Below are 56880 nucleotides of genomic sequence, written 5' to 3'. Positions count from 1 at the left end.
CCAACGTCTCGATCAAGATCGACGACGATTTCATGCGTGCGGCCCTCGCCGGGAAGAAATACCACCAGCAGTTCCCGATCAAGTCGGACAACCCCAAATACGAGCAGGACATCGACGCCCGGAAACTCTGGGAGAAGATCATCCACAACGCGTGGAAGTCTGCCGAACCGGGCGTGCTGTTCTGGGATACGATCATCCGCGAAAGCATTCCCGACTGCTATGCCGACGAGGGTTTCGTGACGGTTTCGACCAACCCCTGCGGCGAGATCCCGCTCTGCCCCTACGATTCGTGCCGCCTGCTGGCGATGAACCTGTTGAGCTATGTGGACAACCCGTTCAAGGCCGATGCGAAGTTCAATTTCGACAAGTTCAGGGACCACGTATACAAGGCGATGCACATGATGGACGACATCATCGACCTCGAACTGGAAAAGGTCGAACAGATCATCGGGAAGATCGCCGCCGACCCCGAAGACCTGGATGTGCGCCGCGTGGAGCTGGAGCTTTGGAAGAAGATCCGCGAAATGGCGCGGAAGGGCCGCCGTACGGGTCTGGGCATCACGGCCGAGGGCGACATGCTCGCCGCGCTGGGTCTGCGCTACGGCACGCAGGAGGCGATCGACTTCGCCGTCGAGGTGCAGAAGTGCCTCGCTCTGGCGGCTTACGGCGCTTCGGTGAAGATGGCCGCCGAGCGCGGCGCCTTCCCGGTTTACGACGCCGCGAAGGAGGTGAACAACCCGATGATCGCCCGTATCCGCGAGGCCGATCCGGCGCTCTACGAGGAGATGACGAAGGTGGGCCGCCGCAATATCGCCATGCTGACCATCGCGCCCACGGGAACCACGTCGCTCATGTCGCAGACCACTTCGGGCATCGAGCCGGTGTTCCGCACCGTCTACAAGCGCCGCCGCAAGATCAATCCTTCGGACGTGGACACCCACGTCGATTACGAGGACGAAACGGGCGAAAAGTTCCAGGAGTACAACGTTTACCATCATAATTTCGTCAAATGGCTGGAAGCCAGCGGATACGACACGTCGAAGCTGGCGACGATCTCCGACGCCGAACTGAACGAGTGGGTCGCCGCGTCGCCCTACCACGGCGCCACGGCCAACGACATCGACTGGGTGGCCAAGGTCAAGATGCAGGGCGCCATCCAGAAATGGGTGGACCATTCGATCTCGGTGACGGTGAACCTGCCGAACAACGTCTCGGAGGCGTTGGTGGCCGATGTTTACCGCACGGCTTGGGAGTGCGGCTGCAAGGGCGTCACGGTCTACCGCGACGGCTGCCGCGACGGCGTGCTGCTGGAGAAGAACTCCAAGAGCCGGAAGAAGTGCGAGGAGCATCCCGGCGAGGTGCAGAAGCGTCCCAAGTCGATTCCTGCCGACATCGTGCGGTTCAAGAACGGCACGGAGGACTGGATCGCCTTCGTGGGCTTGCAGGGCGGGCGTCCCTACGAGGTCTTCACGGGTAAGATCGAGGAGGACGCCATGTTCATTCCCCCGAAGATCAAGAAGGGCTTCATCATCAAGGTCCGCGAGGCGGACGGTACGAAACGCTATGATTTCCAGTACACCGACCGTTACGGTTATACGAACACCATCGGCGGCATTTCGCGTCTGTTCAACGAAGAGTTCTGGAACTACGCCAAGCTCATTTCGGGCGTGCTGCGTCACGGCATGCCGATCGAGAAGACCGTGTCGCTGATCGAGTCCCTGCATCTGGACAGCGAGTCGATCAACACGTGGAAGACCGGCGTGTGCCGTGCATTGAAACAGTATATCGTCGACGGCACGAAATCCAAGGGTAAATGCCCGAGCTGCGGACAGGAGAATATGGCCTATCAGAACGGCTGTCTGACCTGCATGTCGTGCGGCTATTCCAAGTGCGGCTGATGTTTGTTTCCACCTGATTTGTGTTCTAAAAAGCCCCAATGCCCAGGCATTTGGGGCTTTTTACATTTTGAAGCCCTCTTTTTTTCTGTTTTTTTGACCGGATTTGAATGGTTTTTGTGAAAAAATTGTGTACTTTTACGACAAGTATGTAAGACGTATTAAAGATGAATATTATGAGAAAGATTTTCTTGACTTTTTTGCTCGTGGCTTTCGCCTCTGCCGCATTTGCCGAAGGAACGCCGAAGAAGCCGAGCGTTGCCGGATTCGTGTCGAACGGATTCTGGGATAATTGGGAGATTTCGGCCGGTTTCGGAACCGGCACAGCCTTCTCCAACGGCGGTAACTCCGGCTCTTGGGGCGACCGTTTCGGTTTCGAGGGCAACCTGTCGGTGACGAAGTGGGTGCATCCGGTCTTCGGTATGCGCGCTCAATTGCAGGGCGGATGGTTCAACAATTTCGATTCCCAGATCGGCAAGATGACGTGGCCGTACATGTTCGGACACATGGATTTCATGGTTAACGCCTCGAACTGGATCGGCGGTTACCGTGCCGACCGTGTGTGGTATGCCGTGCCGTTCGCCGGTTTCGGTTACATGGCTTCGAACTTCACGGACCGTAGCCAGCGTGAGAATGCATCCGGTTCGCGTCAGGACTTCGCCTTCACGGCGGGTCTGCTCAGCAAGTTCCGCCTGTCGCCCGCATTCGATTTCAATATCGAACTCAAGGGGTTGCTCGCCAAGTCGGATATTTGCCCTGCGGAGATGAACGGTTCTTATCTGGCCGGACTTTCCGCTACGGCTGGTATCACCTACCGCTTCAACCAGCGTGGCTGGGAGCGCGGCGTTCCGGGCTATACGGCCGATGACATCCGTGCTTTCCAGAATGCAGTGGCTGCGGGCAATTCCGCCCTCGAAGCCGCCCGGTCGGAGAATGCGGATCTGGCCAACAGACTGAAGGCTGCCGAGGCCGAGGCCGACGCCGCTAAAGCCGCTGCCGCCGCTGCTGCTGCCAAAGCCGCCGCCGAGGCCGCTGCCGCACAGAAGGTGAACACCCTCAGCCCGACTTCGATCATTTTCTACGATTACAGCATGTCGAAGCTGACGCCGAAGGAGAAGACCCGCCTCGAACTGATGGCCGACCTGATCAAGAGCGGTCCGAAAGACCGGGTCTACAAGATCGAGGGCCACGCCGACCAGCAGACGGGTACGGCGGCAGGCAACAAGCGCGTTGCCGAGAACCGCGCCAAGAGCGTTTACGACTTCCTCGTAAAATGCGGCGTGAACCCCAAACAGCTGACCTACGAAGGCAAGGGCAACGCAGCCAATGTTTACGAGAACAACCAGAAGGCCAACCGCGCCGTGATCATCAAATAAGGCCGGGCCGTATTGGGGAGGGCGAATGGAACCTTCCCGCCATAGAGAAAAAGATGCTCCGTTTGCGGGAGCATCTTTTTTCATATATATATTATATAAGGTATGCTTTTTTGCCGAACCCGGACTTACCGGATGATGACGGCGTTGACGAGCCGTACGCCCGAACGGCGGTTTATCTCCTCCTTGAGCGCCTCGCGCTGGTAGAAAAGTTCCGAGCGCAGGACGCTCGACTGTATGCGTACGTACAGGATGTGCTTTTCGAGCCGCAATTCGGTGGTGACATCCGCGGCGCGGTCGCCGACAATCTCGCGCCATGTGTCCGGCAGTTTGCCTTCGGCGACTTTCTCGGCGATGTAGGGGCGTTTGAAAAACTCCTCCAGCAGGTCGCCCATCAGCATGGTTTTGGTTCGTCTCATGGCTGTTCGTCGGTTGATTCGGGTTGTACGGATCGCTCTTTTTCCGCGCCTTTCGCGGAATCTTCCGTTGCATTTTCCGAGGCGTTCTCCGGGGTGTTTGCGGCGTTTTCAGCTGCATTCCCGGCCGGGCCTTCCGCCGGATCTTCCGCCGCGGCCCGCTCCTGCGTCACGGCGCCTTCGGCGACTGAAAAGAGCGTGTAGTCGCCGCCCGCCTTGTCGAGAATCCGTTTCAGGCGTGTCGGGTTGCAGTCGGTGATCAGGATTTGCCCGAAGGTGTCGTCCGAGACCAGCCGGATCAACTGTTCGACCCGCCCGGCGTCGAGCTTGTCGAACAGGTCGTCCAGCAGCAGGATCGGGCGTTCGCCCTTCGTCTGGGCGACGACGGCGTACTGCGCCAGTTTGAGGGCGATCAGGAAGGATTTCTGCTGTCCCTGCGATCCGTATTTGCGCAGGGGATAACCTCCGATTTTCAGCACCAGGTCGTCGCGGTGAATGCCTGCCGTCGTGAATTCGTTGACGATGTCCTTCTGCCGCGCATCGAGCAGTATCTCCTCGAACGGACGGTCGTTCAGCTCCGATTTGTAGTGCAGTTCGACCTGCTCCCGGTCGCCCGAGAGGATGCTGTAATAGGCCGCGGTCACGGGTTGCAGCCGCTCGGCGAACTCCTGCCGCCGGGCGTGGATGGCCTTGCCGTGTTCGCACAGCTGCATGTCGTAGATTTGGAGCATGGTTTCGTCGGGCCGGGTTTTCAGCAGGCGGTTGCGTTCGGCCAGCACGGCGTTGTAGCGCATCACCGAACCGAGATAGGCGCGGTCCAGCTGTGAAATGAAGGCGTTGAGATAGCGTCGGCGCTCGTCGGCGGCGTCCGAGATCAGCGCGCTGTCGGCCGGCGACACGATCACCGCGGGAATCAGTCCCACGTGGTCCGAAAGCCGTTCGTACTCCTTGCCGTTGCGCTTGAGCACCTTGCCGCCCTTGCGCGAGAAGCTGCACACGATGGTTTCCCGCTTGCCGGCATCGCTCGCATAGGTCCCTTCGACGAGGAAGAAGTCGGCGCCGTGGCGGATGCTCTGCCCGTCGGTCATCGGCAGCGACGACTTGCACATCGAGAGGTAGTAAACGGCGTCCACGACGTTGGTTTTGCCCGCGCCGTTGTCGCCCACCAGGCAGTTGATGCCGGGGCACAGCGCGAGTTCCTCCTGGGAGATGTTTTTGAAATTCAGCAGCGCTATTTTCTTCAGATGCATAGGACAAAAATACAAAAAATCCGGACACGACATTGCACATTGTGAATAGTTTTGTATCTTTGCAAACTATCGTACGAATTATAAACTAATAACACAATAAGCAATATGGCAAAGCAGAACGTCGCCGAGCAGGAAACCCTCGGCGAAGCAATGAACAAAACGGAGTTGTTTTTCGAGAGGAACGGCCGGACGATGTCCTACGTTTTCCTCGGTCTGCTCGTCCTCGCAGCCCTCGTTTTCGGCTACCGCTCGCTGATCCTCCAGCCCCGCGCCACGAAGGCCGCCGAGATGATCGCCGAGGCGCAGAACCGTTTCGAAGGCGAGAACCCCGATTTCGAGACGGCGCTGCTGGGCGACGACAACGCGGCCGGTTTCCTCGACGTGATCGAGAAGTATGGCTCGACGCCTTCGGGCAACCTCGCCAAGCATTATGCGGGCATCTGCTACCTGCGTACGGGCGATCTGGAGAACGCCGCCAAATACCTGGCGAAGTTCTCGCAGCTGAAAGGTATCCCCGGGGAGCTGATCAACGCACAGAACTACGGTTTGCAGGGCGATATCGCCGTTGAGCAGCAGGACTACGCCAGGGCGGTGAAGTTCTACGAGAAGGCCGTGAAGGCCGCCGACAACAACCTGACGGCCCCGATGTACCTGCGCAAGGCAGGTCTTGCGGAGCAGGCGCAGGGCAATGAGCAGAAAGCCGCGGCTTTCTATGAAGAGATTTTGACTTCGTATCCCGCCTCGATGGAGGCCCGCGATGCGGAAAAGCTGCTCGGCAGCATCAAATAGCGAAAGACGATGGCGACCAAGAATCACAACCTTTCCAAATTCGACTCACCCCTGCCTTCGGCCGCTGACATGCGGTTCGGTATCGTCGTGGCCGAGTGGAACCGCGAGGTCACCGAGGCCCTGTTGGAGGGAGCCGTGCGCACGCTGCGTGCCGCCGGGTGCCCCGATATGAATATCCAGGTCAAATATGTCCCGGGCACGTTCGAGCTTTCGCTCGGCGCGCAGTTCTTCGCGGAGTATACCGACGTGGACGCCGTCATCGCTCTCGGATGCGTTATCCAGGGCGACACGCGCCACTTCGATTTCATCTGTCAGGGCGTGACGCAGGGCATTACGCAGCTGCAAATCCAGTGGAACATGCCCATCGCTTTCGGCGTGCTGACGGTGGGCGACATGCAGCAGGCCCTCGACCGCTGCGGCGGCCGTCACGGCAACAAGGGCGACGAGGCTGCGGCCACGGCCATCAACATGGTGAAGTTGCAGATCGACATGGAGGCGGCTTCGCCCGACCATGAACCCGACCGGCGCAATATCAACTGATTGCCGCTTTCTGGCGGCGATCTTTCGCACATCCTTTAAACGAGGCGGATGGACAGTACCGAAGTACATTCCATCCGCCTCGTTCTTTTGCTGTCCGGCGTTCGTTCGTCTGATCCGTTCCCGCCGTTCGCCCGGACTTGTTCAGCTGTCGCCGCTTCGGCCGGTCATTGGGCCTTTTCGAGCGTGATGCGCTCCGAATAGCGGCGTCCGAAACGGTCCGTGGCGACTACCTCGATCGTCTGTGCCGAAGCCGAAGGACGCGCTTTGAAATAGAAGTCCGAGATGCGGGGATGCTGCGATTTGGCGAGTTTCCGCCCGGCGTTTTTCAGAGAGTCGAGATGCGCCGCATAGTCGGGGTCGACGATCTGGATGCGCTGCATTGCGCCGCGGTAGCGGCCGTCCTCGTACCAGACGACGGTCCAGCAGGGGTCCCAGTTCCAGATTTTGGCCACGACGCTTCCGGGAAACGCTTCCACCTGCCCGGGCTGCCATACCCGCAGTTGCCGTACGGCCGGAGACCCGAGGCTCCGGTACTCCCACGAGAACTCTCCGCCGCACTCGCGGAAGAGCTGGTAGCCTTTGGGCGTGCCGTCCTTGTTGATCGGGTCGTACCACAGATTTCCGCAGATCTGTGCCACGTTGTGCTCCACGACTCCTTCGCGGATGTCGTAGTTCGAGTTGACGTGCGTGTGTCCCGTGATGAAATGCAGTTCGTGGCCGGCAAAGGCGTCCATCAGCCTGGCGGCCGACTCCATGACCTGATTGCCTTTCCAGGCCTTCATGGCCGGGGCGTGCATGGCCACGCAGACGCGCGACCCGGCGGGCAGCCGCCGGGCGTATTCCGCGGCCCAGGCCAGTTGCAGCGAGTCGATCTGCTCGTCGTATTTCTTCGCTCCGTGGTAGACGATGTCGTCGAGGACGATGTAGTGGGTCCGTCCCATGTCGAAGGCGTAGTAGGTGGGGCCGAAATGGTTCCGGTAGTTCTCCGTGGCCTCCCGGTCGGTGTATTTGTTCCGGTCGTGGTCGTGGTTGCCGATCACGCCGTAGACCGGTATTCCGAGCGATGCGAACTGCTCGCGGACGCCGGCGAACAGCTCCGGAGAGTCCCAGACGATGTCGCCGAGCAGCAGCGCCGCCTGTGCCGTGCCCCGTTGCTTCCCGAGGGCGGTCGCGCGTTGCAGTTCGGGGATGATCTCGGTTCGGAGCCGGTCGAAATGCGCCGCGGTTTTGGGCTGCGGGTCGCCGATCGCCAGCAATTCGTAAACCTCGCCCGTGGCCGGCCACGGACGCAGCTCGAAATCGTAACGCTTCGTGGAAGCGGCGTAGGGCCGGAAGAATTGCGGGATGTCCTGCTCCATGGGGGCCAGGTAGCCGGAAGGGGTTACGATGCTGATGAACAGCGCGTCGTCGTCGGCGTCGAGGGTGAAAGTTCCGTCGGCGCCGCTTTCGGTGAAGGAGTGGCCGTCCGTGACGGTGACGCCGGAGACCGGCGTCCCGGCGCATTTGACCGTGCCCCGGATCGGGCGGGCCGTAACGGCTGCGCCGAGGCAGCAGACGAGCAGCAGGACAATGAATCGTTTCATGGTTTCGGTAGGTTTTGGGTTTCGTTCTGATCGGTGCGGGCCGCTAAAAGAGGCCCAGGTTATCCAGGAAGATCAGCAGCAGCACTGCCGGGCAGACGTAGCGCACGAGGAAGATGAACACCCCGTAGATACGGAATTTCAGCGTGCCGTTGTTGCTGATTTCGGCCTTGAGTATTTTCCGGTCGAGGCGCCAGCCGACGAATATGCAGGTGAAAAATCCGCCGGCGGGGAGCAGGATGTTGGCCGTAAGGTAGTCGAGCGAGTCGAAAATCGTGAGTCCGAAGATGTTCCATCCCTTCAGAACGCCCAGCGACAGCGATGCCACGGCGGCCAGCGCCATGCAGGCTCCGGTCGTGGACCATGCGGCGGCCCGCCGGCTCATGTGCCACTCCTCGTGCATGTAGGCCGTGATGACTTCGTGCAGGGAGATGGTCGAGGTGAGCGCCGCAACGACCAGCAGCAGAAAGAATACCGACGACCAGACCATGCTCAGCGGCATCGAGTTGAAGATGCCCGGCAGGGTGATGAATACGAGCGACGGTCCCGACGAGGGTTCGATGCCCACGCTGAACACCGCCGGGAAGATCACCACGCCGGCCAGCACGGCTACCAGTGTGTCGAGGATCGTGACGTTGAGCGCCGTGTGGCGCAGGTTGGTGTCGGGTTTGAAGTAGGAGGCGTAGGTGACCATCGTGCCGATGCCGATCGAGAGCGAGAAGAAGGCCTGCCCCAGCGCCACGAGCACCGTCGAGGGCGTCACCTTCGAGAAGTCGGGCCGGAACAGGAACCGAAGCCCTTCCTCGCCGCCGGGCATCAGCAGCGAGTGGATCGACAGTGCGATCAGGATGACGAACAGCAGGGGCATCAGCACCTTTGCCGAGCGTTCGATGCCTTTCTGCACGCCCGTCGCGATGACGAAGTGCGTGGCCAGCACGAACAGCGCGGTGTAGAGCACGGGCCGCCACGGGTTCTGGATGAAATTCTCGAAAACGCTCTTGTATTCGTCGGCGGTGGTGTACCGGGCGAGGCTTCCCGTCACGGAGTGAACCATGTATTCGGCGGTCCATCCCGACACCACGAAGTAGAAGCCCAGGATCAGGAATGCCGCCACGACGCCGTTGTAGCCCAGGAAACTCCACTTGGGGTCGAGCGCCCGGTAGGCTCCCACGGCATTGCGGTGCGAGGCGCGTCCGACCGAGAATTCGGCCACCATGATGGGCAGTCCCAGCAGCAGGACGCAGAGAATGTAAATTACCAGAAAAGCTCCGCCGCCGTTGTCTCCGGCGACATAGGGGAACCGCCAGATATTTCCCAGCCCCACGGAACTTCCGGCCGCGACGAGCACGGCGCTCAATTTGCCGCCCAGCGTTGCGCGGCCGTGTGAATGATGCATATATCGGTTCTATTTGAAAAACTGCGCGCACGCAGCCGCGTGCGCGCAGTTTTCTATTTCTCCAGTACGACGCTCACCTTCTCCAGTTTGCCGCCGAGCGGGGGCGCCAGTTTCGAGACGGTGCATTTTACGTGCCGGACCTGCCGGAACGAGGCGTAGACCGCCTCGATGATGTTCATCGCCACGCGCTCGATCGTGCGCTGGGTAATGCGCATCTGGAGCGAGACGACTTCGTAGACCGTGAGGTAGTTGACCGTCTGTTCGACGCTGTCCTCGGCGGCCGCGTCGCCCAGGCAGGCCGTGATCTCCAGGTCGACCGTGAAGCGGTTGCCGACCTTCCGTTCGAGTTCGTAGCAGCCGTGCAGCGCCCGGAACTCCATGCGCTGGAGAACGATCCGGTATTCCATCCTATTCGGCGATCACGAGGTAGTAGTTCTTCTTGCCGCGCTGCACGAGCAGGTATTTGCCCGCGATCAGGTCCGCGTCGGTCACCGGGCGCATCGCGTCGGCCAGCTTCTCCTTGTTGAGCGACACGCCGCCGCCCTGCACCAGTTTGCGGCACTCGCCTTTCGAGGCGAAGATGTCGCTTTTCTCGGCGCAGAGGTCCACGAACGGGATGCCGGCCGCGAGTTCCGTGCGGGCCACGCGGTACTGGGGCACGCCTTCGAACACTTGCAGCAAGGTCTGCTCGTCGAGACGGTGCAGAGCCTCCGACGTGGCGCCGCCGAAGAGGATGGCCGAGGCCTCGACGGCCTTTTCGTACTCTTCGCGCGAGTGGATCATGCAGGTGATCTCCTCGGCCAGCCGTTTCTGCAATACGCGCAGGTGGGGAGCCGCGTCGTGCTCGGCGATGAGTGCGTCGATGGTCTCACGGTCGAGCAGCGTGAAGATCTTGATGTAGCGTTTGGCGTCCTCGTCGCTGACGTTGAGCCAGAACTGGTAGAACTTGTAGGGCGATGTGTAGCGCGGGTCGAGCCATACGTTGCCGCTCTCGGTCTTGCCGAATTTCGTGCCGTCGGCCTTGGTGATCAGCGGGCAGGTGATGCCGAAGGCCTCGGCCTCTGCGCCCAGCTTGCGGCGGATCAGCTCCGTGCCGGTGGTGATGTTGCCCCACTGGTCGGCGCCGCCCAGCTGGATTTTGCAGTTCATCGTCTCGTAGAGGTGCAGGAAGTCGTAGCCTTGAACCAGCTGGTAGGTGAATTCGGTGAACGACATGCCGTCGCCCTCGCCGTTGAAGCGTTTCTTCACGGAGTCTTTGGCCATCATGTAGTTGACGGTGATGCACTTGCCGATGTCGCGGATGAAATCGAGGAACGTGAATTCCTTCATCCAGTCGTAGTTGTTGACCAGCGCGGCGGCGTTCGGGGCGTCGGAGTCGAAGTCGAGCAGTTTGGCCAGCTGGCGTTTGATCGCCTCCTGATTGTGACGCAGGGTCTTTTCGTCGAGCAGGTTGCGCTCCTGCGATTTGCCCGAGGGGTCGCCGATCATGCCCGTCGCACCGCCCACGAGGGCCAGCGGACGGTGGCCGCACATCTGGAAGTGCTTGAGGATCATCACGCCCACCAGGTGGCCGATATGCAGCGAGTCGGCCGTGGGGTCGATGCCCAGGTAAGCCGTCGTCTGTTCTTTTTCGAGTTGTTCCTTTGCTCCGGGCATGATCGTGTGGATCATGCCGCGCCATTCGAGTTCTTCGATGAAATTCTTTGTTGCCATTATTGCGTTATTTAATTTTCACTTTGTTTTTCGGTGGAAGCGCAGTTCGGAATCTGCTTCCGTCTGACGCTCCATCGCCCATAAATCCCGCTTTTTAAGCGGGTTACTCCACTTCCAAATCCAATGCTTTGCGGAGTTCCGCGATCAGCGGATTCTTTTCTGTCATGTATTTCACCCGGTCTTCGAGTTTGATCGGGCGTGCGGCCCGAATTTCCTCGTTGACGACCACTTCCAGTTCGATCGCTCCCGTGATGCCCGCCAGTTCGGCGATGCGCATCAGCATCCCTGTCTTGCTGCGGAGTATCTCTTCGCGCAGTTCGCTCGTCGGCACGCTCAGCGAGATCGTGTTGCCCTGCACCCTCATCAGTTCGAAGGCCGGGACGAACCGCGGACGTCGTTCCCGGATGAGGTTCAGGATCTTTTCCCGGGCGCGTTCCAGTTTCCGTTCGCACTCGGGGTCGATCGTCGCGACCTCCGGTTCGGCCGTTTCCTGCTCGGAAGGCTCCTCGTCCGGATTGCTGCCCGCCGAGGCGAGCAGTTCCGAAAGGGAGGTTCCCGAGATCAGCGGCCTCCGCACGGGCTGGGGCGCGGGTTTGGACGCTTCGGGCCGTGCGGCCGGAGCGGGAGCGGGTCCCGGGGCGGCTGCGGATTGCGCCGGCGTTTCCGGCCGGGGTGCGGCCGGCTGCGGAGCCGGGGCGGGAATCGGCGCGGACGCCGGTTGTGAGGCCTGCCCGGGTTGAACCGCTGCGGATTGCTGCGGAGCCGCCGGAACGGGATTCGGACCGGGGCGGGTCGCCGGGTCGGGCTGCGGTTGCGCCGCAGGCGTCGCCGCGACGGCCGCGGCCGCCGTTCGGGGTGTCAGTTCGGGAAGCGGATACTCCCCGGAAGATGTCAGGGTGTCATTTTTTTTTTGACCGAGTCCGGCGATTTTCATCAGGCCCAACTCGACAAGCAATCGCTGGTTCGACGATTGCCGGATCTTCCCGTCAAGTTCCGTCAGTACGGAGATGGCTCCGAACAGGAACTCGACACTGCAGGCGCCCGCCTGCGTCCGGTATCGTTCGAGCAGCGTTCCGGTCATTTCGATCAGTCGCAGCGTGTCGGGCTGCCTGGCCATCAGGAGATCCCTCATATGGCGGTTCATGCCGGACATGAAGGTCTGGCCCGAGAAGCCTTTCGACAGCACGCTGTCGAAGGCCACCAGCACGTCGACGTAGTTGCCCGCGAGCAGCATCTCCGTCACGCTGAAATAGGTGTCGTAGTCCAGCACGTTCAGCGTCTGGGCCACGTTGCGGTAGTCCAGCGCCGTGCCGCAGAACGACACGGCCTTGTCGAACATCGACAGCGCGTCGCGCATGCCGCCGTCGGCCTTCTGCGCGATGAGGTTCAGCGACTCTTCGTCCGCCGAGATGCCCTCCTGGGAGGCGATGTATTTGAGGTATTCGACCGAATCTTCGACGCGGATGCGGTTGAAATCGTAGATCTGGCAGCGCGAGAGGATCGTGGGGATGATCTTGTGTTTCTCGGTGGTCGCCAGAATGAAGATGGCGTGGGCGGGCGGCTCCTCCAGCGTCTTGAGGAAGGCGTTGAAGGCTGCGGCCGAGAGCATGTGGACCTCGTCGATGATGAACACCGAGTAACGGCCCACCTGCGGGATGATGCGCACCTGTTCGATCAGCGTGCGGATGTCCTCCACGGAGTTGTTCGACGCGGCGTCCAGCTCGTGGATGTTGAGCGAACGTCCCTCGTTGAACGAGCGGCACGATTCGCACTCGTTGCACGCTTCGGCGCCGTCGGGTGCGAGGCAGTTGATGGCCTTGGCGAAGATGCGGGCGCAGGTGGTCTTGCCTACGCCGCGGGGACCGCAGAAGAGGTAGGCGTGGGCCAGCTGGCCGCGCTCGATGGCGTTCTGGAGCGTCGAGGTGATATGTTTCTGCCCGACGACCGACCGGAAGGTCGCAGGGCGGTATTTGCGTGCGCTGACGATGAAATCACTCATAGTGTTGCAAAGATACGAAATATGAATTAAGAATTAAAAATTAAGAATTAAAAATTATGTGCCGTGCTCCGGCACGACAAATTGGCGGTTGTTGGCAGTTGTTCTGTGACAAATAATGACACTATGTCCTGGATTCGGAGTTGGCAGGGGTTTTGCTCAATTCACAATTCAGAATTCAAAATTAAAAATTACATATTATGAACATCAACACTCTTACCATCAAGGCGCAGGAGGCGCTGCAAGCGGCGCTCTCGCTGGCGCGGGAGCGGGGACAGCAGGCTGTCGAACCGCTCCACCTGCTCGCGGTGCTGATCCGCGAGGACGATTCGCTCTCGACGTTCCTGCTGGGGCGCGTGGGAGTGAATGTACGTTCGCTGCGCGACGAGGTCGGCCGGGCCGTGGCGTCGCTGCCGCGCGTCGAGGGCGGCGGCGAGCAGTTCTTTGCGCAGGACACCTCGAAGGCGATCCAGCGCGCCGTGGACTTCACGAAGAATTTCGGCGACAAATACGCCTCCGTCGAACACCTGCTGCTGGCCCTCGTGGCCGAGCGCGGGCAGGCCGCCGACATCCTCAAACGCAGCGGCGCGACGGAAAAGGAGCTGATCGAGGCGATCCGCACCTTCCGCAAGGGTGCGACGGTCGATTCGCAGACCTCCGAGCAGCAGTTCGACGCGCTGGGCAAGTATGCCATCAACCTCAACGAGCAGGCGCGCTCGGGAAAACTCGACCCGGTCATCGGGCGTGACGAGGAGATCCGCCGCGTGCTGCAAATCCTTTCGCGGCGCACGAAGAACAACCCGATTCTCGTGGGCGAGGCCGGCGTCGGCAAAACCGCCATCGCCGAGGGCATTGCCCGCAGGATCATCGACGGCGACGTGCCCGAGAACCTGAAATCGAAGGTCATCTACTCGCTGGACATGGGTGCGCTGATCGCAGGCGCCAAGTACCAGGGTGAGTTCGAGGAGCGTCTGAAAGCCGTCGTGCAGGAGGTTACGGCCAGCGAGGGCGAGATACTGCTCTTCATCGACGAGATCCACACGCTGGTCGGCGCCGGCAAGTCGTCGGGGGCGATGGATGCCGCGAACATCCTCAAACCGGCCCTTGCGCGGGGCGAGCTGCGGACCATCGGAGCCACGACGCTCGACGAGTTCCAGAAATACTTCGAGCAGGACAAGGCCCTCGAACGCCGTTTCCAGAAGGTGATGGTCGACGAGCCTTCGCAGGAGGACGCCATCTCGATCCTCCGCGGCCTGAAGGAGCGTTACGAAAACCACCACCAGGTGCGGATCAAGGACGAGGCCATCGTGGCCGCCGTCGAGCTTTCGACGCGCTACATCACCTCGCGGTTCCTGCCCGACAAGGCCATCGACCTGGTGGACGAGGCCGCCTCGCGGCTGCGTCTGGAGATGAACTCCGTGCCCGAGGAGATCGACACGCTCGACCGCCGGGTCCGCCAGCTCGAAATCGAGCGCGAGGCCATCCGCCGCGAGAAGGACAAGGAGCGCGTCGAGCACCTGACCAAGGAGATCGAGGAACTGAAGGCCCGTGACGCCGAGATGCGTGCCAGGTGGCAGGGCCAGCGCGATCTGCTCAAAAAGATTCAGGCCAACAAGGATAAGATCGAGTCGCTGAAAGTCGAGGCCCAGCAGGCCGAACGGCAGGGCGACTACGGCAAGGTGGCCGAAATCCGCTACGGCAAGATTCAGGAGGCCGAGAAGGAGATCGCCGCTTTCCAGGAGGAGTACCGCCTCGCTTCGGCCAGCGGTTCGATGATCAAGGAGGAGGTCGACGCGCAGGACGTTGCCGAGGTGGTGTCGCGCTGGACGGGCATTCCCGTGACGCGCATGCTGGCCTCGGAGCGCGAGAAACTGCTCCACATGGAGGACGAACTCCACAAGCGCGTCATCGGGCAGGAGCAGGCCATCGCGGCCATTTCCGACGCCGTGCGCCGTTCGCGCGCCGGGCTGAACGATCCCCGCAAGCCGATCGGTTCGTTCATCTTCCTCGGTACGACGGGCGTCGGCAAGACCGAGCTGGCCAAGGCGCTGGCCGAGTTCCTGTTCAACGACGACCAGATGATGACGCGTATCGACATGAGCGAGTACCAGGAGCGGCACGCCGTGTCGCGGCTCGTCGGGGCGCCTCCGGGATACGTCGGTTACGACGAGGGCGGCCAATTGACCGAGGCCGTGCGGCGCAAGCCCTATTCCGTGGTGCTGCTCGACGAGATCGAGAAGGCGCATCCCGACGTCTTCAACATCCTGTTGCAGGTGCTCGACGACGGCCGGCTGACCGACAACAAGGGCCGTACGGTGGATTTCCGCAACACGATCATCATTATGACCTCGAACATGGGTTCGCAGGTGATCCAGGATAACTTCGCCGAGGCCTTCGACGGCAGGAAGCTGCCCGAAGAGGTTGTCGAGCGGACGCGCCTCGCGGTGATCGACCTGCTGAAACAGCAGCTCAAACCGGAGTTCCTGAACCGTATCGACGAGATCGTGATGTTCGAGCCGCTGACGCACAAGGACATCGAACGCATCGTCGACATCCAGTTGGGCATCGTGCGCAGGATGCTTTCGGAGAACGGCATCCGGCTGGAGTACAGCGACAAGGCGCGCGAATGGATCGCCTCGGCGGGTTACGATCCGCTCTATGGCGCACGTCCCGTGAAGCGGGTCATCCAGCGCTATGTGGTCAACGACCTTTCGAAGCGGATTCTTGCCGGCGAGGTCGACCGCTCGAAGCCGATCGCGATTGACGCCGGGCAGGACGGGCTGACGTTCTCGAACTGACGCCGCCCGGCAGAGTGAAAAAGGGTTCCGATGATTCGGAACCCTTTTTCGTTTACCGGACGTATCTGCTGAAAAACTTCCACAGCTCTTCGCCCGTGTCTACGCCCGTCTCTTTCCAGGAGTGCTTTCCGCCGACGGTCTCGTAGAGCCAGACCTCGTTTCCGTCCGTGCCCTCCGTGTAGCGGTGGGCGATGACCTGCAAGCCGCCGGGGCGGGAGGGCAGGGTGTCGATCCGCTCTGCGAGGCATTTGTTCTTGGCGGCCCAGTAGCCGACCGCGGTCGGGACGGAGACATAGGCGCCCCAGCCCCCTTCGTTGCCGAGGTCGCCTTCCCAGCGGGTCGTCCGGTCTTCGGTGCCGTGGATTTCGAACAGCGGAATCGGATGCGGATTGCGGTCCGAACGGAGGATTTCGACGGACATGAACCCGGCGACCGGTCCGAGGGCCGCATAGGTCTCCGGACAGCGCGAGGCCAGCAGGTAACACATGTCCCCGCCGTTCGACATACCCGTGCAGAAGACGTTGCGGCGGCTCAAACCATGTTTTTTCTGAAGGTGCCGGATCAGTTCGGAGAGGAACCGCACGTCGTCGACGGCCATATCGGCCTGAAAGGGGTAACCCACGTTCCAGCATGTTTTGCCGCGGCCGTCGCGTTCGCCCTGCGGGTAGCAGACGGCGAAACCGTGGCGGTCGGCAACGCGGTTCATGTCGAACCGTTCCGGGTCGCCCTGTCCTCCGTAGCCGTGGAGGACAATGACCAGCGGCGCGCCGTCGGGCAGCCCTTCGGGCAGGTGGAGGCGGTAGGTGCGGTCGATGCCGCCCGAACGCAGCGTGTGGCCGGGCGTCTGCGCGAGGCAGGTTTCCGCTGCGAAAAGCAGCAGGCAGGAAAGGGTGTGCAGGAGGTATTTCATCATTTTGAGTATTAGAGTCCTTTGCGGGCGAGGCGCCAGGCCAGCGCGTTGTAAAGCCGGATCACGGGACCGCGCCAGCCGGCGGGCAGGGCGTTCAGGGCGCGGACCTTGCGCAGCGTGCGGCGGTAGGTTCGCGTCCAAGCGAAGAACCGGGCGGCGCGGGCGGCCTCCTTCGTGCCGCCTTTGGCGCTGATGATAAGCGCTTTTCCCAGTGCGGCGCGGGCCACGAACTCCCGGTCCTCCTCGGGGGCCAGCGGGTCGTACAGCTCCTCGAACGAATGGACGGTCTTCTCGGGCGTGTAGCTTGCCGCCGAGCGGTTCGAAGCCACCCGCGAGTAGCGGACCAGCCGTTCGGGCGAGAAGCAGACTTCGTAGCGGCGGGCAATCCTAATCCACATGTAGAGGTCTTCGGCGATCTTCATGCCCTCGGGAAACAGCCCCACGGTGTCGAACACGCGCCGCGGGATGCAGCTGGCCGACGGGATGGCGATGTAGCGGTGGGCCGATTCGCGGAAGAAATTCGCCACGACGCCCCGCTCGGAGGGTGTCGGGGCCGGATAGGTCCCGTCGTGGCTTATTATTGAAAACGCCGTGCAGTAGAGTCCGCAGCCGGGGAACTCGCGGATCATGGCGGCGATTTCGGCCAGAAACCCCGGCTCCCAGGCGTCGTCGGCGTCCAGCAGGGCGATGTATTCGCCCGTCGACTCTGCGATGCCGCGGTTGCGCGCGGCGCAGACCCCGGCGTTGGACTGCCGGACGAGCCTTACGAGCGGCGAGCCGATCGCACGCACGATCTCCGCGCCGCCGTCGGTCGAACCGTCGTCCACGACGATGATCTCCTGCGGGGGGCGGGTCTGCGCCAGGGCCGAGCGTACGGCCGCGCCGATTTCCAGCTGCTTGTTGTAGAGGGGTATGACGACCGAAATGGTGGGTTCTGACATCTGTTCTGCCGGGTTTTGTTGCGAAGATATTGATCTTTTGCTACTTTTGCAAATAAAACCGTACCATGACCGTATTCGAAAAAACCGACCGATTCCTGCGCAACCTCTATGAGACGGCGTTTTACTTTGCAGTGATGGCCGTGAAGGAGAATTTCCGCAACTACGTCGGCCGAGCCGGAACGGTCGGCGCGCCGAAGCCGTCGGTCCTGATCCTCGGCAACGGCCCTTCGCTGGCCGAAGACCTGCCGCGGCTGATCGCCCGGGGCGAACACACGGCAAAGGACGTCATGGCGGTCAACTACTTTGCGCTGGACGAACGTTTTACGACGGTCCGGCCGGCTTATTACGTGCTTTCCGATCCGATGTTTTTCCGCGACAGCGTCTGCCGCGACCGCGTGGCGGAACTCTACCGCACGCTTGCCGAAAAGGTGACGTGGCCGATGAACCTCTACGTGCAGTACTACAACCCCGAGCGGTTCGACTACCGTGCCGCGCTGCCCAACCCCAATATCCGCATCGTGCGGTTCCACACGCAGGTCTACCGCGGGTTCCGGGGCGTGGAGTTCTGGCTCTACCGCCACGGTCTGGGAAGCGCCAACTTCGGGACTGTGGTGCAGGTGTGCGAGTACGTCGCCCTGCTGCTGGGTTACAAGACGCTGGAACTCTATGGGGTGGATCATACGCTGCTCGACGGACTGTCTGTCGACGACGAGAACCGTCTCTGCCGGGCCGACAGGCACTATTACGACGACGCTCCGGCCGTTCCGAAGCCGATCTTCCAGAAGGTTCCGCACCGTCCCTATACGATGGCCGTTTATCTGGCCGAGGTCGCCGAACTGTTCCGCGGCCACGAGGCGCTGCGCGATTACGCCCGATCGCTCGGGGCGCGGATCATAAACCGGACCGAGGGGTCGATGATCGACGCCTACGAGCGGGAACGAAAATAGAAAAAGGGCGGTTTTGAAAATTCGCAGGGTCGGAAGACTCATTTTTCAGCAATTCGGCTCTGTTTTCAGGCAGCTGCTCGCGGTGGCCTGCTATGGAGCGTGCGGAATAGCAGGCTTCCGCAAGGCGGAGCTGCGGCCTGCCGATTCGCCTCCGGCAAATCGAAAATCTTCCGAGCCTGCGAGTTCGCAGGATCGGCTTTTATTTATCCCGGCAGGTTCCGGCTCGCCGCGATGATTTCGGCCATGGCGAAGTCCTCGGGGTAGTCGATGTCCAAACCCTCGATGCGGTCCACGACGGCCATGTAGGGACGATCGCCGATGCGGCGGCCGCGGCCGCACCACAACTCCCGCGAAAAGATGAAGAAGGCGCTGGTCTCGATGTAAACCGGCTCGATGGTCTGCGTGCGGGGGATGTTGTCGAGAGCGTAGTTGAGCGGACGGCCTTCGAACCAGGCGAAAGTCTGGACTTTTTCGGCGCTGAACGCCGAGTCGTATTCGCCCGAACGCACTTTGCCGAGCGCATCGGCAAGGGTCGCGGCGCGGATGAACGGCGAGGTGGCGTGGGCGAGGATGTAGAGGTCGGCCCCGACCCGGGCGGTGAAGCTGTCGTAAATCTCCCGTCCGAGCGTCGTGTCGCTGTCGAGCGACGGGTCGCGGAGCAGCAGCCGGACCCCCTCGGGCAGCAGCGCGCGGATGCCTTCGTCGCTGCAAAAGACGTAGACCTCGTCGATGCCCTCCACTTCAGTCAGGGTTTTCAGGATATGACACATCAGCGGCGATCCGTCCAGCGGGCGGAGGTTCTTGCCTGCGACGCGCTGGCTGTTGAGCCGGATGGGAACGAATGCTACGGTTTTCATGGAGTCTGATAATTTGTAAAGGGGTTCGTCGCGACACGCTGCCGCTTGCGGCGTTCAACTTCCCGCCCCGGGCGGGTAGTCAGGGGTGGGGCGGATTTGCAAACACGGCGGAACGCCGTGGAAACGGCATTCTGCGCTGCGATGCATTGCCGATATTTCAACCGGCATTTCATTGTACCAGAAGATTGCAGCCCCGGATGTCCGAATGGTCGATACGGCCTTCGATGACGAACGCGCCGTCCGCGCCGACGCGCCCCACGTCCTGTGTCTGGATAAAGGCGCACGACCACCAGGAAGCCAGGTCCGCGATGTTCAGCCCGCCGCGTGCGCCTGCCGGGAGCGGGTCGAACGGGTCGTTGACGTCGCGTGCCGTGACGCGCATCCAGCCCGGGCAGCGGAACACGTTGCCTCCCTGCGAATAGGCCTGCGAGGTGAGTTCGGCCATGCCGTATTCCGAATGAATCTCCCCGACCCCGAAGGCGTCGCAGAGGATTCGGTGGAACTCCTCTTTGGGAATCTCCTCGCGGTAACCCTTCATGCCGCCCGTCTCCATCACCACCGTATCGCGGAGCTTCGGAGCGTACCGCTCCGCGAGGTCCCACAGCGCATAGCTTACGCCCAGCAGGATTTTCGGCTTCGGGTCGCGCTCCATCGCCGCCAGCAGTCCTTCGCAGTCATCCAGATAGAATCCGCCCGATCCGCAGTCGGCGATCAGCCGGTCGGCCATGTAGACCAGCGACGAACCTTTGCGCCGCAGGTAATTGGGCAGCAGGGCGTAGAGGCTCAATCCGGCGGGGTCGCCGTAGAAGTTGCGGAATGCCGTGCGGAATGCCTGCTCGTAGAGCGCCAGCGAGCGCATCGGGTGGCGCGAGGGCGTCATTCCGGTCGTGGCCGACGAAGTGAAGACCGCCTCGGGCGGAGTCTCCCCGCAATAGACCGTATGCGTCTTGAACAGTTCGATGGGCAGGTACGGAATCTTTTCAGGCGTGTCGACATGCTCCGTCCGGACGCCGATCCGGGCGAGGTATTCGCGGTAGGGGGCGCATTCGCGGGCCTGGCGGCGGAATATTTCCAGCGCCGCGGCGTCGAAGGCCGCTCCGTCCGCAATGCGGAATATGTCGTCGGGGGTGATCATTACATGCAAAGTTACCAAAAAAACGGACGATTCCAAAACCGAATCGTGTCCGGTTCGGCAAAAGGTTTCGACTTCTGAAAGGGGCGTAACGCCCCCAAAGGTAATGAAAAAATTGAAACGAGACTCTTCCCGAAGCGTCGGTTCCGTCGCCTGTAAACGCAAAAACAACAACCCGCGGTCCGGATACATCCGCCCCGCAGTCGTTGTTTTCGCATTTGTACTTTTGGCTCGCAATGTTTCGGGGCGTTATTTACGTCGCATGTCTCGCTTTGGCGAGACAAGACGCGCTCCGTGAACAGCTTTCGCGGCTCGGCAAAGCACCGCTTCGCTGTAAACGCAAAAACAACAACCCGCGGTCCGGATACATCCGCCCCGCAGTCGTTGTTTTCGCATTTATGCCTTCGGCATTCGCTTTGCCCTCGCCTTGTCGCTATTTCTTGACTTTGGGCGCGAGCATCATGTTCATCTTCTTGCCGTCGAGCTTCGGCATCATCTCCACCTTGGCGAACTCTTCGAGGTCCGTGGCAAAGCGCAGCAGCAGGATTTCGCCCTGCTCCTTGAAGACGATCGAACGTCCGCGGAAGAAGACGTAGGCCTTGACCTTGGCCCCCTCCTTGAGGAAGTTCTGCGCGTGCTTGAGCTTGAAGTTGTAGTCGTGGTCGTCGGTCTGCGGGCCGAAGCGGATCTCCTTCACGACGACTTTCGTCTGGTTCGCCTTCAGTTCCTTGGCCTTCTTTTTCTGCTGGTAGAGGAACTTCTGATAATCGGCGATGCGGCATACGGGCGGCTCGGCCTTGGGCGAGATCTCGATCAGGTCGAGTTCCATCTCGTCCGCCAGACGCAGTGCGTCGCGGATCGACATCACCTGCGGCTGGGGAATGTTGTCCCCCACCAGACGCACCTCGGGAACCGTGATCTGTTCGTTGATGCGGTGGGGATTCTCCTTTTCGGGCGGCCTGCGTCCGAAGCGGGGATTGTTGCCTGTTGCCGGTCTTGGTCTGTTATTCCCGGGGGTAAACGGCCTCGGCGGGAATGGTTTCGGTGCTGCGATAATCGTTAAGTATTAAAATGGTTAATTAAATTTTGTTCTTTGCTTTCGGGCTTCCGAGAGTGGTAATCCTCGCGGCTGCGCCGCGTTTGTAAATTTTACCCTCTCCTGAATCCCCTCCTCGGAGGGGACTTTGTCGGAAAGCCCCGGTTATTCCATGCTTATTTCTTTTCGAGCTTGTTGGCCTCGATCTCCTCTTTGACCAGTCCGGCGATGAAGTCGCGGAACGCCTCCAGGGACATCTGGCCCTTGTCGCCTTCGCCCTGCGCACGGACGGAAACCAGCCCTTCGGCCTCTTCCTTCTCGCCGACGATCAGCAGATAAGGGATGCGTTTAAGTTCGTTGTCGCGGATCTTGCGGCCGATTTTCTCGTTGCGGTCGTCGACCTCGGTGCGCACGTCGCTGCGGTTGAGGAACTCCGACACTTTCTGGGCATAGTCGTTGAACTTCTCCGAAATGGGGAGCACCACGACCTGCTGGGGCGAGAGCCACAGCGGGAACTTGCCGCCCGTATGCTCCAACAATACTGCCACGAAACGCTCCATCGAGCCGAACGGCGCGCGGTGAATCATAATCGGGCGGTGGAGACGGTCGTCAGCGCCCTTGTACGTGAGGTCGAAACGCTCCGGGAGGTTGTAGTCCACCTGGATCGTTCCCAGCTGCCACTTGCGGCCGATGGCGTCCTTGACCATGAAGTCGAGCTTCGGGCCGTAGAAGGCCGCTTCGCCCAGCTCCACGACCGTTGTGAGGCCTTTCTCCTTGGCGGCCTGCATGATGGCCGACTCGGCCTTCTCCCAGTTCTCGTCCGAACCGATGTATTTCTCCTTGTTGTTCGGGTCGCGCAGCGAAATCTGGGCGGTGTAGTTGTCGAACTTCAGCGTCTTGAAGATATAGAGCACGATGTCGATCACGCGTTCGAACTCTTCCAGAAGCTGATCCGGACGAACGAACAGGTGGGCGTCGTCCTGCGTGAATCCGCGCACGCGCGTCAGTCCGTGCAGCTCGCCCGACTGTTCGTAGCGGTAGACCGTTCCGAACTCCGCCAGACGCACGGGCAGCTCCTTGTACGAACGGGGTTTCGAGCGGTAGATCTCGCAGTGGTGCGGGCAGTTCATCGGTTTGAGCAGGTACTCCTCGCCCTCGATCGGGGTGTGGATCGGCTGGAACGAGTCCTTGCCGTATTTGGCGTAGTGGCCCGAGGTGACATAAAGCTCCTTGTTGCCGATGTGCGGCGTGATCACCTGCTGGTAGCCGTACTCCTTCTGCACGCCCCGCAGGAACTGCTCCAGCCGGTCGCGCAGCGCAGCTCCCTTGGGCAGCCACAGCGGCAGGCCCTGGCCCACGCGCTGCGAAAAAGTGAACAGTTCGAGGTCCTTGCCCAACTTGCGGTGGTCGCGTTTCTTGGCCTCCTCCATCATCGCGAGGTACTCGTCGAGCATTGATTTCTTGGGGAACGAGATGCCGTAGATACGCGTCAGCATCTTGTTCTTCTCGTTGCCGCGCCAGTAGGCTCCGGCCACGGACGTAAGTTTCAGGGCCTTGATATATCCCGTGTTGGGAATGTGCGGGCCGCGGCAGAGGTCCGTGAACGCACCGTTGGTATAGAAGGAGATGGTGCCGTCTTCGAGGTCCGTGATCAGTTCGACCTTGTACTGGTCGCCCTTCTCGGTGAAGGTCTTCAGCGCTTCGGCCTTGGGGACTTCGCGGCGGAGGAGCGCTTCCTTGTTGCGGGACAGCTCCACCATCTTGTTTTCGATCGTCGGCAGGTCGGCCTCGGTGATGGGCGTCGGGGAATCGACGTCGTAGTAGAAGCCGTTTTCGATGGCCGGGCCGATGCCGAACTTGATGCCCGGGTAGAGCGCTTCGAGAGCCTCGGCCAGCAGGTGCGACGAGGTGTGCCAGAAGGCGTGCTTGCCCTCTTCGTCGTCCCATTTGTAGAATTTGACCGAAGCGTCCTCTTCGATCGGGCGCGTCATGTCCACCGTCGCGCCGTTTACCGCGGCCGCGAGCGAGTCAGCAGCTAAACGAGGGCTGATGCTCTCTGCGATCTGATACGCAGTAGTCCCTTTGGCATATTCACGTACGGAGCCGTCGGGAAAAGTGATTTTGATCATTTTGTTGTATAAATTAAGTTTTCGGGGCCTTCGGCGCTTCCACAATTACGAGACGGAATACGCCTCCGGGTTGCCCGGTGTTTTTGTTCGGGTCTTTGTCAAACCTCCTTTTCGGTCTGCGGCAGGTCCTTGACCGAGACGTCGCGGCCGCCGCGGTCGCGTTCGGCGCGTTGCAGCGGATTGCGCGTCCATTCGGCCCATGCGCGGCGGTGCTCCGCGATGTCGATGGCCGCATAGATCGCATTGCGCATCGACTGCGGGTCGGCCTTGTCCTTCCCGGCGATGTCGAAGGCCGTGCCGTGGTCGGGCGAGGTGCGCACGGCCGAAAGCCCCGCCGTGAAGTTCACCCCGTCGGGCGACAGGCTCTTGAAGGGCGCCAGCCCCTGGTCGTGGTACATGGCCAGGATGCCGTCGTACTTGGCGTATCCGCCCCCGGCGAAAAGCCCGTCGGCGGCAAAAGGCCCGAAGGCCAGCACGCCTTTCGAAAACGCCTCGACAATGGCCGGGCGGATGATCTCCTGCTCCTCGCGTCCCAGCAGTCCGCCGTCGCCGGCGTGGGGGTTGAGCGCCATGACGGCGATGCGCGGCTCGACGATGCCGAAGTCCTCGATGAGCGCACGGCGCAGCGTGCCGAGGTCGCGCACGATCCGCTCTTTGGTGATGTTGCGGGCGATCTCCGAGACGGGGATGTGCTTGGTGACCAGCCCCACGCGCAGCACGTCGCTGCACAGGATCATCATGGCTTCGCCTTCGAGTTCGGCGGCCAGGTATTCGGTATGCCCCGTGTAGCGGAAGTCGTCCGCCTGCACGGTCTCCTTGTCGAAGGGTGCGGTCACGAGCGCGTCGAGGTGTCCCGCCTTCAGGTCGCGCATGGCCGCGCACAGCGCCTCTACGGCCGCGCGTCCGGCTTCGGGGGTCGGCTTGCCCGGCGCGATGTCGGCCGTCTCCCCGCATGCCACGAGGTTCGCCTTTCCGCGGCGCGCCTCGGCGGCCGACGCCACGGGGTTGAAGGAGAAGGCTTCGATCTCCGCGACGGTATTTCGGTAATAGGCCGCGGCTTTGGGCGAGCCGTAGACGACGGGTGTGAAAAGCTCCGTCATCCGCGGGTCGGCGAGCGCCTTGAGAATGATTTCCCAGCCGATGCCGTTCGTGTCGCCCTGCGTGATGCCTATTTTGAATTTGTTTTCCGGCATAATCAATTTTATTTCAACTTACAAAGTTATAAAATATTCAGAATACACAATGCCTCGGATTCGATTAAAATGAATTTTTACCCCGCTTTGCGCCGGAAGTGCAATTTTTCACTATCTTTGTTACAGCAGTCTGTGAGGATTGCTGACATTTTTGGGATAAAAAGCGCATCGGCTTTTTTTCTTACCGCCGAAAATTGGACACTTTTGTGTAACGTAAGGAATAAGGGTTGATGCTCTCGCTGTTTTCCAGCGTGGGCATTTGCCGCATTCTACGTTACAGGTCGTCCAATACCTCGACGGTGGAGCAGCAAGTCTGCCCGCGCTTTTTTTCCGGACCAAGCAAGTTTGGAGAAATGAGAAGATGTGAGCGGAAAATGTTGAAATGCAATGCTGAACTTGTAGATATCGTATTCCGTCTGATGTTCGAAACGTTCTGGGTGGCCCCTTACGACCTGCGGCGGGATTTCCCGGTGCTGGTCAATTTCGAACGTCATGCGCGCCATGCGTCGGTGCTGTTGGGTAAAATCGACTTCGCCTCGGCCTCCGGGGCGCAGATATACGAATTGGGAAAGACCGTCGCAGCGCTCGACCGGGCCGTTCGGCAGATCGCCGAAGCGCGGCTGTTTTCGCCCGTGGAGTGCGCCGAGGCGCAGGAACTGGTCGGACGCATCCGGAATGCGCTGCCTGCGGCCTGCGCCGCCGGGCTTGCGGCGGCTCTTTCGCACGATTCGGAATAGCTGCGGGATGCCGGCTCCGCCCGGCCCCTGCGACCGCAGGTCGCAGGGATTCTGTCATGCACCCTCGCCTTCGCTCGGGATAACCGCGCTCCGTGATTTCTTGGGCGGCTCGGCAAAAGCCGGAAAAACCGGAGCCGGTTTAAAACGCAACGGACCCCGCCTGGGAAATGAATTTCCGGCGGGGCCTGATGCGTTTTAGTCCTTCGGACTTTATTTTCCGGCTTTTGCGCTCGCCTGGCGGCGAAATTCACCACAGACGATGCCCGTGGCCATGGCGACGTTGAGCGATTCCGAACCCCGGCGGTCGGCCGGCCAGGGCGGGATGAAGAGTTTCTGCGTGACGGTGCGGGCCACGGCGTCGGTGATTCCGCGCCCTTCGTTGCCCATCACGACGATGCCCGCCGGCTTCAGTTCGGTTTCGTAGATGTTCGCTCCTTCCAGAAAGGTTCCGCAGACCGGAAGTCCCAGCGCGGCGGCCTTCGAAAGCAGCGCCGCGAGGTCGGTGTAGTGGACCCTTACGCGGAGGATCGCCCCCATCGTGGCTTGTACGACCTTGGGGTTGAAACAGTCGGCCGAGGCTTCGGAGCAGACGATGTCCGTGATGCCGAACCAGTCGGCCAGCCGGATGATCGTGCCCAGGTTTCCGGGGTTCTGCACGTCGTCGAGCGCCAGCGTCAGCCGTCCCCGCAGCCGCTCCGGCTTCAGGTCGCAGCGGGGGATTTCGACCAGCGCCAGCGAGTTGCTCGGGGTTTTGAGCAGCGAGAGCCGCTCCATGTCGCGCGGGGCGACGGTCTCGACCTCGGGCCCGTTGAAAACCCCTTCCAGCGAGAATATCCTGCGTACGGAGAGGTGCGATGCGCGCAGTTCGCCGATGAGTTTCTCCCCCTCGGCGACGAAAAGTCCGTGCTCCGTGCGGCCGCGTTTGTCGGCCAGCGCGCGGACGAGTTGTATGTCGGCTTTTGTCATCGTTGTTTTTCGATGGTGTAGGTGGTTCCTTCGGTCGCCGGGTAACTCTCGGCAAAGAGCGTCCGCGCCTCCTCGACCAGCGGCGTTTCGTCCTTGTAGCGCGACGAATAGTGGCCGATCACGAGCCGCCGGGCGCCCGCTTTCAGGGCGGCTTTCGCTGCGTCCGTCGTGGTCGAGTGCCCGCGGTCGCGGGCGCTCCGCTGTTCGGCGGCGGCATAGGTCGCTTCGTGGTACATCAGATCGACTCCCCGGCACAGTCCCGCGGCCTTGGCCGAGTAGTTCGTGTCCGAGAGGTAGGCGTACGAGCGCGGCGCATAGGGGCGGTAGGTCAACTCGGCATTGGGAATCACCTCGCCCGTGGCCAGCCGTATCTCCTCGCCGCGCTTGGCGGCGGTGATCTGCGCGATCGAAAGCCCGTATTTGGCGATCTTGAATTTCTCGACGTTCAGCGGCGGCTCCTTCTCGCGGAACAGAAACCCGGCGCACGGCACGCGGTGGCGCAGCGGGACGCTCCACACCTCGAGGGTACGGTTTTCCAGCAGCAGGGCGTGCTTGGTCGTGTCGACCTCGGTCCACGCGACGGTGTAGGGCAGCTCCGTGTCGAAGTACCGGAGGTGGCAGGCCAGGATCTCGCCGAAGGGCGCCGGGGCGAAGACCCGGAGCGGGGTTTTGCGTCCGTACAACGCCAGCGTCGAGATGAGCGGGAACAGCCCGAAAACATGGTCTCCGTGGAGGTGCGAGATGAATACGGCCCGGATTTTCAGCGGATTGACGCCGTAGCGGACCAGCTGTTGCTGCACGCCTTCGCCCGCATCCACGAGGTAATACTGTTCGTGGACGTTGACCGCCTGCGCCGAAGGGTGGCGGGCGACGGTCGGCTTCGCGGAGGACGAGCCCAGTATGGTGACCGAGAAACTCAATTCGTCTGTGTTTTATACTTTATGAATGTCGCCAGAAGCCGGTTGGTCGTGAAAACGCTCTGGGATGTGGTGGCGGTTCGGGTTTTGCTGCCGTCGTCGTTTTTCTCGATCTTTTCGGTCGTCGTGTAGGTCGGGGCGGAGGTTTCGCTCACGACGCCTTCGAAGACGATGGCGTCGGCTCCTTTCTCCCGGCCAATCTGTTCGATGAGGGCCTGCGCCTCCTCCAGCGTCTTGCCGAAGGGTGTCGCCTTGATGCTGCCCATCGTTTCGTAGTCCGAGGGAACGTCCTTCCAGTCGAAATAAAGTTCCGGCGCGGTTCCGGTTGTCGGATAGGCTTTGCCGATATAAGTGGTGCGGATTTCGGCGCACGAGGCGATGCAGCATGCCGCCGCCAGCAGTAAAAGGAGCTTCTTCATGGTCCGTCTTTTGCCTTATTGCAGCAGAAACCGTTCGCAGTCCAGGGCGGCGACACATCCCGACGCAGCCGCCGTGATGGCCTGGCGGTAGTGGGGGTCCTTCACGTCGCCGGCGGCGAAGACGCCTTCGACCGAGGTCTTCGACGTTCCCGGCTCGACCTTGATGTAGCCTTCGGCGTCGAGCGCCAGCTGTTCGGCGAAAAGTTCCGTGTTGGGGTGATGGCCGATCGCCAGGAAGAATCCCGCGATGTCGATCTTCCGCTCCGAGCCGTCGTTCCTGCGCAGCAGCGCGCCCGTTACGCCCGAGTCGTCGCCCAGCACCTCGGCGGTGTTGTGCTCGAACAGCACTTCGATGTTCGGCGTGTTGAACACCCGCTGCTGCATCGCCTTCGAGGCGCGCAGGTGGGGTTTGCGCACGATCAGGTAGACCTTGCGGCAGAGCGATGCGAGGTAGGTGGCCTCCTCGCAGGCCGTGTCGCCGCCGCCCACCACGGCCACGTCCTTTTTGCGGTAGAAAAATCCGTCGCACGTGGCGCAGGCGCTGACGCCCTGCCCGCGGAATTTGGTCTCGGACGGGAGACCGAGGTATTTGGCCGTGGCTCCCGTGGCGATGATCAGCGTTTCGGCCTTGATCTCCTTCTCGCCGTCGATCACGACGTGGAACGGACGCGACGAGAGGTCGGCGCGCGTGACGTTGCCCGTGCGGATGTCGGCGCCGAACCGCTCGGCCTGCCTGCGCATCAGCCCCATCAGGTCGGGACCGCTCACGCTGTCGGGATGTCCCGGGAAATTCTCGACGTCGGTGGTCGTCGTCAGCTGTCCGCCCGGTTCGATGCCTTCGTAAAGCACCGGCTTGAGGTTGGCGCGCGAGGCGTAGATGGCGGCGGTGTACCCTGCGGGGCCGCTGCCGATGATCAGGACTCTTACTTGTTCTTCCATGGTATCGGTTGTTGTTTGCATGTTTCAATCATTATTCGTTCCAAATTCCGTCAGGCGTCGTCCCAGGTAGTCGAATTCCGCCCAGCGGCCGTCTTTCCGCACCCGGACGACGCTTTCGGCCGGCGCGTAGTCGACGATCTCGTATTCGGGCGGGATGACGTAGCGTCCCTGGCGGTCGATCAGCCCCATCCCCGATGGGGTCTCGACCTCGGCGCGTCCTTCGCGGAAATCCCCGGCCCAGGTGTACTGCGGCCGGATTACGGGGTTGTTCTCCGTGTCCACGAACCCGAATCCCTCGTCGTCCTCGACGCAGACCAGCCCTTCGAAGACGTGGCTCGTCCAGCGGTGGCCCGTCAGGCGGCGGTGCGGGGTGTAGACGGCCTCCGTGTCGCCGACGCACATCGGGTCGGCCGTCCGGCGGACCTGTTCGCGCAGGCTTTCGAAGGCCGCGCCGTCTCCCGAAGGGCCGAAATGCGCGTCGTGGTAGCGCAGCGGCACGAACCGCCCGCCCGACCAGCGCAGGTTTCCGGCCCGGAGGTTGTTGTGCGAGAAGTTCAGCTCCCGCAGGGCCGTTTCGAGGGTGTCGAGCGCCGCGAGCAGCCGCTCCGCGGGTTCCGTGTGGAGCGCTTCGGCGAACGGTTTGCCCGCGGGAAGGTGTTGTAGCGCCAGGTCGAAACGGCGTTCGCGGCCTGCCGGGTCCGTCCACCGCAGTTCGTCCCGCAGGATGCGGTATTCCGCGAGATGGTCGGTGTTGAGGCGTCCGAGCTGCGACGCCGTGCGCTCCACGGAGGCCAGCGCAGCGGGCGAGAGCGGCATCGAGAGCAGCCATTGCCGGCCGCGCCACGTGATCTCGGCCTCGGCGAAGCGCGTCGTGCGCATCAGCCGCGGCAGTCCGTCCGCCCCGGGCGCCGCACGGGCGTCGGCGAGCGTTTTGAACGAGAGGTCGGGCGTCAGCAGCGCCCGGGTGAAGAGTTGCAGCGTCGGTGTCATGGCTATTCGGTTTTTACGCTGATGGAACCGATGTTGAGCATGGTGATCAGCTCTTCGGCCGAGGCGTTGAAACTCATGCCGCGGAACGGCGGCAGGGCGCCGGGGCCTTTGGCTTCGCGGATCGCCTCGTTGAAGACCTCGGGCATGGGGCTGGAGCAGTCGTAGAGCACCTCCGCATAGCGGTTGGGGTACGAGGCCTCTTCGGCCGAGGGGAAGAACACCGTGCGCGGGGTGTCGCCCGCGGCGATGTGGATGTTGACCAGCAGCACGTTGCCGTCGGCCGTGCGGAGCGATTTGATCTGTCCGGCCACGGCGCGCAGTTCGGCGTCGTCGCAGTCGGTGGCCTCGCCGTCGGTGATGTTGAAGACCATCGGCGGGAAACTTTCGGCATGGGCCGGGTCGGCGCACCATGCCGCGGCGATGTCGCGCACGCGGCGCAGGGCCTCGCACATCGGGGTCTGCCCGGCGGCTTCTGGCTCCACCCATGCCGGGTAGGGAATTTCGCGCAGGGAGATGCTGCCGTCGGGCAGCCGGTATTCGATGACTTCGGTCTTTATCGGAGGCTCCCCGGCCGCCAGCTCCGCCACGGAGATCAGCTCCCTGCCGCCCGGCAGCAGGGAGTAGACCTCGTCGTCGCCCGAGTATCCGATCACGGCGATGTCGTAGTAGTCCCTCACGCCGTCGCTGCGGCGGGCGCGTTCGATCAGTTCGAACAGCATGCCGTTCGTGATGGTCGCCACGGCTTCGGCCTTGGTCATCTGCCGGTTGCGGAACCGGATTTTTTCGGCCATCGAACCCGAGCCGTCGATCGCGAGGATGATGGCGGTGCGATGGGTGCGTGTGATGCTCTGTGTATACATGTTGCGTCGTATGTTCTTCTATTTCAGGCCGCGGACCGAGTAGTAGTCTTCGCGGCGCTCCTCCTCGCTCGTGCAGTCGAGACCGTAGCTGACGGCCATGTCGAGCGAACAGTCGCGGTCGCGGTCGGCGTCGGTCGTGCGGCGCATCGAGGCGTGGGCGTTGTGCCCCGCGGAGATGGCCTCGTCGATCTCGTCGACGGTCGGCGTGTGCCCGAGCAGGGCGGCGTAAACCTGTTTGGCCCAGCTGTGGGCGTAGTCGTCGTAGTGGACGGCGAAGACCCGGAAGCGGTTGTCCACGGCCTCGGTCGTGGTCAGTTCGCCGCGGTCCACGGCTGCGAGGATCGCCTCGGTCTCGCGGCGCGTGATGTACTGCCCGCCCAGGTCGAGCCACTGCCCGTCGCCGTCGTAGCGCGGGTCCGACCCTCCTCTGGAGAGCATTGCGCCCAACGCCGCCACGATGGCCTTGTTGTAGAGCTTGAGCCCCCGTTGCAGGGCTGCCGAGCGGATCAGGGTCTTGTTGTGGGTGAACACCGGGGCGTCGGGGTCCTGCTCCTGGAGCGAATGGAGGATGTCCACGGCCTGGAGCATGGCGCCCGTGATATAGGGATTGTATTCGTCGAAACTGATCACGTCGCGTTTGACCGAGCGGCGGTCGCGGGCGGGCCACTTCTCGATGTCGCGCACGGCGCCGAAACTGGTGAGGTTGGCGCCCGGCATGAGGTGCGTGCGCCCTTCCTTCTCGATCAGATAGGAGTAGGGGAAGGCCGAGGTGTCGTGGTGGTAGGAGTGGTGTCCCATGACCATCGTGAAGGCGCCCTCGAGCGCGGGCGACATGATGTAGGCGCTGCTGGCGAACTTGCAGCCGCGCAGGTGCACCGACTGGTGCACGGCGCCGCTCTTGAAGAGGTGGTTGCTCTGGTTCGAGCCGCTGCCGGCGTTGAAGAACGAGAACATGCCGGCGATCAGCAGCGACGATTTGTGGTGCGAGACGGTGTAGGGACCTGCGAAGATCGAGGCGGCCTCGCCGTTTTCGCAGTGCGAGTTGGCGAAGAACAGCGACTCTGCGGCTGTGAAACCCTTGTCCAGCCGGCAGCTTTCGCCGACGAAGCAGCGTTCGACGATCGAGCCGTTGTCGATGACCGACCCTTCGGCGGCGATCAGGTCGTAGGCCTTGACGTCCACGCCGACGCGCGCGCCGTCGCAGAGCGTCGCGTTTTCGAGGATCGAGGCGCCGTCGATTTCGACTCCGTTGCCGATGCGGACCTCGCGGATGAAGCGCGCCCCGACGATGCGGCAGTCGCTTCCCACCTCGCCGATCTCCGACGAGCGTTCCTCGGCGTAGGCGTCGACCATTTTTTCGAGTGCGGCGATGGTCTGCGGGCGGTGGCGGTAAACGGCCATGACGTAGGCGACCTGTGCCGACAGACGGTCGAATATCTTCACCGTGCGGCCGCCGCATTCGTTCATCGTGGCCACGCCGACGCCGTTGCCGAAGGCCGAGCGGCGGCGGCATTCGAGGGCTGTGACGCCTTCTACGAGCGAGCCGGTTCCGATGCGGTAGTTTGCCACGCGCGAGCGGACGATGCGGGCCTCCGCGGCTATTTCTACATCTCCTTCCAGGTGGCTTTGCAACAGCTGAAAGGGTTTGAAATCCTCCGAGACCAGCACCTTCGACCAATCTTCGGCCGAATTGCCGAGTGCTTCGAGTGCGGCGGTCTCCGCGGAGGTTAATTTTCTGAATGGAGTCATTGATTGTGGAGTTATTTAGATGCAAATATAACAAATTGCATTTAAATTGCATGAACCCTTTTGGGGAACTCGTCTTTTCTTCCGGCCGGGACCGTTCCGGGGCGGGTTTGCGCGGGCCGCAGCGGCGTGCCTGCGGGGGCGGATTTTGCCCGAAAGCGATTTTTGATCCCGCTCTTTCCGCTGCCCTGCCTCACTGGTATCGGGGCGTTTTCAGCGGATGTGCGATCTCCTGCCGTTCGCCGTTGCGCACGACCTGCGCCTTTCCGCCGCGGAACGGCTTCACCGCCGCACAGCCCGGGCAGCTTAGGCGCGTGCGGCCCGCCGTGTCGATGTAGTGCCACGTGCCGCCGAGCTGAACGGCGGCCAGCCCCTCGGTGAAGTCGAACCCGTTGTCGTAGAGCGGCGCGACGACGACCCGCTCCGCCGTGCGGTAGCCCCAGCGTCCGTTTTCGACGAAGAGTTCGGGCGTTTCGGCCTCCGTCCCGCTCCGGGCGGCGGGTTTCTCCCGGACCGCTTCGGCGAGCAGCTCCGCAAGTCCGAAGAGCCGCAGGGTGGGTGCCGTGAGCAGTTGCGCGATGCGGTACTGAACGGCCATGCCGCGTTTTTCGAACAGCGCGAGCGTCTCCCGGTAGGCCGGGTCGGAGGCGATCCGCTGGGGCGTGTACAGCAATCCGTCGGAGCTTCCGTAACGGTCCCAGAGCGTAGGGTCCTCGGCCAGCGCGTGCAGCGCCGTCGAGATCAGCGCCGCGGGGTAGTCGTCGATCCGTTCGTCGAAGTCGGCCGCCGTGCGGGCCGGGTGCTGGTAGGCCGCCGTGCCCAGTTCGGGGCTGATCTCCCCGGCGAAGGCGGGCAGGTACGAGGCGTCGAAGTCGATCGGGCAGAGCGTGCCGTCGTCGCCGACGATGATATTCTCGGGTTTCAGGTCGCCGTGGGCGCGGTCGTCCGTGACCAGCGCGAGGGCCAGCCGGTCGAACAGCCGGACGAGGATTTGCAGACTCTCGCGGTCCCGGAGGGCGGCGGCCTGCGCCACGGTTTCGTGCAGGGTGGAGCCTTCGATCCAGTCGCCGAGGACCGTATCGACCCAGACGCCGGTTTCGGGCGAGGTGTGCAGGTAAAGCTCCTTTTCGAGAAGCCGCTGGCCGTAGATCTCCTTCAGGTGGCGCATCGGGCGCAGGTAACAGCGCAGCGAGCGGATGCGTCCGCCGAGGCGGATGCGGAATACGGCGGCGGAGTTGCCGGCGCTGAAGCAGGGGCGGCCCTGTTCGTCGCGGCACACGTCGATTTCACCCAGCGTGCGCGTCAGGCCGCGGGAGTCGAGAAGAGCCAGCAGGTATTGACGGAGGGTAAACACGTGGCGGGAATCGGATTTTTAACGTCGTCCGACTTGTCGGACGACGGCGCAAGTTACGAAAATTCGCTAAAAAACCGGACCCGAAGGCCCGGCTTTTTCGTTGGATGGTATCTGTTCGCCCGAAGGCGCAGCCTCTCTCCGAAAGCGTTCCGGCTTGCGGCCGCCCCGAAAACAGGCCTCTTACGCCTGCGTCTGCTAATGGCAATTGCAATGGCCGTCGTGGTCTCCGCAGCCTTCGCCGCAGTCACCGCCGCACTCGCCGCACGAACATCCGCCCTGCAGGTCCTCGGGCGTCACGTCGCGCACCGAAACCACCTCCACGTCGAAGTTGAGCGTCTTGCCCGCCATCGGGTGGTTGAAGTCCATCTTCACGGTCGATTCGCCGACCTCCTTGACGATGCCCATCATGCGGTTGCCCTGGGCGTCGCTCATCGGAACCTGGCTGCCCTCGAAGAGGATGTCCTCGGCGAGCTTGCCGTCGACCATGAATATGTCTTTCGGCAGGTCGACGATGGCGTCGGCGATCACTTCGCCGTAGCCGTCCTTGGCCTCGAGCGTGAACGAAACCGATTCGCCGATCTCCTTGCCCAGGATCGCCTCCTCGAATTTGGGGAGCAGCATGCCCGTTCCGAAGATGAATTCGAGCGGCTGGCCCGGACGCGACTGATCCGCGATCTGTCCGTCGACGGTGAGCTTGTAGTCTACGCCGACCATTTTGTTTTGTTCTACTTTCATACGATTGTTATAAAGTTTAGTTGTTTTTATCGTCGTTTTTCAGGGACGTTGCCCGGCATTCACGGCTCAAAAGCGATTTTCCGCCACCATTTTTAGAAAAATGGCTTCTTAAGCCATCAAAGGTACGCACTTCGGGGCAAGTTGCCAAATAATAGCAGGAAATAATTGTGCCATAACAGATGAAAACGGCGGCGCTGTCGATGTCGCCGCCGTTTTTTCATGCCGGATATTGCCGTTACTCGCAGTTGCGGCAGCAGAGGTTTCTGTCGCCGTAGCCGTTGTCGATCTTCGAGACGTAGGGGAAGAACTTCGCCTCGCCGATCCACGCCAGCGGGAACGCCGCCTCGTCGCGCGAGTAGGGGTGTTCCCACGCTCCGGCCAGTTCCCGGGCCGTGTGGGGCGCGTTCGCCACCACGTTGTCCGCCTGGCCGGCGGCCGCCTCGCATTCGCGCTTGATGCTTATCAGCGCCTCGATGAAGCGGTCCATCTCCTCCTTGGGTTCCGATTCGGTCGGCTCGACCATCAGCGTCTCGTGCACGGGGAACGAGAGCGTCGGGGCGTGGAATCCGTAGTCCATCAGGCGGTGGGCGATGTCGCCGCAGTCAATGTTGTAGTCCTTCTTGAAGGAGGTGAGGTCGAGGATCATCTCGTGGCCCACGCGGCCCGTCTCGCCCGAGTAGTAGGTGCGGTACTCCGCGGCCAGCGCCGCCGACATGTAGTTGGCGTTGACGATGGCCATCTCGGTGGCTCTGCGAAGTCCCTCGGCCCCCAGCATTTTGATATAGCCGTAGGTGATCGGGAAGAGCAGCGCCGAACCCCACGGGGCCGACGCGACGGCCGTGATGCCCTCGTCGCCGCCCGTGGCGACGACCGGGTGCGACGGCAGGAACGCCCGCAGGTGCTCGGCGACGCAGATCGGGCCTACGCCCGGGCCGCCGCCGCCGTGGGGCATGGCGAAGGTCTTGTGGAGGTTGAGGTGGCAGACATCGGCCCCGATGTAGCCGGGGTTCGTCAGTCCCACCTGCGCGTTCATGTTCGCGCCGTCCATGTAGACCTGCCCGCCGGCGTCGTGGACGGCGTCGACAATCTCGCGGATGCGGCTCTCGAAGACGCCGTGCGTCGAGGGGTAGGTGACCATCAGGCCGCACAGTTCCGACGAGTGCTCTTTGGCCTTGGCTTCGAGGTCCGCCACGTCGATGTTGCCGCGCTCGTCGCACGCCACCGTCACGATCTTCATGCCGGCCATGGCCGCCGAGGCGGGGTTCGTGCCGTGGGCCGACGCGGGGATCAGCACCACGTTGCGGTAGCCCTGTCCGCGGCTCTGGTGGTAGGCGCGGATGACCATCAGCCCCGTGTATTCGCCCGCCGCGCCCGAATTGGGCTGCAACGAGCAGGCCGCGAAGCCGGTGATCGTCGCCAGGTCCTGTTCCAGCCCGGCGATCAGGTCCATATAGCCCTTGGCCTGGTCGGCCGGGGCGAAGGGGTGCATGTTCTGGAAGCCGGCCAGCGAGAGCGGCTGCATGAGCGCCGCGGCGTTGAGCTTCATGGTGCACGAACCTAAAGAGATCATTGAATTGGCCAGCGAAATATCCCTCAACTCCAGCTTCTTGATGTAGCGCATCAGGGCGCTCTCCGAGCGGTAGGCGTTGAATACGGGTTCCTGCAAATAGGGCGATTGGCGGCGCAGGGCAGTTGGGACGCAGCTTTCGGTGACGGCCTTTACCGCCTTGGCTTTCTTGCCTTTGGCTGCGGCGAAGATGCTCACGACGGTCTCGATCTCCGCCGCGGTGGTCACCTCGTCGAACGACATGCGCACGCGCCCTTCGGAGGGATAGTAGAAGTTGATGCCCTGTTCGAGCGCCAGCGACTGCACGACGGCTGCCTCGGCCTCGACTTCGAGCGTGTCGAAGAACTCCTTCGACGCGAGGCGGTAGTCCATCGCCTCCAGCGCGCGGGCGACGGTTGCGGCAGCCAGGTGGGCGGTTTCCGCCGCGCGGCGCAGCCCTTCGGGACCGTTGTAGACGCAGTAGAAGCCCGTCATCGAGGCCATCAGGGCCGAGGCGGTGCAGATGTTCGACGTGGCGCGCTCGCGCTTGATGTGCTGTTCGCGCATCTGCAAAGCCATGCGCAGCGCCTTGTTGCCCAGCCGGTCGACCGAGACGCCGATGATGCGGCCCGGCATGTTGCGCTTGAACGCCTCGCGCGTGGTCATGTAACCCGCGGCGGGACCGCCGAAGCCCATCGGCGTGCCGAGGCGCTGCGCCGAACCCACGGCGATATCGGCGCCCCACTCGCCCGGGGCTTTCAGGAGCGCCAGCGACAGCAGGTCGGCGGCGACCGTTACGAGCGCGCCCTTGGCGTGCGCCGCAGCCGTGAAGTCCGAGTAGTCGCGCACCCGGCCGTCGGCGGCCGGGTATTGCACGATGGCGCCGAACTCCCGGCCCGTGAATTCGTATTCGTCGTAGTCGTCGACGATCAGTTCGATGCCGAACGGCTCGCTGCGCGTGAGCAGCACGTCGAGCGTCTGCGGGAAGATGTTGCGGTCGACGAAGAGTTGATTCCGGCCTTCCCGAACGGCATCCCGCGAACGTAATGAAAACATCATCGCCATCGCCTCCGCGGCGGCCGTGCCCTCGTCGAGCAGCGAGCAGTTGCCGATCTCCATGCCCGTGAGCGAAATCACGGCCGTCTGGAAGTTCAGCAGCGCTTCGAGGCGTCCCTGCGAAATCTCGGCCTGATAGGGCGTGTAGGAGGTGTACCAGGCGGGGTTCTCGAAGACGTTGCGCGTCACGACGGCCGGGACGGCCGAGGGGTAGTAGCCCATGCCGATGAACGAGCGGTAGGGCTGGTTGCGGTCGGCAAGCTCGCGGATGTGCGCCGCGAATTCGTATTCGCTCATCCCCTCGGCGGGCAGCGCGAGCGGTTTGCGGAGCCGGATGGATTGGGGGATCACCTGCGAGATGAGTTCATCGACGGATTTCACGCCGATCACATCGAGCATGGCCTTCAGGTCTTTTTCGTTGCTGACGCCGATATGGCGTTCGGAAAACTTATCGAACATTGAACGATATTTTATGTTGTCTGTATGTACTTTTCACATTTGTCTTTCATCCCGGCAAGCCGTTCTCGCCGCCTGTGGCGGCGTTTGCAATTCTGATCCCATCCCGGCCCTCCCTCGGGGAGGGAGATGGCGTACGCTCCGCACGGTTCGTACAGTTGTGCCGTTGCACGAACACACAAAGGTAAAATAAAAGAAACGGACGCACAAAATTTTCCGCGCCTAATATTGAAAACTGCTGCCGCCGATGAATTCGCGCAGGATCGACGTGGGCGGGACCTCGTCGGGCGCGATGGGGATGAAGTTGTCGAGGAACTTGAGCATGCGCCGCGCCTCGTCGTACTCCGGAACCGTGTCGGGGACCTCGCGGAGGATCTTCTCGGCGAAGGGCCGCAGCACCGAAATCTCGTAGAACAGCGACGAGTTGAGCATGATGTCGGCGTTCTCCTGGTAGGGGAAGATGTGTTTCTCCTCGCCCCGGCGCACCGAGGCCCAGCGCGAAAGCGTCGAGAGCGCGTCGGCGCCGCGCTGGCGGTAGTCGCGCGTCAGGCGCCGCAGCAGGCGGTTGTCGGTGGTGGCGATGCGCGAGAGGTTGTCCATCGCCACCGACGTGAAGCACGAGATGTAGATGCGGAACTTCTGCGCGTCGGGGATCGAGGGCGTGAGGCGCGGGTTCAGCCCGTGGATGCCCTCGATGATGAGGATCGAGCGTTCGTCGAGCGTCAGCGGCGCGTTGTGCCACGTGCGGCGTCCCGTGATGAAGTCGTAGCGCGGGATGTCGACGCTCTCGCCCCGGATCAGGCGCGCCAGATGGTCGTTGAAAAGCTCCAGGTCGATGGCTTCGAGCGCCTCGTAGTCGTAGTTGCCGTCGGCGTCGCGCGGGGTCTTCTCGCGGTCGACGAAGTAGTCGTCGAGCGAGATCAGCACGGGGTTCAGTCCCAGCACGCCCAGCTGGATGCCCAGCCGTTTGGCCGAGGTGGTCTTGCCGCTGCTGGAGGGGCCGGAGATCAGCACCATGCGGGCGCCGCGCGAAAGGTGGGCGTCGTAGATGGTGTCGGCCACCCAGGCGAACTTGCGCTCGTGGAACGCTTCGGCGAGTTTGATTAGGCCGCCGCCGTCGCCCGCGAGCACCTTCGAATTGACGTCGCCGACGGTGGGAACGCCCATGATCCGGACCCACGACTGGTACTCCTGGAAGATGCCGAACATCTTCTCCTGATGTACGTTGCGGTGAAGCGTGTCGGGCGACGTGCGCAGCGGAAGGGCCAGGTAGAAGCCGTTGTAGTAGGGTTCGATGTCGAACAGCGTGACATAGCCCGTCGAGGGGGCCAGCGAGCCGTAGAAGTAACCCGCCGTGTCGTCGAGCGTGTAGAGCTGGCTGTAAAGCCGCGGACGGGTGTCCAGAAGCGCGATCTTGTCCGTGAAACCCTCCTCGGCGTAGCGGGCGCGGACCTCGGTGGTGAGCATGCGCTGGCGCGTGATGGGCAGGTTGCGCACGGAGAGTTCCCGCATGCGGTCGCGGAGCTGCGCCGCCTCGTCGGGGGTGAACTCGTCGATGCCGTCGATCTCGCAGTAGAACCCGCTCTGGCCCATCGAGTGGCGGATGTGGAGCGTCTGCCCCGGGTAGAGGTCCTTGACGGCCTTTTGCAGCAGGAACCACGCGGTGCGCTGGTAGACGCGGATGCCGGCGAAGGAGGTGATGTCGACGAAACGGATCGTCACCGGGGCATATATTTTGTAATTCAACTCCTTGATGCGGTTGTTGACGAAGGCTGCGAGGAAGGGGTGAAGGCCGGGCGTGAGGCGTTCGGCGACCTCCAGCAGCGGGGTTCCCATCGGGACCTCCAGTTCGCCGAAGCCGTTTTCGCAGATGACTTTGATCGTATCGTTCATGGAAAAGTTTTTACAATGTTCGATTCGTAAAGATAGGAATTATTTGTACTTTTGGCAAATCTTCATCCATAAAGAAAAACAATGCCGACGAATATGAAAGGAATGTTCCGGACGGGCCTGATTCTCCTTGCGGCTGCGGCTGCGGCCTGCGCACCCCGTGAACGGACGCTCGTGCTGCTCTCGACGAACGACATGCACGCCAAGATTCAGAATTTTCCGCGATTGGCTGCGGCCGTGGAGAACTGTCGTGACACCGCGCAGCTGGTGGTGCTGGTCGATGCCGGAGACCGCTGGACCGGAAACGCCTATGTGGACATGGCCGCGACGCCCGGCATGCCGATGATCGCGCTGATGAACCGGCTCGGCTACGACGTGGCGACGCTGGGCAACCATGAGTTCGACCACGGGCAGGCGTTTCTGGGCCGCATGATCGACAGCATGGCGTTCGAGGTGGTGTGCGCCAACGTGACGAGCGACACCTGCACCTTTCCGCAGCTGCCGCCCTATGTCGTTCTGGACAAGGACGGCATCCGCATCGGTTTCGTCGGCGTGGTGACCAACTACGAAGGCCCGGGGCATCCTGCGGGCAATGCGTCGAGCTTCGAGGGACTGGAGTTTCCCGATCCGCAGGCGATGGCGATGAAGTATGCCGCCGAATTGCGTCCGAAGGTCGATCTGCTGGTGCTCGTGTCGCACATGGGCGACGACCGAGACGTGGAGCTGCTCGGAAAGGAGACCCGGTTCGACGTGGTGATCGGCGGACATACCCATGTGAAGGTCGATTCGCTGGTGAACGGCACGCTTCTGACGCAGACCGGGAAATATCTTAAAAACGTGGGCGTTACGGCGGTCCGGTTTCGCGGCGGGAAGATCGAAGGCATCGAATCGCGCCTCGTGCCGCTGGACGGTTATGCGCCCGATGCGTCGTATCAGGCCGAGGTGGACCGCTACTATGCCGATCCCGAGCTGAACAAGCCCGTCGGAGCGTTCGCCGGACCGGCCGACAAGTGGGGCCTCGCCAACTGGATGGCCGCGTCGGTGGCCGACGAAGCCGATGCCGACGTCGGGTTTTACCACATCGGCGGCGTGCGCCTCGACTCGATTCCGGCGGGCGGGGTCGGTGCGGCGAAGGTGTACGACCTGGAGCCGTTCGGAACCGAGATCGCCACGATGCGGATGACTCCGGCCGACATGCGCCGGATGATCCTCTCGAAGTACAATGACGAGGAGAACCGCAAGGAGGCGCACCGGATCGACCTGATCTCGACGACGCCCTACGTCATCGTGACCGACGCCGCGGACAACGCCCTCGACGTGCGTTTCCCGAAGTTGCGCGAAGGCAAGGTGTACGAAGTTGCGGTCAGCGACTATGTTTACAGGAATTACAAGGACCTGAACTACACCGACGGGAAACTCACGGGAACGGCGGTCGCGGGCGTGCTGCTCGAAGAGTTGCAGGATGACGGTCCGCTGACTCCGGACAACAGGCCGCGGCAGAAAATAATTCGGAATTCATAATTGGGGATTTTGCAGAGCCGGGTTTTGTCTGTAAACTGAATAATTCTGAATTCCGGATTTTGAATTCTGAATTATAAGAATTACCTTTGTAGCCCTCGCGCGCGTGCAATGATGCCGTAAGCGAGGGCTATAACTTTTAATATTAACCAATTAACGAGCGATTGTATCGCAAAAATTTCCACAATGGAAGAAGTAAAGAATGTAGTTGCAAACGAGAATTTCGACTGGAACGCCTTTGAAAACGACCTGGGCGTGTACGACCAGGACAAAGCCCAGATCACCGAGGCTTACGACAAGACGCTTTCGAACGTCAACGTCGGCGAAGTGGTCGAGGGAACCGTAACGGGCGTCAACAAGCGCGAGGTTATCGTCAATGTCGGCTATAAGAGCGAGGGTATCATCCCCGTATCGGAGTTCCGCTACAACCCCGACCTGAAGGTAGGCGACAAGATCGAAGTCTACGTGGAGTCGGCCGAGGACAAGAACGGCCAGCTGGCCCTTTCGCACAAGAAAGCCCGGCAGCTCAAGTCGTGGGACCGTGTCAACGAAGCGCTGGAGAAGGACGAAATCATCAAGGGTTACATCAAGTGCCGCACGAAGGGCGGTATGATCGTCGACGTGTTCGGCATCGAGGCGTTCCTGCCCGGATCGCAGATCGACGTGAAACCCATTCGCGACTACGACGTATACGTGGACAAGACCATGGAGTTCAAGGTCGTGAAGATCAATCAGGAGTTCCGCAACGTGGTCGTGTCGCACAAGGCGCTCATCGAGGCCGAACTCGAAGCCCAGAAGCAGGTCATCATGTCCAAGCTGGAGAAGGGCCAGATCCTCGAGGGAACCGTCAAGAACATCACCTCCTACGGCGTATTCGTCGACCTGGGCGGCGTGGACGGCCTGATCCACATCACCGACCTCTCGTGGGGCCGCGTAAACCACCCCGAGGAGATCGTGGCGCTCGATCAGAAGATCAACGTCGTGATCCTCGACTTCGACGAGGCCAAGAAGCGCATCGCCCTGGGTCTGAAGCAGCTCACCCCGCATCCGTGGGAGGCGCTCGATCAGACGCTCAAGGTCGGCGACAAGGTGAAGGGCCGCGTGGTTGTTATGGCCGACTACGGCGCGTTCGTCGAGATCGCTCCCGGTGTGGAGGGTCTGATCCATGTTTCGGAAATGTCGTGGAGCCAGCACCTGCGTTCGGCACAGGAGTTTATGAAGGTCGGCGACGAAGTCGAGGCCGTTATCCTGACCCTCGACCGCGAGGAGCGCAAGATGTCGCTCGGCATCAAGCAGCTTACGCCCGATCCTTGGGAGAATATCGAAGTCAAGTATCCCGTCGGCACGAAGACCACGGCCAAGGTGCGTAACTTCACGAACTTCGGCGTATTCGTCGAGATCGAGGAGGGCATCGACGGTCTGATCCACATTTCGGACCTGAGTTGGACCAAGAAGGTGAAGCATCCCGGCGAATTCACGTCGGTAGGCGCCGACATCGAGGTCGTGGTGCTGGAGATCGACAAGGAAAACCGCCGTCTGTCGCTGGGACACAAGCAGCTGGAGGAGAATCCCTGGAATGAGTTCGAGAACCAGTACTCGGTGGACAGCATCCACGAGGGTACGATCACCGAGATGACCGACAAGGGCGCAGTGGTTGCCCTGGGCGAGAACATCGAGGGCTTCTGCCCCGCGCGTCAGCTCGTCAAAGAGGACGGCACGACCCCGAAGACGGGCGACAAGCTCAACTTCAAGATCCTGGAGTTCTCGAAGGCCACCAAGCGCATCACCCTTTCGCACCTGCGTACGTACGAGGAGGCGAAGCGTGCCGAAATCGCTGCCGAGAAGGCCGAGAAGCGCGCTGCTGCCGACGCTACGAAGTCGACCGTGAAGAAGATCAACGCTTCGGTCGAGAAGACGACGCTCGGCGACATCGCCGGACTGGCCGCTCTGAAGAGCGCCATGGAGGCTGCCGAGGCCAAGTCGGCCAAGAAGGCTGCCGCCAAGAAAGAGGACGAAGAGTAATCTCCGCTGAAAAGAGGACGGGGGGAAGATGCCCCTCCGTATCCGATAACCGGATGCCCGCACAGGAAACTGTGCGGGCGTCTTTTTTTTGTGCCGGGACGGCGGCGCGCGGCGGGAGCTGTCTGCGGGGCGGTTTGTTTATGGGATGGTCTGTCTGCGGGATTGTCTATGGGACGGACAGTTTGCGGCTCCGGAATCTTTTCAAGGACGAGGTCAGGGCCGGAACCGGGGAACCGGACAGGGAAACAGGGAAACAGGGAATCGGGGAATCGGGGAATCGGGGAATCGGGGAATCGGGGGCGGAAGTCCGGTCGGTTAGTGGTCAATGGTCGGATCGGTCGGCCAATCGGCGGCCGGTTTGCAGGCCGGATGTTTCCGGGGCGGGGCGAATGGCCTTTTTTGCGTTCGCCGAAATATTTACGGCGGATTTCTTGCACCGTGCGCAATAACCCGGTATATTTACAAGTCAGAACTGAAGAAGCAAACCGATAGATGATGAAAAAGTTGATTTTAGGCCTGTTGTCCGCGCTGGCGCTCCTTCCGGGCGGCATGCTGCGGAGCGGGGATGTCCGCGCCGCCGAAACCTTCGCCGTGCAGTCTCCTCGCAGGGATCACTGCGCGAACCCTCACGCGAATTGTCATGGGGAGCGTTACGAAGATCGGCGCGGGAGATATACCAAAGACAGCTGGTCGGTATATTACCGCGGCCGGAAGGTCGAGGGGGCTTCGGTATCCTCGTTCGCCGATCTGGGCGGCGGTTACGGCAAGGACAATTGGACGGTGTATTACCGCGGCCGGAAGGTCGAGGGGGCTTCGGTATCCTCGTTCGCCGATCTGGGAGGCGGGTACGGCAAGGATAATTGGACGGTGTTTTACGAAGGCCGGAAGCTGGAAGGTGCCTCGGCCATGTCGTTCGAGTATAAGGGACGGGGTTACGGCAAGGACAACTGGAACACCTATTTCCGCGGGGAGCAGCTCCGGCCCGGGCAGTCGCCGGACGGGATGCTCGGCGGCGGTTATGCGAAAGACAGCTGGTCGGTATATTATCGGGGGCGAAAGGTGGAAGGCGTTTCGGCTTCGTCGTTCGAATATCTGGGCGGCGGTTACGGCAAGGACCCCTGGAAGGTGGTCTATCAGGGACGCGAAGTGCCGGGCGCATCGTCGTCGTCGTTTGAAGAGCTTGGGTGGGGTTACGCCAGGGACGCGTGGAAGGTTTACTACTGCGGCGAGGTGATTCCGGGTGCTTCCCCGGCGACGTTCCGTATTCCGGACCGGCGGTAACGGGCGATTTGCGTTATATATGGGGCTTTCTTTGCAGGAAGCCCTTTTTTTGCGCCGTGCCGTGTGGGGATTCGGGCACTGTTTTTGTCTTTGCGGGGTAAACGACGAAACGAATGAACAGACTGAAACCCCATCTGGCCCTGTTGGTGTGCAACGTCCTCTGGGCGATGGATTACCCTTTTTACAACATAGTCCTGCCGCATTACGTGCATCCGATGGCGATGGTCTCGGCGTCGCTCGTCGCCACGGCGCTCTTTTCGCTCGTGCCGCTGCTGTGGCAGAAGGCCGAGAAGGTCGAGCGGGCGGATATTCGCAAACTGATCGGCGCTGCGCTGCTGATCGGCGTATTGCGCAAGGTCTTCATCATGTACGGTTTGTCGATGACCTCGCCGATCGACGGTTCGATCATCGACACCATCGTGCCGCTGCTGGTGCTGGCGCTCTCCGTGCTGCTGGGAATGGACCGTTTCACCCGGCTCAAGATCACGGGACTCGTGCTCGGCATGGCGGGAGCTGTGGCGGTGGTGCTGGCCGGGGCCTCGTCGTCGCACGCGCATTCGCATCTCTGGGGAAACGTGATGATCTTTCTATGCGCCTGCGTCACGTCGGTGTATATGGTGTGGTTCAAGCGGCTGATCGCCAAGTACCGCATTACGACCGTGCTGCGCTGGCTCTACTGCGCGGCGGCGGTCATGGCCCTGCCGTTAGGTATCGGCCCGATCGTTCACACCGATTTCGCGGCCATTGCCCGTCACGCCCTGTTTCCGACGCTTTTCGTGCTGACGGTTCCGACTTATATCCCCAACCTGATGCTCAACTATGCCCTCAAAACGGTACAGCCCACCGTGTCGAGCATCTACACCTATTTGCAGCCCGTGCTGGCGATCGCCATTTCGGTAGGGATGGGGCTGGACAAGCTGCATGCCGATACGGTGATTTTCGCACTGGTGATTTTCGTGGGGGTGGGGCTGGTGCTCCGGTCCTACACGGTGAAGCCGCGGCAGGCCGATCCGCCTGCTGCGGGGCCGCATTGACGAACGTCGTCAACCAAAAAGAGCCTCCCGCATCGGGAGGCTCTTTTCATACAAATGTCTTTTCGCGTTACTCGGCAGCGGAAACCGAGAACTTGATCGTAGCCTTGACCTCCTTGTGCAGGCGGACCGTAGCCTCGAACTCGCCGACGGTCTTGACGGCCTCGACGCTGATCTGCTTGCGGTCTACGGTGATGCCCTTGGCGGCGAGCGCCTCGGCGAGGTCCGTTGCCGTGACCGTACCGAAGAGTTTGCCCTCCTCGGCCTTCACCGACAGCGACAGCGGCAGGTTGGCGATGGTCTCGGCCAGAGCCTGTGCGTCGGCCAGGATCTTGGCGTCCTTGTGGGCGCGCTGCTTGAGGTTCTCGGCGAGGACCTTCTTGGCGGCGGCGGTAGCCGACTTGGCGTAGCCCTGGGGGATCAGGTAGTTGTTGGCGTAGCCGGGCTTCACGTTCACGATGTCGTTGGCGTAGCCCAGGTTTTCGATATCTTTGATCAGAATTACTTCCATGGTCTTGTCCTCCTTTTAATTATTTCATGCAATCGGTTACGAAGGGCAGGATGGCCAGGTGGCGCGCACGCTTCACGGCCTGGGCGACCTTCTTCTGGAACTTCTGCGAAGTACCCGTCAGGCGGCGCGGAAGAATCTTGCCCTGCTCGTTGAGGAACTTCTTGAGGAACTCGCCGTCCTTATAATCTACGTACTTGATGCCGAGCTTCTTGAAACGGCAGTACTTTTTCTTCTTGACGTCTACCGATACGGGATTCAGGTAACGGATTTCCGACTGTGCTTTGTTGTCCTGTGCCATGGTTTACTCCTCCTGCTTGTTAGAAAGTTTTGCACGACGCTTCTCCGAATATTCCACGGCGTATTTGTCCTGCTTGAAAGTTAAGAAACGGATCACGCGCTCGTCGCGGCGGTACTGCGTTTCGAGCGTGTTGACGAGCGAGCCTTCGCCCGTGAACTCTACCAGGAAGTAGAAACCGGTGGTCTTCTTCTGAATAGGGTAGGCGAGCTTGCGAAGGCCCCACGACTCCTTGTTCACGATCTGACCGCCGTTTTCGGTGATGACACCCTGGAATTTGTCAGCGACTTCCTGCACCTGTGCATCGGACAGAACCGGCGTGACAATGAAAACGGTTTCGTAATTGTTCATAATGCTTTTAATTAGTTAATTAAATCCCCAAAGGGACCGCAAAGATACACATTTAAATTAAAAATGAAAAATTAAGAATTAAAAATTTGTCAGTATTTGGATTATCTCTGCTTTTTCCTATCTTTGTGGAACATACTGACAAACACGGAAAGTGTAAGTTTATTCCCGATAAGCGAACGTAGGAAATTCTCTTTGGCGAGGAATAGGCAGACTTCTTGCCGCTTACGCAGGCTCCCCGCAGGGTAGAACTGCGGGGGGCCTGCTCTCGACTGCGCTTCGGGCGGACTTCCGCAATTTGTTTCCTGAAAATGGTGCCGGATTATGGGATTTTGCGTATCTTATCAGCGAATTCAATCCTAATGCTAACCCGATGATAAGACATTGCTTTTTCTTGATTTTTGCCGTGCTTCCGTTTTGCGGCTTGCAGGCGCAGGATACGGCCATAAGCCCCCGTTATCCGGGGGCCGGGTGTTTCGAGGGTGAGGTGGCTGTCGGGGCGACCTTTGGCTATGCCTCGCTCGGAAGCTTTGACAACGATGCGGCGGGCTTTTGCCTGGTCGCTGAAAGTCGTTACAATTTCCGGAGAACTCCCTTCGATGTGGGTTTGCGGCTCGGCGGGTCGTGTTACTCGCGGCTGGCTGCGGGCGTCTGCTCGCAGGACCCTTTTATGATGTTCAGCCTGATGGCCGTTGCGGATTACAACCTGCATCTGACGCCGAAAGTGGCGTTGTTCGCGGGAGCAGGGATCGGTGGGGCGTATGTCCTCCGAACGGCCGAAGGGGCTGTCTCCGATACTCCGTCCAGCGACTGTGCGGCATTTTGCGTGATGCCGCGCGTTGGCTGCGAATGCTGGAACCGGCTGCGCGTCACGCTGGGTTACACCTGTACGGAGCGGGCCAACCGCCATCTGTCGCTCACGTTCGGAATAGCCATCGGCGGCGGGCGGCGGTAAGACGCTTATTCTTCCGGGAACCCTTGTGCCTTCAGCTTTATGTCCTGCCCGTCGGGCGTCACGAGGTAACAGCCCGTGGAGGCGGGGGTGATGTGGCCGATGACGTCCACAAGGCCCAGCCGCATGATCTGTTCCTGCATCGAAAGCGGCACGGTGAAGAGCAGTTCGTAGTCCTCGCCGCCGTTCAGAGCCGCAACGACCGGGTCCGAGTGCATCTCCTCGGCCAGCGCCGAGGTCTGCCGGGCGATCGGGATGCGTTCGAGGTAGATGCGCGCGCCGCAGGCCGACGATTTGCAGATCTGCATCAGGTCGCTCGCCAGGCCGTCCGAGAGGTCGATCATCGACGTGGGGCGGATCTTTTCTTCGGCCAGCGCACGGACGATGTCGGTGCGGGGGCGCGGCTTGAGGTATTTTTCAAGCAGGTATTCGTAGCCCTTGAACTGCGGCTCGGGGTTCTCCACGTCGGCAAGCACCCGCTTTTCGCGTTCGAGCAGTTGCAGGCCCATGTAGGCGGCCCCGAGGTTGCCCGTGATGCAGACGAGGTCGTTCTGCTGCGCACCGCTGCGGTAGACGACCTTCTCCTTTTTGGCGTAGCCAAGCGTGGTGACGGTGATGACCAGCCCCGTCATCGAGGCGCGCGTGTCGCCGCCCACGAGGTCGATCTCCTGCTCCTTGCAGGCGAAGGCGATGCCTTCGTAGAGGTCCTGAAGAGCTTCGACGGGCAGTTTCGACGAGACGCCGAGCGACACGGTGATCTGCGCCGGGAGGGCGTTCATGGCCAGGATGTCGCTCACGCCGGCCGTCACGGCCTTGTAACCCAGGTGTTTGAGCGGAAAATAGGTGAGGTCGAAGTCGACGCCTTCGTAGAAGGAGTCGGTCGTGCAGAGCACCGCTTCGCCGCGTCCCGGGGCGATCACCGCGGCGTCGTCCCCCGCGCCCTTGAGCGTCGAGGCGTTCTTCGGGGTGAATCCGCTGGTCAGCAGGTCGATGAGTCCGAATTGTCCGAGCGAAGCGATCTCGGTGCGCTTTTTCTGGTCCATGAATCTAAAATTTTTTACAAAATTAAGGAAATACTCTTGTTTCCCCAAAAAATAACGTAATTTTGCCCGGTCCAAATTACTAAAAGGGTTAGTTATGGTAAATATCGTCTTATTCGGCGCTCCGGGTTGCGGCAAAGGCACGCAGGCACAGCGCCTGAAGGAACACTACGGAATCGATCACGTTTCCACGGGCGAGGTGATCCGTGACGAGATTCGCCGGGGTACGGAACTGGGACAGAGCATGGAAGCCTACATCAAGGCCGGGCAGCTGGCTCCCGATGAGATCGTAATCGGCATGATCGACCACTATGTCACCGGGCACATGAACGCCGCCGGCTGTATTTTCGACGGCTTTCCCCGCACCACGGTTCAGGCCGAGGAGTTCGACAAAATCCTTGCCGGACACGGCCTGAAGGTCGATGTGATGATCGACATCCACGTCCCCGAGGAGGAGCTGGTGCGCCGCATCCTGCTGCGCGGCAAGGATTCGGGACGCGCCGACGACGCTTCGGAAGAGGTGATTCGCGGGCGTCTGGATGTTTACCGCGAGCAGACGGCCGTCGTGGCGGACTACTACGCCGCACAGGGTAAATACGCCTCGGTCAACGGTACGGGGACGATGGAGGAGGTTTTCTCCCGCATCGCCGCGGTGATCGAAGGCCTGAAATAGCGGGGCAGGCCCGGAGGGGCCGGGAAGCGCTCCCGAAATGAAAATCGTCCCTGCCGGAGTTGTCTCCGGCAGGGACGATTTGTGTGAAATCCAAATCCGCCGGACGTCGCTTGTCGTCGCGCCGGGCGGGATACGGAAAAAGCCGCCCGTTTCCGGTGCGGCTTTTCTGTCTCGGTGCGGGAGCGCTCCTCCCTCGGACGAAGATTTAGAGTGCGTTCACGTGAAGCTGGATCGAACTCTTCAGGTTCGCAGCCTTGTTCTTGTGCACGATGTTGTGCTTTGCCAGTTTGTCGAGCATAGCGGTTACCTTCGGAAGCAGGGCCTCGGCGGCGCTCTTCTCGGTGGTCGTGCGCAGGGCCTTCACGGCGTTGCGGGCCGTCTTGTGGAACAGGCGGTTGTGAGCGCGCTTCGTCAAGGTCTGGCGAATTCTCTTCTTCGATGACTTATGGTTTGCCATAATCCGTTAATTTTTATTTTTTACTTTTTTTCAGTCGTTTGGCTTGAAACGGCCTTGGCCGCTTTCGGATAGACCCGGGGGTCCGCTCCTCGAAAAGTTTTTTCACCCGTAGGGGGCGTGTTCGGCGGTGCATTTTTCGATTCCGGTCTCCCGTCTTCCTTTTTCGCGCCCCTCTTCCGGCCCCTTCGTTCGTAGCCCATAGGAGAGTCGAACTCCTCTTTCAAGAATGAAAATCTTGCGTCCTAACCGATAGACGAATGGGCCTTTACCACTATCGCATGCCCCGAACGGGGTTGCTTTAGCGGTGCAAAGGTAAGCAAAAAAGTGACTTGTACAAAAAATATGCGAAAAAATTACGGATTTTTTGCCGGAAGTCCCTCGGACGGTCGTTTCTTGAGCTGTCAGCGTAGCCGTACGGTCCGCGTCTCGGGGTCGAAGCGGGCGTTTTCGCCCGAGAAGAGACGCTCGATCAGTCCGCTGCCGACCATCTCCCCCGCAGGGAGGTGGTGGAGCGAAGGGGTGTCGATCAGCGCCACCGAGTCGCAGAGCGAGAGCGCCACGTCGAGGTCGTGCGTCGAGAAGAGGATGCACTTGCCCTCGTCGCGGGTCAGCCGCCGGAGCAGCGTCGCCAGCTCGTAGCGGTTCGGGAGGTCGAGGAACGCCGTGGGTTCGTCGAGCAGGATGACCGGGGTGTCCTGGGCCAGCGCGCGGGCGATCATCACCCGCTGGCACTCGCCGTCGGACATGCGGTCCATGGTCTTGCGGGCGAAGGCCGACATCCCCACCAGGCGGAGCGAGCGTTCGACGACGGCGCGGTCGGCCTCCTGCATGCGCCCGATCCAGTTGGTGTAGGGGGCGCGTCCCAGCGCTACGACGTCCTCGCAGGCGAGGTTGGCGATACGGACCTTGTCGGTGGTGACGAACCCCACGGTCGTGGACAGCTCGTGGGGCGTGAGCGACGCCAGCGGGCGGCCGCAGAGCGCCACATCGCCGGAGACGGTCGTTCCGAGACCTGCAATGGCCCGCAGCAGGGTGCTTTTGCCCGTGCCGTTGCGGCCGATCAGCGCGGTCAGCGACCCTTGGGCGAAGGCGGCGGTGACATCTTCGAGCAGCGTGCGGCTGCCGTAGGAGAGCGTGATATGGTTGAGGGCGATACTCATGTCAGAAGATATTGCGGTTGCGGACGACGACGAAGATGACGACCGGAATGCCCATCAGGGCCGTGATGGTGTTGATCGGCAGGGCGAGGCTCTTGGCGACGAGGTCGCAGACCAGAAGCAGGGCCGCGCCCGCGAGCATCGACCCCGGCATCAGGATGCGGTGGTCGGCCGAGGCGAAAAGCATGCGTGCGAGGTGCGGCACGGCCAGCCCGATGAAACCCACCGGGCCGCAGAAGGCGGTGACGGTGCCCGCGAGCAGGACCGTGGAGAGGAAGATCAGCGTGCGCGTGCGCTGCACGTTGAGTCCCATCGTGCGGGCATAGTTCTCGCCTAGCAGCAGCAGGTTGAGCGGCTTGATGACGGCGACGGCGAGCGCCAGTCCCGCGGTGACGACGGGAAGCAGCAGCGCGAGCTGGCTGCCCGTGACGTCGCCCAGCGACCCCATGGTCCAGATGACGAACGATTTGAGCGCCGCCTCGCTCGACAGGTATTGGAGGATTTCGACCACCGAACTGATGCCCGAACCGAGCATCATGCCGAGGATGAGGATGACCATGATGTCCTTGATGCGGCGGCTGACCGCCATCACGATGGCCAGCACGAGCGCCGAGCCGAGCCACGCAGCCCCGGCCACGCCCAGCGACCGGACGAACGAGTGTCCCGCGACGCCCAGCAGGGGGGCGCCCAGCAGGAACAGCGCGACGCCGAGTCCTGCGCCCGAGCTGACGCCCAGCACGTAGGGACCGGCCAGCGGGTTGCGGAAAAGGGTTTGCATTTCGAGTCCGCCGGCAGCGAGGGCCGCGCCGGCGAACAGGGCTGTGACGGCTTTCAGGAGCCTGATCTTGAGGATGATGTCGCTGGTGGCAGGGTCGCAGGAGCCGCCTGTGAGCGCCGCCCAGACATCGCCCAACGGCACGGCGACCGATCCGACGGCGAGGTCGGCGATGAAAAGCGCTGCGGTGAGCAGCCCGAGCGCCGTGAAAAGGAACGTGGTTCTGCGTGCGGTCATTTAGCGGTATTGGAATTTGAACGAGATTTTGTAACGGGCGCCGGCGAAGCCGTAGCGCGAATCGCGCCTGACGTCGGCCCGTCCGTCGGCGTAGTGGCGGAATCGCGTGCCGGACCCCTGCGCCTGCGCGGCGGGCTGAAGGCAGAGGGGCGAAAGGTGGAGAATGGCGGCGTTTTTCATCTTATTCGAGGCGTTTGTAATAACAGGTCGGGACGCTGTCGCCCAAGAAGATCGTCCGCAGGTCGCGCAGCACGAGGTCGGGGCGTACGACGCCCGATTCCCAGAAGTCGGAACCTCCGGCCGGGGTTTGGCGGCGGTTGTTGTTGTAGACGTTCCGGCTGCGCACGACCGGAATGCCGGAAAATTTCGGGTTCTGGGCCGTCAGTTCCGCCAGCGTGTTGCAGGGACCGACGTTGAGCCAGAAATCGGCGGCGTTGGCCAGCAGGTAGGCCTCCTCCATGTCGACGGCCACCGACGTGTCCGAATCGTTCTTCGTGTAGACGTACTCCCCGCCGGCATCCTCGATCAGGCGGATCATGTAGCTCTGCGATGAGGGCAGGAACCAGGTGTCGCGGTAGGGGGTGTTGAGCATCACCTTCGGGCGCGGTGCATCCGGGGCGGGGTGTGCTTTCAGGGCCTGGTAGTCCCGGGCGATCCGTTGCAGCGTGTCGGCCCCGGCCGCGCGCAGGTCGCAAAGCTCGGCCGCGAGGACCAGCCATTCGGCCTTGCCCAGCGGGGATTCTTCCATGTAGTCGCCGATATATATATAGGGGATGCCCAGTTCGCGGAGTTTGCCCGTGACGATGGTGTTTTCGCCCGTCACGCCGTAGAGCAGCATGAGGTCGGGGCGCATGGCGGCGAGCAGTTCGAAATTGAGGTTCGTGTCGTAGCCCACGTCGCGGACCTCGCCGCAGAGACGGTGTTCCCGGACATAGGGATTCGAGATGTAGTCGATGCCCGAGACGCCCGAAATACGCTTGGCCTGTCCGATGGCGTCGAACATCGCCACGTGGCTCGACGACATGCACACCACGTGGCGCACGGGAGCTTTTACGACCTGTCCGGCGAAGTCGGCGGGGGCTTAGGCGTCGTCGCGCAGGATCAGCAGGTGCTGTTCGACGTTCGTGCCGCCCTGCCACGGATTGCGGATCGAGACGAGCGTCGAGGCGTTATTCCCGTTCCCGCGGATGTCGAAGCCCGACGCGTAGGCCGGGGTGTAAATCTCGGTTGTGAAATCGCTCAAAACTGGCCCCGAAGAGCCTCCGCAAGCCGATGCGAGGGCCGCGGAAAAGGTTAGCAGAAGACGTGAAAATCGTTTCATTTCCGCAAAAATAGAAAAAAATCCTGCGGAAATGTGTTTGTTTTTGAAAAATATACTATATTTGCAGTCCCAAAGCGAAGGGTTTTGCTCTTTTGCCGAAGGAATCGGGGCGTAGCTCAGTCCGGTTAGAGTACACGTCTGGGGGGCGTGTGGTCGCTGGTTCGAATCCAGTCACCCCGACTGATGAAAAATCCTTGATATTCAATCGAATATCGAGGATTTTTCTTTTGTGGTATATAGTCCGAAAAATGGCGGTGGTACACAAGTGGTACATAAATGGTCGCTATTCGAAAAATTTCAATCTCAGTCGTTAAGTATTTGGCTGTTGGTTAGTTGCTGTGCTTGGGCCTATATAGTCGCTCCGAACAGGCGGATAATGAATTTTATCAGGTTTGTGGCTATATGAGCTGTAATTGCGTCGCAGTAGCTCCTATTAGTGTTTCATATAACGCTTGTCATCAACAAATAAACCGAAATGATTGGAGTTTTATCAGTAAAAACTTGGTATTATAGTAGTTTCATCCTCTAACTCTTTGTTGTTCGCATTAAATTTAATATTTTAGAGGAAAATTCTTTTGTATTATGGAAGCAAGCAAGGTTATTACTTATAGTCTTTTGGCTCAAATCCGGAATTCGGGCAATTTTGTGAATAGCTCTGTTGAGATATTTGTCCCGATAGTAAAATATGCGTTATATAAATTAATAACTCAATCTGGTGTTTATAAAGGCGCGTCTATAACTGAAATATCTACGTGGATTTGCCAATACTTTGGTTTGGATTTTCCTCCTGCTGTTTTAGAAAAGATTTTATTAAAAATCGGACAAGAAATCAATACTTCTGAAGAACTAAAACTACAAGTATATCGAGATGGTAGTTTTTGGATTAAGAATTATTCATTTGAAGAGTTTAATGATATCTATGAAACCAATCGTCAACAAGTCGAATTGGTGCAAACGATGTTTAAGCAGTTTTGCGATATTAATGATGTTAAAAAAGATTCATACAATACAATATTTGATTTTGTAAATCTGAATAAACTCAAAATATCGAATTATCTTGCAAATCGAGATTATAGTGTAAATGGGAGTAAATTTTCTATAGAGGCCCAATTTGTGGAATATTTCAGAAATATCCCCGGTTGCTACGAGGTAATTCGAAAAATTTATTTAGGCTCTATTTTATCTTGCTATCTTTCTGAATATGAACCCCAAGATAAAATGATGTCTGATGTAGAGCTTTTATTAGACACGAATTTTATAGTTAGTTTACTTGATCTTAATACTCCAGAGTCTACTACTACTTGCCGACAATTATTGAAAATAGCATCAAGTTTCGGGTATTCCTTGCGTGTTTTGAAAGAAACAATCAAAGAAACGACAGATTTATTATTGAAAAAAGCCGAATATTTTGATAAATCGTTTCTTCCTAAACTCATTAATCCAGAAGATATTTATAAAGCATGTGAACGCCGCAACCTTAATAGAAATGACTTAGAGCGAATTGCTGATAATCTGGAGAATATTTTAGTTGATGAATATAGTATTCTTCAAATTCCATACACTGTTAAATATCAGAATTTGGCTAAAAGTAGTACGGAATATGCAGAATTTAAGAAGATCAGAAATACTGATTTTGCAGCATTACACGATATTATGGCATTGTATTATGTGCGAGAGAAGCGTGGTAAAAAGAAAATAAAACATTTTGAGGATGTAAATTGTTGGTTTGTAAATAATGCTATAAATCATGATAACTCAGATTATGTAGGCTATAAGTTAAGAGGGTATCAGCCAGAAATAATTAGAGCTGACGAATTATTATGTGTGTTATGGTTTATTAAACCAGATATTGGAAATGGCGATTTGACAGATGGCGTTGTTGATACGAATTTGAATGCTTTGATATCATGTACTCTAAATTCATCTTTACCGCAAGCATCCATTATAAAAGAGTTGGATGATAATATTCAGAAATACAAAGATGCCTCAATATCAGACAAAGACATTCTGCGGATTGCGACACGTATTACAACTCATCAACTCAAAAATATTGAGGAATTAAATGAAATTGCAGAGTCAGATAGTAAACAGTTTGTTCAAAAATTGAAAGAAGAGGCTGACAAACAAAAACAAGAGGATGATAAGCGCATTGCTCGGTTTGAAGATGTTTTGAAAAAATTAGAACGACTGTCATCGAAACCGTCTGATATTGAAGTCGAGAAGCGTAAACGGTTTAAATTAATAAATGAGAATAGAGAACGGGATAGAAATGACTATATAAAGAAACAAATTTGTAAATGGCGTTTGAAAACATGGTATTGGGTTGGTGGAATAACTGTTATTTTATTGGTGTGTCTTGCTTGCTATTTAGTATTGCCATCTACCGAAGGAATAGATTGTTTTCTCCAAAAGAAGTCAATATCATTAATTGGGGCATTTATATTGGGAGTTTTTGATCTTTTTGTAATCAAAAATCTTTATGATAAATATTGTAATCATTCGAATATTAATGCTTTTAAGATGAATATTATTGTGCCGGAAGAATTGAAAAATTTAAATAGAATTGAGGATATGCCAAACTGAAAGTTTTTTGCAACTGAATAATAAGTTAGATATTTTGTTCTTTTTAGCTATAAATTACCTTATGGTGCAATGAAAAATGACCTGCCAATATGTTTTGGCAGGTCATGCAAATTTTACTCCGCCGATGTCCCGATCAGCAACAGAATCGAATAGTCGGTTTCAGCCAGTGTTTCATCCGTACCGCAGCCCCAGACGATATTTACCTGCGGGGCAAATTTGTGGATGACGGTTAAAAGGCTGCATAGGTCGTCGAAACTTATTTCCGAAACGGGATGATAGCTTACTTTTACAATCACGTCGAGGTCGGCTTCGATGTGTCGGGCTTCCAATTCGGTGCGGAGTTGCTCCGCCAAGACGGGTATTGCTCCCTCGACCGTAATTAGGGCACAAGATGCCGCGCTATTCAAAATGCGGTCGAAATCGTTCCGGACGATTTGCACCATGTCGTCTTCCGATGCGCTAAATTGGGTGTTGAGATAGTGTCTGATTTCTTCTTTGTTTTTCATGTGATTTTGTTTTTGGGTAATACATTCCGGCTGTGAATACGCAGGTCGTTTCTGCCGATATGTACTGGTAGATCGCCGTTGTGGCTTGCTTATTTAAGCCCTATACACTGGCTTGAAATAGGCGGTTAATGAATTTTATCGAGTTCCCGACTACATGAGCCGTAATCGCACCGCAGTATCTTCTGTTGGGATTTAACAAAGCGACCTGCCGGGTTGCGGCAGGTCGGGACAACTAAGAATGGTCGGGATAAAGATTCGGAAAAAGATGTGGATAACAACTTACAGCTATGTGCTTTATCCTCGACCGAAATTATATACGAAAGTAATTATTATTCGTCTTTTTCTGATTTACGGGTGCGATAAAAAATTAGAAGACCCAATACGACGGTTGCGGATGTTATGCCTGTTAGCATGGTTTTGTATAAACGATCTGCAAAATATCGAATTTCAGAGCGAATAGCCGCATTTGTATTTGCCACTTCTTGAAGAATTTGTGACATGATCGTATTGCGGCTTTCGTACTGGTCAGGAGAAATAGAATAGTCGGATGGCCATATGGCGTCATGAGTAACATTCATAGTAACATATGGAACTATCATTAGAAATAAAATCCACAGCACCCGTTGGTTGAATTAAAAAGTTAGTAAAATGACAAATGAAAGGTTGTGCAT

General features: G+C 59.9%; 48 protein-coding genes, 2 tRNA genes and 1 pseudogene (1 of these 51 only partly in view). 15 read left to right on the top strand and 36 right to left on the bottom strand.

Annotated elements, in window-relative coordinates; translation table 11 throughout:
- On the top strand, window positions 1-1898 hold the 3' portion of the coding sequence (locus tag DWW03_RS12740) for an adenosylcobalamin-dependent ribonucleoside-diphosphate reductase (RefSeq protein WP_015547310.1). 655 nt of this gene lie to the left of the window's left edge; 1898 of the gene's 2553 nt are visible here — the last part of the coding sequence; its start codon lies off the left edge, out of view; it ends in the stop codon at window positions 1896-1898.
- Window positions 1899-2071: 173 nt separating this feature from the next.
- Window positions 2072-3271, top strand: coding sequence for an OmpA family protein (locus DWW03_RS12735; RefSeq protein WP_022061664.1), 1200 nt, complete (start codon window positions 2072-2074; stop codon window positions 3269-3271).
- Between the two features lie 125 nt (window positions 3272-3396).
- On the opposite strand, the gene DWW03_RS12730 is transcribed toward DWW03_RS12735, so the two are convergent.
- Window positions 3397-3669, bottom strand: a complete 273-nt coding sequence (locus DWW03_RS12730) for a DUF721 domain-containing protein (RefSeq protein WP_118406825.1) — start codon at window positions 3667-3669, stop codon at window positions 3397-3399.
- Between the two features lie 14 nt (window positions 3670-3683).
- Window positions 3684-4934 (bottom strand): DNA replication/repair protein RecF, encoded by a 1251-nt coding sequence (gene recF / locus DWW03_RS12725; protein WP_022061661.1) that lies wholly within the window; start codon window positions 4932-4934, stop codon window positions 3684-3686.
- Between the two features lie 105 nt (window positions 4935-5039).
- Between recF and DWW03_RS12720 the strand changes: the two genes are divergently transcribed.
- Together DWW03_RS12720 and ribH are read left to right on the top strand one after the other, a co-directional pair.
- The gene (locus DWW03_RS12720; RefSeq protein ID WP_015547313.1) at window positions 5040-5723 is read left to right on the top strand and encodes a tetratricopeptide repeat protein; all 684 of its coding nucleotides are present in this window, start codon (window positions 5040-5042) and stop codon (window positions 5721-5723) included.
- Window positions 5724-5732: 9 nt separating this feature from the next.
- Window positions 5733-6263, top strand: coding sequence for a 6,7-dimethyl-8-ribityllumazine synthase (ribH, locus tag DWW03_RS12715; RefSeq protein ID WP_015547314.1), 531 nt, complete (start codon window positions 5733-5735; stop codon window positions 6261-6263).
- 164 nt (window positions 6264-6427) lie between these two features.
- Here the strand turns inward: ribH and DWW03_RS12710 are convergent, their stop codons facing one another.
- The 5 genes from DWW03_RS12710 to DWW03_RS12690 all read right to left on the bottom strand — a co-directional run bounded on the left by DWW03_RS12710 (window position 6428) and on the right by DWW03_RS12690 (window position 12951).
- Window positions 6428-7846 (bottom strand): calcineurin-like phosphoesterase C-terminal domain-containing protein, encoded by a 1419-nt coding sequence (locus tag DWW03_RS12710; protein WP_022061660.1) that lies wholly within the window; start codon window positions 7844-7846, stop codon window positions 6428-6430.
- Between the two features lie 43 nt (window positions 7847-7889).
- Entirely contained in the window at window positions 7890-9239 is a 1350-nt protein-coding gene (locus tag DWW03_RS12705; RefSeq protein ID WP_022061659.1) for a sodium-dependent transporter, read from the bottom strand.
- Window positions 9240-9292: 53 nt separating this feature from the next.
- Window positions 9293-9646, bottom strand: a complete 354-nt coding sequence (gene folB / locus DWW03_RS12700) for a dihydroneopterin aldolase (RefSeq protein WP_015547317.1) — start codon at window positions 9644-9646, stop codon at window positions 9293-9295.
- A 1-nt stretch (window position 9647) separates the two neighbouring features.
- Window positions 9648-10952: a tyrosine--tRNA ligase gene (tyrS, locus tag DWW03_RS12695; protein WP_022061658.1), complete on the bottom strand. Its 1305-nt coding sequence runs from the start codon at window positions 10950-10952 to the stop codon at window positions 9648-9650.
- Window positions 10953-11055: 103 nt separating this feature from the next.
- Window positions 11056-12951, bottom strand: coding sequence for a DNA polymerase III subunit gamma/tau (locus DWW03_RS12690; RefSeq protein ID WP_118406824.1), 1896 nt, complete (start codon window positions 12949-12951; stop codon window positions 11056-11058).
- A gap of 197 nt (window positions 12952-13148) precedes the next feature.
- On the opposite strand from DWW03_RS12690, the gene clpB reads away from it, so the two are divergent.
- On the top strand, window positions 13149-15746 hold the full coding sequence (clpB, locus tag DWW03_RS12685; protein ID WP_118406823.1) for an ATP-dependent chaperone ClpB: 2598 nt from the start codon (window positions 13149-13151) through the stop codon (window positions 15744-15746).
- A 52-nt stretch (window positions 15747-15798) separates the two neighbouring features.
- On the opposite strand, the gene DWW03_RS12680 is transcribed toward clpB, so the two are convergent.
- The gene (locus DWW03_RS12680) at window positions 15799-16656 is read right to left on the bottom strand and encodes an alpha/beta hydrolase family esterase (protein ID WP_022061631.1); all 858 of its coding nucleotides are present in this window, start codon (window positions 16654-16656) and stop codon (window positions 15799-15801) included.
- An 11-nt stretch (window positions 16657-16667) separates the two neighbouring features.
- Window positions 16668-17597, bottom strand: a complete 930-nt coding sequence (locus DWW03_RS12675; protein WP_022061632.1) for a glycosyltransferase family 2 protein — start codon at window positions 17595-17597, stop codon at window positions 16668-16670.
- A gap of 65 nt (window positions 17598-17662) precedes the next feature.
- Here DWW03_RS12675 and DWW03_RS12670 point away from each other — a divergent pair, with 65 nt between their 5' ends.
- Window positions 17663-18544, top strand: coding sequence for a hypothetical protein (locus DWW03_RS12670; RefSeq protein ID WP_022061633.1), 882 nt, complete (start codon window positions 17663-17665; stop codon window positions 18542-18544).
- 203 nt (window positions 18545-18747) lie between these two features.
- Here the strand turns inward: DWW03_RS12670 and DWW03_RS12665 are convergent, their stop codons facing one another.
- The 5 genes from DWW03_RS12665 to pdxA form a co-directional block, all read right to left on the bottom strand.
- Window positions 18748-19401: a cytidylyltransferase domain-containing protein gene (locus DWW03_RS12665; RefSeq protein WP_118406822.1), complete on the bottom strand. Its 654-nt coding sequence runs from the start codon at window positions 19399-19401 to the stop codon at window positions 18748-18750.
- A 169-nt stretch (window positions 19402-19570) separates the two neighbouring features.
- Window positions 19571-20536, bottom strand: coding sequence for an acyl-protein synthetase LuxE (locus tag DWW03_RS12660; RefSeq protein WP_022061634.1), 966 nt, complete (start codon window positions 20534-20536; stop codon window positions 19571-19573).
- Window positions 20537-20966: 430 nt separating this feature from the next.
- Window positions 20967-21587 (bottom strand): translation initiation factor IF-3, encoded by a 621-nt coding sequence (gene infC / locus DWW03_RS12655; RefSeq protein WP_118406821.1) that lies wholly within the window; start codon window positions 21585-21587, stop codon window positions 20967-20969.
- Window positions 21588-21745: 158 nt separating this feature from the next.
- Window positions 21746-23698, bottom strand: a complete 1953-nt coding sequence (gene thrS / locus DWW03_RS12650) for a threonine--tRNA ligase (RefSeq protein WP_022061636.1) — start codon at window positions 23696-23698, stop codon at window positions 21746-21748.
- A gap of 98 nt (window positions 23699-23796) precedes the next feature.
- Entirely contained in the window at window positions 23797-24891 is a 1095-nt protein-coding gene (gene pdxA, locus DWW03_RS12645; RefSeq protein ID WP_022061637.1) for a 4-hydroxythreonine-4-phosphate dehydrogenase PdxA, read from the bottom strand.
- 419 nt (window positions 24892-25310) lie between these two features.
- Here pdxA and DWW03_RS12640 point away from each other — a divergent pair, with 419 nt between their 5' ends.
- Window positions 25311-25628, top strand: coding sequence for a hypothetical protein (locus DWW03_RS12640; RefSeq protein WP_015547326.1), 318 nt, complete (start codon window positions 25311-25313; stop codon window positions 25626-25628).
- 210 nt (window positions 25629-25838) lie between these two features.
- On the opposite strand, the gene DWW03_RS12635 is transcribed toward DWW03_RS12640, so the two are convergent.
- The 11 genes from DWW03_RS12635 to DWW03_RS12585 all read right to left on the bottom strand — a co-directional run bounded on the left by DWW03_RS12635 (window position 25839) and on the right by DWW03_RS12585 (window position 39505).
- A complete protein-coding gene (locus tag DWW03_RS12635) occupies window positions 25839-26594 on the bottom strand; it encodes an RNA methyltransferase (protein ID WP_022061639.1) in 756 nt (251 codons plus the stop codon).
- Window positions 26591-27514, bottom strand: coding sequence for a ribonuclease Z (locus tag DWW03_RS12630; protein WP_022061640.1), 924 nt, complete (start codon window positions 27512-27514; stop codon window positions 26591-26593). Before DWW03_RS12630 ends, DWW03_RS12635 begins: the two co-directional genes overlap by 4 nt.
- On the bottom strand, window positions 27511-27930 hold the full coding sequence (locus tag DWW03_RS12625) for a hypothetical protein (RefSeq protein ID WP_015547328.1): 420 nt from the start codon (window positions 27928-27930) through the stop codon (window positions 27511-27513). The genes DWW03_RS12630 and DWW03_RS12625 overlap by 4 nt, the downstream gene beginning before the upstream one ends.
- Window positions 27931-27945: 15 nt before the next feature.
- Window positions 27946-28869 carry a thioredoxin-disulfide reductase gene (gene trxB, locus DWW03_RS12620; protein WP_015547329.1) on the bottom strand — a complete coding sequence of 308 codons (924 nt, stop codon included), beginning with the start codon at window positions 28867-28869 and terminating at the stop codon, window positions 27946-27948.
- Window positions 28870-28893: 24 nt separating this feature from the next.
- A complete protein-coding gene (locus tag DWW03_RS12615) occupies window positions 28894-29859 on the bottom strand; it encodes a WG repeat-containing protein (RefSeq protein WP_022061641.1) in 966 nt (321 codons plus the stop codon).
- Between the two features lie 2 nt (window positions 29860-29861).
- Complete coding sequence (locus DWW03_RS12610) at window positions 29862-30719, bottom strand: vWA domain-containing protein (RefSeq protein WP_022061642.1); 858 nt, start codon at window positions 30717-30719, stop codon at window positions 29862-29864.
- Between the two features lie 18 nt (window positions 30720-30737).
- On the bottom strand, window positions 30738-32468 hold the full coding sequence (locus DWW03_RS12605; RefSeq protein ID WP_015547332.1) for a DUF4954 family protein: 1731 nt from the start codon (window positions 32466-32468) through the stop codon (window positions 30738-30740).
- 190 nt (window positions 32469-32658) lie between these two features.
- The gene (locus DWW03_RS12600) at window positions 32659-33819 is read right to left on the bottom strand and encodes a WG repeat-containing protein (protein WP_022061643.1); all 1161 of its coding nucleotides are present in this window, start codon (window positions 33817-33819) and stop codon (window positions 32659-32661) included.
- Between the two features lie 195 nt (window positions 33820-34014).
- A complete protein-coding gene (locus DWW03_RS12595) occupies window positions 34015-34554 on the bottom strand; it encodes a peptidylprolyl isomerase (RefSeq protein WP_022061644.1) in 540 nt (179 codons plus the stop codon).
- A 235-nt stretch (window positions 34555-34789) separates the two neighbouring features.
- Window positions 34790-37615, bottom strand: a complete 2826-nt coding sequence (gene gcvP, locus DWW03_RS12590; RefSeq protein ID WP_118406820.1) for an aminomethyl-transferring glycine dehydrogenase — start codon at window positions 37613-37615, stop codon at window positions 34790-34792.
- A 219-nt stretch (window positions 37616-37834) separates the two neighbouring features.
- Complete coding sequence (locus DWW03_RS12585) at window positions 37835-39505, bottom strand: nucleoside kinase (RefSeq protein WP_118406819.1); 1671 nt, start codon at window positions 39503-39505, stop codon at window positions 37835-37837.
- A gap of 93 nt (window positions 39506-39598) precedes the next feature.
- On the opposite strand from DWW03_RS12585, the gene DWW03_RS12580 reads away from it, so the two are divergent.
- The 4 genes from DWW03_RS12580 (at window position 39599) to DWW03_RS12560 (ending at window position 45357) form a co-directional block, all read left to right on the top strand.
- Complete coding sequence (locus DWW03_RS12580; protein WP_022061647.1) at window positions 39599-41023, top strand: bifunctional metallophosphatase/5'-nucleotidase; 1425 nt, start codon at window positions 39599-39601, stop codon at window positions 41021-41023.
- A gap of 183 nt (window positions 41024-41206) precedes the next feature.
- A complete protein-coding gene (gene rpsA, locus DWW03_RS12575; RefSeq protein ID WP_022061648.1) occupies window positions 41207-43042 on the top strand; it encodes a 30S ribosomal protein S1 in 1836 nt (611 codons plus the stop codon).
- 495 nt (window positions 43043-43537) lie between these two features.
- The gene (locus DWW03_RS12565) at window positions 43538-44323 is read left to right on the top strand and encodes a DKNYY domain-containing protein (RefSeq protein ID WP_118406817.1); all 786 of its coding nucleotides are present in this window, start codon (window positions 43538-43540) and stop codon (window positions 44321-44323) included.
- 113 nt (window positions 44324-44436) lie between these two features.
- A complete protein-coding gene (locus tag DWW03_RS12560) occupies window positions 44437-45357 on the top strand; it encodes a DMT family transporter (RefSeq protein ID WP_022061650.1) in 921 nt (306 codons plus the stop codon).
- 67 nt (window positions 45358-45424) lie between these two features.
- Here the strand turns inward: DWW03_RS12560 and rplI are convergent, their stop codons facing one another.
- Genes rplI through rpsF form a run of 3 tightly spaced genes read right to left on the bottom strand, consistent with a single transcriptional unit; the run spans window position 45425 to window position 46511 of the window.
- Window positions 45425-45865 carry a 50S ribosomal protein L9 gene (rplI, locus tag DWW03_RS12555; protein ID WP_022061651.1) on the bottom strand — a complete coding sequence of 147 codons (441 nt, stop codon included), beginning with the start codon at window positions 45863-45865 and terminating at the stop codon, window positions 45425-45427.
- Window positions 45866-45884: 19 nt separating this feature from the next.
- Window positions 45885-46163: a 30S ribosomal protein S18 gene (gene rpsR, locus DWW03_RS12550; protein WP_010265192.1), complete on the bottom strand. Its 279-nt coding sequence runs from the start codon at window positions 46161-46163 to the stop codon at window positions 45885-45887.
- A 3-nt stretch (window positions 46164-46166) separates the two neighbouring features.
- Window positions 46167-46511, bottom strand: coding sequence for a 30S ribosomal protein S6 (gene rpsF / locus DWW03_RS12545; RefSeq protein WP_015547340.1), 345 nt, complete (start codon window positions 46509-46511; stop codon window positions 46167-46169).
- 370 nt (window positions 46512-46881) lie between these two features.
- Between rpsF and DWW03_RS12540 the strand changes: the two genes are divergently transcribed.
- Window positions 46882-47463 carry a hypothetical protein gene (locus DWW03_RS12540; protein WP_022061652.1) on the top strand — a complete coding sequence of 194 codons (582 nt, stop codon included), beginning with the start codon at window positions 46882-46884 and terminating at the stop codon, window positions 47461-47463.
- Window positions 47464-47468: 5 nt separating this feature from the next.
- Here DWW03_RS12540 and thiL read toward each other — a convergent pair whose 3' ends face one another.
- Window positions 47469-48503 (bottom strand): thiamine-phosphate kinase, encoded by a 1035-nt coding sequence (thiL, locus tag DWW03_RS12535; protein WP_022061653.1) that lies wholly within the window; start codon window positions 48501-48503, stop codon window positions 47469-47471.
- 94 nt (window positions 48504-48597) lie between these two features.
- On the opposite strand from thiL, the gene DWW03_RS12530 reads away from it, so the two are divergent.
- Window positions 48598-49173 (top strand): adenylate kinase, encoded by a 576-nt coding sequence (locus DWW03_RS12530; protein WP_015547343.1) that lies wholly within the window; start codon window positions 48598-48600, stop codon window positions 49171-49173.
- A 205-nt stretch (window positions 49174-49378) separates the two neighbouring features.
- On the opposite strand, the gene rpsT is transcribed toward DWW03_RS12530, so the two are convergent.
- From rpsT to DWW03_RS12495, 6 genes and pseudogenes are all read right to left on the bottom strand, one after another.
- The gene (gene rpsT, locus DWW03_RS12525) at window positions 49379-49630 is read right to left on the bottom strand and encodes a 30S ribosomal protein S20 (protein WP_015547344.1); all 252 of its coding nucleotides are present in this window, start codon (window positions 49628-49630) and stop codon (window positions 49379-49381) included.
- 192 nt (window positions 49631-49822) lie between these two features.
- Window positions 49823-49894, bottom strand: a tRNA-Glu gene (locus DWW03_RS12515).
- Window positions 49895-50031: 137 nt separating this feature from the next.
- Window positions 50032-50790: an ABC transporter ATP-binding protein gene (locus DWW03_RS12510; protein WP_015547345.1), complete on the bottom strand. Its 759-nt coding sequence runs from the start codon at window positions 50788-50790 to the stop codon at window positions 50032-50034.
- 1 nt (window position 50791) lies between these two features.
- Window positions 50792-51799: an iron ABC transporter permease gene (locus DWW03_RS12505; protein WP_015547346.1), complete on the bottom strand. Its 1008-nt coding sequence runs from the start codon at window positions 51797-51799 to the stop codon at window positions 50792-50794.
- Window positions 51800-51979: a hypothetical protein gene (locus tag DWW03_RS12500; RefSeq protein ID WP_022061654.1), complete on the bottom strand. Its 180-nt coding sequence runs from the start codon at window positions 51977-51979 to the stop codon at window positions 51800-51802.
- A gap of 1 nt (window position 51980) precedes the next feature.
- A pseudogene (locus DWW03_RS12495) lies at window positions 51981-53120 on the bottom strand (ABC transporter substrate-binding protein).
- A 105-nt stretch (window positions 53121-53225) separates the two neighbouring features.
- Between DWW03_RS12495 and DWW03_RS12490 the strand changes: the two are divergent.
- Both DWW03_RS12490 and DWW03_RS12485 read left to right on the top strand, forming a co-directional pair.
- A tRNA-Pro gene (locus tag DWW03_RS12490) sits at window positions 53226-53300 on the top strand.
- A 402-nt stretch (window positions 53301-53702) separates the two neighbouring features.
- Window positions 53703-55703, top strand: coding sequence for a hypothetical protein (locus DWW03_RS12485; RefSeq protein ID WP_022332285.1), 2001 nt, complete (start codon window positions 53703-53705; stop codon window positions 55701-55703).
- 113 nt (window positions 55704-55816) lie between these two features.
- Here DWW03_RS12485 and DWW03_RS12480 read toward each other — a convergent pair whose 3' ends face one another.
- Window positions 55817-56209, bottom strand: a complete 393-nt coding sequence (locus DWW03_RS12480) for a hypothetical protein (protein ID WP_118406815.1) — start codon at window positions 56207-56209, stop codon at window positions 55817-55819.
- Window positions 56210-56880 lie beyond the last annotated feature (671 nt).

It is taken from the genome of Alistipes sp. AF14-19 (assembly GCF_003461645.1).
GTDB classification, from domain to species: domain Bacteria; phylum Bacteroidota; class Bacteroidia; order Bacteroidales; family Rikenellaceae; genus Alistipes; species Alistipes shahii.
Note: the sequence above shows the minus strand (reverse complement) of the source record. Positions and strands in the feature narration are given on the sequence as shown.

What these genes read in the sequence shown, in the direction of transcription:
- DWW03_RS12585 (WP_118406819.1), bottom strand. Translation starts at nt 39,505, where the DNA reads ATGAACGATACGATCAAAGTCATCTGCGAAAACGGCTTCGGCGAACTG.
- DWW03_RS12580 (WP_022061647.1), top strand. Translation starts at nt 39,599, where the DNA reads ATGAAAGGAATGTTCCGGACGGGCCTGATTCTCCTTGCGGCTGCGGCT.
- recF (WP_022061661.1), bottom strand. Translation starts at nt 4,934, where the DNA reads ATGCATCTGAAGAAAATAGCGCTGCTGAATTTCAAAAACATCTCCCAG.
- DWW03_RS12730 (WP_118406825.1), bottom strand. Translation starts at nt 3,669, where the DNA reads ATGCTGATGGGCGACCTGCTGGAGGAGTTTTTCAAACGCCCCTACATC.
- DWW03_RS12540 (WP_022061652.1), top strand. Translation starts at nt 46,882, where the DNA reads ATGATAAGACATTGCTTTTTCTTGATTTTTGCCGTGCTTCCGTTTTGC.
- DWW03_RS12485 (WP_022332285.1), top strand. Translation starts at nt 53,703, where the DNA reads ATGGAAGCAAGCAAGGTTATTACTTATAGTCTTTTGGCTCAAATCCGG.
- folB (WP_015547317.1), bottom strand. Translation starts at nt 9,646, where the DNA reads ATGGAATACCGGATCGTTCTCCAGCGCATGGAGTTCCGGGCGCTGCAC.
- DWW03_RS12705 (WP_022061659.1), bottom strand. Translation starts at nt 9,239, where the DNA reads ATGCATCATTCACACGGCCGCGCAACGCTGGGCGGCAAATTGAGCGCC.
- clpB (WP_118406823.1), top strand. Translation starts at nt 13,149, where the DNA reads ATGAACATCAACACTCTTACCATCAAGGCGCAGGAGGCGCTGCAAGCG.
- DWW03_RS12500 (WP_022061654.1), bottom strand. Translation starts at nt 51,979, where the DNA reads ATGAAAAACGCCGCCATTCTCCACCTTTCGCCCCTCTGCCTTCAGCCC.
- DWW03_RS12530 (WP_015547343.1), top strand. Translation starts at nt 48,598, where the DNA reads ATGGTAAATATCGTCTTATTCGGCGCTCCGGGTTGCGGCAAAGGCACG.
- thiL (WP_022061653.1), bottom strand. Translation starts at nt 48,503, where the DNA reads ATGGACCAGAAAAAGCGCACCGAGATCGCTTCGCTCGGACAATTCGGA.
- DWW03_RS12665 (WP_118406822.1), bottom strand. Translation starts at nt 19,401, where the DNA reads ATGAAAACCGTAGCATTCGTTCCCATCCGGCTCAACAGCCAGCGCGTC.
- DWW03_RS12710 (WP_022061660.1), bottom strand. Translation starts at nt 7,846, where the DNA reads ATGAAACGATTCATTGTCCTGCTGCTCGTCTGCTGCCTCGGCGCAGCC.
- DWW03_RS12660 (WP_022061634.1), bottom strand. Translation starts at nt 20,536, where the DNA reads ATGATCACCCCCGACGACATATTCCGCATTGCGGACGGAGCGGCCTTC.
- DWW03_RS12505 (WP_015547346.1), bottom strand. Translation starts at nt 51,799, where the DNA reads ATGACCGCACGCAGAACCACGTTCCTTTTCACGGCGCTCGGGCTGCTC.
- DWW03_RS12675 (WP_022061632.1), bottom strand. Translation starts at nt 17,597, where the DNA reads ATGTCAGAACCCACCATTTCGGTCGTCATACCCCTCTACAACAAGCAG.
- DWW03_RS12625 (WP_015547328.1), bottom strand. Translation starts at nt 27,930, where the DNA reads ATGAAGAAGCTCCTTTTACTGCTGGCGGCGGCATGCTGCATCGCCTCG.
- DWW03_RS12565 (WP_118406817.1), top strand. Translation starts at nt 43,538, where the DNA reads ATGAAAAAGTTGATTTTAGGCCTGTTGTCCGCGCTGGCGCTCCTTCCG.
- pdxA (WP_022061637.1), bottom strand. Translation starts at nt 24,891, where the DNA reads ATGCCGGAAAACAAATTCAAAATAGGCATCACGCAGGGCGACACGAAC.
- DWW03_RS12560 (WP_022061650.1), top strand. Translation starts at nt 44,437, where the DNA reads ATGAACAGACTGAAACCCCATCTGGCCCTGTTGGTGTGCAACGTCCTC.
- trxB (WP_015547329.1), bottom strand. Translation starts at nt 28,869, where the DNA reads ATGGAAGAACAAGTAAGAGTCCTGATCATCGGCAGCGGCCCCGCAGGG.
- DWW03_RS12610 (WP_022061642.1), bottom strand. Translation starts at nt 30,719, where the DNA reads ATGTATACACAGAGCATCACACGCACCCATCGCACCGCCATCATCCTC.
- tyrS (WP_022061658.1), bottom strand. Translation starts at nt 10,952, where the DNA reads ATGGCAACAAAGAATTTCATCGAAGAACTCGAATGGCGCGGCATGATC.
- DWW03_RS12640 (WP_015547326.1), top strand. Translation starts at nt 25,311, where the DNA reads ATGTTCGAAACGTTCTGGGTGGCCCCTTACGACCTGCGGCGGGATTTC.
- DWW03_RS12720 (WP_015547313.1), top strand. Translation starts at nt 5,040, where the DNA reads ATGGCAAAGCAGAACGTCGCCGAGCAGGAAACCCTCGGCGAAGCAATG.
- DWW03_RS12595 (WP_022061644.1), bottom strand. Translation starts at nt 34,554, where the DNA reads ATGAAAGTAGAACAAAACAAAATGGTCGGCGTAGACTACAAGCTCACC.
- gcvP (WP_118406820.1), bottom strand. Translation starts at nt 37,615, where the DNA reads ATGTTCGATAAGTTTTCCGAACGCCATATCGGCGTCAGCAACGAAAAA.
- rpsR (WP_010265192.1), bottom strand. Translation starts at nt 46,163, where the DNA reads ATGGCACAGGACAACAAAGCACAGTCGGAAATCCGTTACCTGAATCCC.
- DWW03_RS12680 (WP_022061631.1), bottom strand. Translation starts at nt 16,656, where the DNA reads ATGAAATACCTCCTGCACACCCTTTCCTGCCTGCTGCTTTTCGCAGCG.
- DWW03_RS12605 (WP_015547332.1), bottom strand. Translation starts at nt 32,468, where the DNA reads ATGACTCCATTCAGAAAATTAACCTCCGCGGAGACCGCCGCACTCGAA.
- rplI (WP_022061651.1), bottom strand. Translation starts at nt 45,865, where the DNA reads ATGGAAGTAATTCTGATCAAAGATATCGAAAACCTGGGCTACGCCAAC.
- DWW03_RS12635 (WP_022061639.1), bottom strand. Translation starts at nt 26,594, where the DNA reads ATGACAAAAGCCGACATACAACTCGTCCGCGCGCTGGCCGACAAACGC.
- thrS (WP_022061636.1), bottom strand. Translation starts at nt 23,698, where the DNA reads ATGATCAAAATCACTTTTCCCGACGGCTCCGTACGTGAATATGCCAAA.
- DWW03_RS12670 (WP_022061633.1), top strand. Translation starts at nt 17,663, where the DNA reads ATGACCGTATTCGAAAAAACCGACCGATTCCTGCGCAACCTCTATGAG.
- rpsF (WP_015547340.1), bottom strand. Translation starts at nt 46,511, where the DNA reads ATGAACAATTACGAAACCGTTTTCATTGTCACGCCGGTTCTGTCCGAT.
- ribH (WP_015547314.1), top strand. Translation starts at nt 5,733, where the DNA reads ATGGCGACCAAGAATCACAACCTTTCCAAATTCGACTCACCCCTGCCT.
- DWW03_RS12510 (WP_015547345.1), bottom strand. Translation starts at nt 50,790, where the DNA reads ATGAGTATCGCCCTCAACCATATCACGCTCTCCTACGGCAGCCGCACG.
- DWW03_RS12615 (WP_022061641.1), bottom strand. Translation starts at nt 29,859, where the DNA reads ATGACACCGACGCTGCAACTCTTCACCCGGGCGCTGCTGACGCCCGAC.
- DWW03_RS12480 (WP_118406815.1), bottom strand. Translation starts at nt 56,209, where the DNA reads ATGAAAAACAAAGAAGAAATCAGACACTATCTCAACACCCAATTTAGC.
- rpsT (WP_015547344.1), bottom strand. Translation starts at nt 49,630, where the DNA reads ATGGCAAACCATAAGTCATCGAAGAAGAGAATTCGCCAGACCTTGACG.
- rpsA (WP_022061648.1), top strand. Translation starts at nt 41,207, where the DNA reads ATGGAAGAAGTAAAGAATGTAGTTGCAAACGAGAATTTCGACTGGAAC.
- DWW03_RS12690 (WP_118406824.1), bottom strand. Translation starts at nt 12,951, where the DNA reads ATGAGTGATTTCATCGTCAGCGCACGCAAATACCGCCCTGCGACCTTC.
- DWW03_RS12735 (WP_022061664.1), top strand. Translation starts at nt 2,072, where the DNA reads ATGAGAAAGATTTTCTTGACTTTTTTGCTCGTGGCTTTCGCCTCTGCC.